This is a genomic window from Enterobacter sp. E20, assembly GCF_000801755.2.
Lineage (GTDB): Bacteria > Pseudomonadota > Gammaproteobacteria > Enterobacterales > Enterobacteriaceae > Enterobacter > Enterobacter asburiae_B.
Genome location: NZ_CP012999.1, coordinates 743253 through 800923 on the forward strand (window position 1 = coordinate 743253; position 57671 = coordinate 800923).

At 55.9% G+C, this 57671-nt stretch carries 50 protein-coding genes (2 of these 50 cut by a window edge); 33 read left to right on the plus strand and 17 right to left on the minus strand.

Going from position 1 to position 57671, the window contains the following annotated elements:
- The 18 genes from rsmH to mutT form a co-directional block, all read left to right on the plus strand.
- Window positions 1-835, plus strand: the 3' portion of a protein-coding gene (gene rsmH / locus NI40_RS03475; RefSeq protein ID WP_039260818.1) for a 16S rRNA (cytosine(1402)-N(4))-methyltransferase RsmH. 107 nt of this gene lie to the left of the window's left edge; the window shows 835 of its 942 coding nt (coding positions 108-942); its start codon lies beyond the left edge, outside the window; the stop codon is at window positions 833-835.
- The gene (gene ftsL, locus NI40_RS03480; RefSeq protein ID WP_008501989.1) at window positions 832-1197 is read left to right on the plus strand and encodes a cell division protein FtsL; all 366 of its coding nucleotides are present in this window, start codon (window positions 832-834) and stop codon (window positions 1195-1197) included. The genes rsmH and ftsL overlap by 4 nt, the downstream gene beginning before the upstream one ends.
- 15 nt (window positions 1198-1212) lie before the next feature.
- Window positions 1213-2979, plus strand: a complete 1767-nt coding sequence (locus NI40_RS03485; protein WP_033144627.1) for a peptidoglycan glycosyltransferase FtsI — start codon at window positions 1213-1215, stop codon at window positions 2977-2979.
- Window positions 2966-4453: a UDP-N-acetylmuramoyl-L-alanyl-D-glutamate--2,6-diaminopimelate ligase gene (gene murE / locus NI40_RS03490; protein ID WP_039260816.1), complete on the plus strand. Its 1488-nt coding sequence runs from the start codon at window positions 2966-2968 to the stop codon at window positions 4451-4453. Before NI40_RS03485 ends, murE begins: the two co-directional genes overlap by 14 nt.
- The gene (murF, locus tag NI40_RS03495; protein WP_039260815.1) at window positions 4450-5808 is read left to right on the plus strand and encodes a UDP-N-acetylmuramoyl-tripeptide--D-alanyl-D-alanine ligase; all 1359 of its coding nucleotides are present in this window, start codon (window positions 4450-4452) and stop codon (window positions 5806-5808) included. The genes murE and murF overlap by 4 nt, the downstream gene beginning before the upstream one ends.
- Complete coding sequence (gene mraY / locus NI40_RS03500; RefSeq protein WP_008501985.1) at window positions 5802-6884, plus strand: phospho-N-acetylmuramoyl-pentapeptide-transferase; 1083 nt, start codon at window positions 5802-5804, stop codon at window positions 6882-6884. Before murF ends, mraY begins: the two co-directional genes overlap by 7 nt.
- A 2-nt stretch (window positions 6885-6886) precedes the next feature.
- The gene (gene murD, locus NI40_RS03505) at window positions 6887-8203 is read left to right on the plus strand and encodes a UDP-N-acetylmuramoyl-L-alanine--D-glutamate ligase (protein WP_039260814.1); all 1317 of its coding nucleotides are present in this window, start codon (window positions 6887-6889) and stop codon (window positions 8201-8203) included.
- The gene (gene ftsW / locus NI40_RS03510; protein WP_023310395.1) at window positions 8203-9447 is read left to right on the plus strand and encodes a cell division protein FtsW; all 1245 of its coding nucleotides are present in this window, start codon (window positions 8203-8205) and stop codon (window positions 9445-9447) included. Before murD ends, ftsW begins: the two co-directional genes overlap by 1 nt.
- Complete coding sequence (murG, locus tag NI40_RS03515) at window positions 9444-10508, plus strand: undecaprenyldiphospho-muramoylpentapeptide beta-N-acetylglucosaminyltransferase (RefSeq protein WP_039260813.1); 1065 nt, start codon at window positions 9444-9446, stop codon at window positions 10506-10508. Before ftsW ends, murG begins: the two co-directional genes overlap by 4 nt.
- Before the next feature lie 56 nt (window positions 10509-10564).
- Window positions 10565-12040 carry a UDP-N-acetylmuramate--L-alanine ligase gene (murC, locus tag NI40_RS03520; RefSeq protein ID WP_033144631.1) on the plus strand — a complete coding sequence of 492 codons (1476 nt, stop codon included), beginning with the start codon at window positions 10565-10567 and terminating at the stop codon, window positions 12038-12040.
- A complete protein-coding gene (locus NI40_RS03525) occupies window positions 12033-12953 on the plus strand; it encodes a D-alanine--D-alanine ligase (protein WP_039260812.1) in 921 nt (306 codons plus the stop codon). The genes murC and NI40_RS03525 overlap by 8 nt, the downstream gene beginning before the upstream one ends.
- Before the next feature lies 1 nt (window position 12954).
- Window positions 12955-13797, plus strand: a complete 843-nt coding sequence (ftsQ, locus tag NI40_RS03530) for a cell division protein FtsQ (RefSeq protein WP_023310399.1) — start codon at window positions 12955-12957, stop codon at window positions 13795-13797.
- Entirely contained in the window at window positions 13794-15050 is a 1257-nt protein-coding gene (gene ftsA, locus NI40_RS03535) for a cell division protein FtsA (RefSeq protein ID WP_023334508.1), read from the plus strand. The genes ftsQ and ftsA overlap by 4 nt, the downstream gene beginning before the upstream one ends.
- Before the next feature lie 63 nt (window positions 15051-15113).
- Window positions 15114-16265 carry a cell division protein FtsZ gene (gene ftsZ / locus NI40_RS03540; RefSeq protein ID WP_008501978.1) on the plus strand — a complete coding sequence of 384 codons (1152 nt, stop codon included), beginning with the start codon at window positions 15114-15116 and terminating at the stop codon, window positions 16263-16265.
- A gap of 101 nt (window positions 16266-16366) precedes the next feature.
- Window positions 16367-17284, plus strand: a complete 918-nt coding sequence (gene lpxC, locus NI40_RS03545; protein ID WP_008501977.1) for a UDP-3-O-acyl-N-acetylglucosamine deacetylase — start codon at window positions 16367-16369, stop codon at window positions 17282-17284.
- Window positions 17285-17564: 280 nt separating this feature from the next.
- Complete coding sequence (gene secM / locus NI40_RS03550) at window positions 17565-18068, plus strand: secA translation cis-regulator SecM (RefSeq protein ID WP_033146485.1); 504 nt, start codon at window positions 17565-17567, stop codon at window positions 18066-18068.
- Window positions 18069-18126: 58 nt separating this feature from the next.
- Window positions 18127-20832 carry a preprotein translocase subunit SecA gene (gene secA / locus NI40_RS03555; protein WP_039260811.1) on the plus strand — a complete coding sequence of 902 codons (2706 nt, stop codon included), beginning with the start codon at window positions 18127-18129 and terminating at the stop codon, window positions 20830-20832.
- 57 nt (window positions 20833-20889) lie between these two features.
- Window positions 20890-21282 (plus strand): 8-oxo-dGTP diphosphatase MutT, encoded by a 393-nt coding sequence (mutT, locus tag NI40_RS03560; protein WP_023310403.1) that lies wholly within the window; start codon window positions 20890-20892, stop codon window positions 21280-21282.
- A 34-nt stretch (window positions 21283-21316) separates the two neighbouring features.
- Here mutT and yacG read toward each other — a convergent pair whose 3' ends face one another.
- From yacG to coaE, 3 genes are read right to left on the minus strand one after another with little or no spacing between them, the layout of a single operon-like run.
- Window positions 21317-21511 (minus strand): DNA gyrase inhibitor YacG, encoded by a 195-nt coding sequence (yacG, locus tag NI40_RS03565; protein ID WP_023310404.1) that lies wholly within the window; start codon window positions 21509-21511, stop codon window positions 21317-21319.
- Window positions 21512-21520: 9 nt separating this feature from the next.
- Window positions 21521-22264 (minus strand): cell division protein ZapD, encoded by a 744-nt coding sequence (gene zapD / locus NI40_RS03570; protein ID WP_023310405.1) that lies wholly within the window; start codon window positions 22262-22264, stop codon window positions 21521-21523.
- Complete coding sequence (coaE, locus tag NI40_RS03575; protein ID WP_039260810.1) at window positions 22264-22884, minus strand: dephospho-CoA kinase; 621 nt, start codon at window positions 22882-22884, stop codon at window positions 22264-22266. Before coaE ends, zapD begins: the two co-directional genes overlap by 1 nt.
- Before the next feature lie 228 nt (window positions 22885-23112).
- Here coaE and NI40_RS03580 point away from each other — a divergent pair, with 228 nt between their 5' ends.
- Window positions 23113-24156 carry a GMP reductase gene (locus tag NI40_RS03580; RefSeq protein WP_039260808.1) on the plus strand — a complete coding sequence of 348 codons (1044 nt, stop codon included), beginning with the start codon at window positions 23113-23115 and terminating at the stop codon, window positions 24154-24156.
- A gap of 43 nt (window positions 24157-24199) precedes the next feature.
- Here the strand turns inward: NI40_RS03580 and hofC are convergent, their stop codons facing one another.
- From hofC to nadC, 4 genes are all read right to left on the minus strand, one after another.
- Window positions 24200-25384: a protein transport protein HofC gene (hofC, locus tag NI40_RS03585; protein WP_039260806.1), complete on the minus strand. Its 1185-nt coding sequence runs from the start codon at window positions 25382-25384 to the stop codon at window positions 24200-24202.
- The gene (gene gspE, locus NI40_RS03590) at window positions 25374-26756 is read right to left on the minus strand and encodes a type II secretion system protein GspE (protein ID WP_039260804.1); all 1383 of its coding nucleotides are present in this window, start codon (window positions 26754-26756) and stop codon (window positions 25374-25376) included. The genes hofC and gspE overlap by 11 nt, the downstream gene beginning before the upstream one ends.
- Before the next feature lie 10 nt (window positions 26757-26766).
- Window positions 26767-27204, minus strand: a complete 438-nt coding sequence (gene ppdD, locus NI40_RS03595; RefSeq protein WP_039260802.1) for a prepilin peptidase-dependent pilin — start codon at window positions 27202-27204, stop codon at window positions 26767-26769.
- A gap of 174 nt (window positions 27205-27378) precedes the next feature.
- Complete coding sequence (gene nadC / locus NI40_RS03600) at window positions 27379-28272, minus strand: carboxylating nicotinate-nucleotide diphosphorylase (RefSeq protein ID WP_039260800.1); 894 nt, start codon at window positions 28270-28272, stop codon at window positions 27379-27381.
- An 87-nt stretch (window positions 28273-28359) separates the two neighbouring features.
- On the opposite strand from nadC, the gene ampD reads away from it, so the two are divergent.
- Both ampD and ampE read left to right on the plus strand, forming a co-directional pair.
- Window positions 28360-28911 (plus strand): 1,6-anhydro-N-acetylmuramyl-L-alanine amidase AmpD, encoded by a 552-nt coding sequence (ampD, locus tag NI40_RS03605; protein WP_039260798.1) that lies wholly within the window; start codon window positions 28360-28362, stop codon window positions 28909-28911.
- A 9-nt stretch (window positions 28912-28920) separates the two neighbouring features.
- Window positions 28921-29775: a beta-lactamase regulator AmpE gene (gene ampE / locus NI40_RS03610; RefSeq protein ID WP_033144645.1), complete on the plus strand. Its 855-nt coding sequence runs from the start codon at window positions 28921-28923 to the stop codon at window positions 29773-29775.
- An 18-nt stretch (window positions 29776-29793) separates the two neighbouring features.
- Here ampE and NI40_RS03615 read toward each other — a convergent pair whose 3' ends face one another.
- The 3 genes from NI40_RS03615 to aroP all read right to left on the minus strand — a co-directional run bounded on the left by NI40_RS03615 (window position 29794) and on the right by aroP (window position 33687).
- Window positions 29794-30744 (minus strand): glycoside hydrolase family 43 protein, encoded by a 951-nt coding sequence (locus NI40_RS03615; RefSeq protein ID WP_039260795.1) that lies wholly within the window; start codon window positions 30742-30744, stop codon window positions 29794-29796.
- Window positions 30745-30754: 10 nt separating this feature from the next.
- Window positions 30755-32152 (minus strand): glycoside-pentoside-hexuronide (GPH):cation symporter, encoded by a 1398-nt coding sequence (locus tag NI40_RS03620; protein WP_039260793.1) that lies wholly within the window; start codon window positions 32150-32152, stop codon window positions 30755-30757.
- A 164-nt stretch (window positions 32153-32316) separates the two neighbouring features.
- On the minus strand, window positions 32317-33687 hold the full coding sequence (aroP, locus tag NI40_RS03625; RefSeq protein WP_029739677.1) for an aromatic amino acid transporter AroP: 1371 nt from the start codon (window positions 33685-33687) through the stop codon (window positions 32317-32319).
- 537 nt (window positions 33688-34224) lie between these two features.
- On the opposite strand from aroP, the gene pdhR reads away from it, so the two are divergent.
- The 4 genes from pdhR to lpdA all read left to right on the plus strand — a co-directional run bounded on the left by pdhR (window position 34225) and on the right by lpdA (window position 41407).
- Window positions 34225-34989, plus strand: coding sequence for a pyruvate dehydrogenase complex transcriptional repressor PdhR (gene pdhR, locus NI40_RS03630; RefSeq protein WP_008501960.1), 765 nt, complete (start codon window positions 34225-34227; stop codon window positions 34987-34989).
- A gap of 244 nt (window positions 34990-35233) precedes the next feature.
- Window positions 35234-37897 carry a pyruvate dehydrogenase (acetyl-transferring), homodimeric type gene (gene aceE, locus NI40_RS03635; RefSeq protein ID WP_039260788.1) on the plus strand — a complete coding sequence of 888 codons (2664 nt, stop codon included), beginning with the start codon at window positions 35234-35236 and terminating at the stop codon, window positions 37895-37897.
- 14 nt (window positions 37898-37911) lie between these two features.
- Window positions 37912-39807, plus strand: coding sequence for a pyruvate dehydrogenase complex dihydrolipoyllysine-residue acetyltransferase (gene aceF, locus NI40_RS03640; protein ID WP_039260787.1), 1896 nt, complete (start codon window positions 37912-37914; stop codon window positions 39805-39807).
- Between the two features lie 175 nt (window positions 39808-39982).
- Window positions 39983-41407 (plus strand): dihydrolipoyl dehydrogenase, encoded by a 1425-nt coding sequence (gene lpdA / locus NI40_RS03645; protein ID WP_003856313.1) that lies wholly within the window; start codon window positions 39983-39985, stop codon window positions 41405-41407.
- A gap of 53 nt (window positions 41408-41460) precedes the next feature.
- Here the strand turns inward: lpdA and NI40_RS03650 are convergent, their stop codons facing one another.
- Window positions 41461-42252, minus strand: a complete 792-nt coding sequence (locus NI40_RS03650; protein ID WP_039260923.1) for a DUF2950 family protein — start codon at window positions 42250-42252, stop codon at window positions 41461-41463.
- Between the two features lie 10 nt (window positions 42253-42262).
- A complete protein-coding gene (locus tag NI40_RS03655) occupies window positions 42263-43819 on the minus strand; it encodes a DUF3300 domain-containing protein (RefSeq protein WP_039260784.1) in 1557 nt (518 codons plus the stop codon).
- A 399-nt stretch (window positions 43820-44218) separates the two neighbouring features.
- Between NI40_RS03655 and acnB the strand changes: the two genes are divergently transcribed.
- Window positions 44219-46816: a bifunctional aconitate hydratase 2/2-methylisocitrate dehydratase gene (gene acnB / locus NI40_RS03660; RefSeq protein ID WP_033144650.1), complete on the plus strand. Its 2598-nt coding sequence runs from the start codon at window positions 44219-44221 to the stop codon at window positions 46814-46816.
- A 190-nt stretch (window positions 46817-47006) separates the two neighbouring features.
- Complete coding sequence (gene yacL, locus NI40_RS03665) at window positions 47007-47369, plus strand: protein YacL (protein ID WP_039260781.1); 363 nt, start codon at window positions 47007-47009, stop codon at window positions 47367-47369.
- Window positions 47370-47400: 31 nt separating this feature from the next.
- On the opposite strand, the gene speD is transcribed toward yacL, so the two are convergent.
- From speD to NI40_RS03680, 3 genes are all read right to left on the minus strand, one after another.
- The gene (gene speD / locus NI40_RS03670) at window positions 47401-48195 is read right to left on the minus strand and encodes an adenosylmethionine decarboxylase (RefSeq protein WP_032649781.1); all 795 of its coding nucleotides are present in this window, start codon (window positions 48193-48195) and stop codon (window positions 47401-47403) included.
- Window positions 48196-49065 (minus strand): polyamine aminopropyltransferase, encoded by an 870-nt coding sequence (gene speE, locus NI40_RS03675; RefSeq protein ID WP_023310424.1) that lies wholly within the window; start codon window positions 49063-49065, stop codon window positions 48196-48198.
- Between the two features lie 115 nt (window positions 49066-49180).
- Window positions 49181-49528: a YacC family pilotin-like protein gene (locus NI40_RS03680; protein ID WP_014882582.1), complete on the minus strand. Its 348-nt coding sequence runs from the start codon at window positions 49526-49528 to the stop codon at window positions 49181-49183.
- A gap of 145 nt (window positions 49529-49673) precedes the next feature.
- Between NI40_RS03680 and cueO the strand changes: the two genes are divergently transcribed.
- Window positions 49674-51242: a multicopper oxidase CueO gene (gene cueO, locus NI40_RS03685; protein WP_039260777.1), complete on the plus strand. Its 1569-nt coding sequence runs from the start codon at window positions 49674-49676 to the stop codon at window positions 51240-51242.
- Between the two features lie 106 nt (window positions 51243-51348).
- Here the strand turns inward: cueO and NI40_RS03690 are convergent, their stop codons facing one another.
- A complete protein-coding gene (locus NI40_RS03690) occupies window positions 51349-53739 on the minus strand; it encodes a glucose/quinate/shikimate family membrane-bound PQQ-dependent dehydrogenase (protein ID WP_039260774.1) in 2391 nt (796 codons plus the stop codon).
- Between the two features lie 208 nt (window positions 53740-53947).
- On the opposite strand from NI40_RS03690, the gene hpt reads away from it, so the two are divergent.
- Window positions 53948-54484 carry a hypoxanthine phosphoribosyltransferase gene (gene hpt, locus NI40_RS03695; RefSeq protein WP_008501948.1) on the plus strand — a complete coding sequence of 179 codons (537 nt, stop codon included), beginning with the start codon at window positions 53948-53950 and terminating at the stop codon, window positions 54482-54484.
- Window positions 54485-54545: 61 nt separating this feature from the next.
- Here hpt and can read toward each other — a convergent pair whose 3' ends face one another.
- Window positions 54546-55208: a carbonate dehydratase gene (gene can / locus NI40_RS03700; protein ID WP_008501947.1), complete on the minus strand. Its 663-nt coding sequence runs from the start codon at window positions 55206-55208 to the stop codon at window positions 54546-54548.
- Window positions 55209-55315: 107 nt separating this feature from the next.
- Here can and NI40_RS03705 point away from each other — a divergent pair, with 107 nt between their 5' ends.
- The 4 genes from NI40_RS03705 to NI40_RS03720 form a co-directional block, all read left to right on the plus strand.
- The gene (locus NI40_RS03705; RefSeq protein ID WP_003856300.1) at window positions 55316-56242 is read left to right on the plus strand and encodes an ABC transporter ATP-binding protein; all 927 of its coding nucleotides are present in this window, start codon (window positions 55316-55318) and stop codon (window positions 56240-56242) included.
- The gene (locus tag NI40_RS03710) at window positions 56239-57009 is read left to right on the plus strand and encodes an ABC transporter permease (protein ID WP_023310428.1); all 771 of its coding nucleotides are present in this window, start codon (window positions 56239-56241) and stop codon (window positions 57007-57009) included. The genes NI40_RS03705 and NI40_RS03710 overlap by 4 nt, the downstream gene beginning before the upstream one ends.
- A gap of 104 nt (window positions 57010-57113) precedes the next feature.
- Window positions 57114-57554 (plus strand): PTS sugar transporter subunit IIA, encoded by a 441-nt coding sequence (locus NI40_RS03715; RefSeq protein ID WP_033144654.1) that lies wholly within the window; start codon window positions 57114-57116, stop codon window positions 57552-57554.
- Between the two features lie 62 nt (window positions 57555-57616).
- Window positions 57617-57671 carry the beginning of a polysaccharide deacetylase family protein gene (locus NI40_RS03720; protein ID WP_039260771.1) on the plus strand. 1193 nt of this gene lie beyond the right edge of the window, so 55 of the gene's 1248 nt are visible here — the first part of the coding sequence; it begins with the start codon at window positions 57617-57619; its stop codon lies beyond the right edge, outside the window.

A 57671-nucleotide genomic window follows, 5' to 3' on the forward strand; every position in this document is an offset into this window, starting at 1 on the left:
TCACTCGCGTTTGATTCTCTCCCAGCTTGGAGAGGAAGGACGTCTGATGGCAATCGATCGCGATCCGCAGGCAATTGCCGTTGCACAAACCATCAATGACCCACGCTTTTCCATCGTGCATGGACCTTTCTCTGCGCTCGCGGATTATGTTGCCGAGCGTGGCCTGACGGGCAAGATCGACGGGATTCTTCTCGATCTTGGCGTCTCTTCACCCCAACTTGATGATGCTGAACGTGGTTTCTCCTTTATGCGTGATGGTCCGCTGGACATGCGTATGGACCCGACGCGCGGTCAGTCTGCCGCTGAGTGGTTACAGACCGCTGACGAAGCCGATATTGCATGGGTCATCAAAACGTTTGGCGAAGAGCGCTTTGGCAAACGTATTGCGCGCGCCATCGTTGAGCGCAATCGCATTGAGCCCATGACCCGCACCAAAGAGTTGGCCGAAGTGATCGCGGCGGCGACACCGGTGAAGGATAAGCACAAACATCCCGCGACCCGTACCTTCCAGGCGGTTCGCATCTGGGTAAACAGTGAACTGGAGGAAATAGAGCTGGCGCTAAAAAGCTCGCTCGACGTGCTGGCCCCGGGTGGGCGGTTATCCATCATCAGCTTCCATTCGCTGGAAGACCGTATTGTGAAACGCTTTATGCGTGAACAAAGCCGCGGTCCACAGGTGCCAGCGGGGCTGCCGATGACGGAAGAACAACTCAGGAAGCTGGGTGGCCGTCAGTTGCGAGCATTAGGCAAGTTGATGCCGGGCGAAGAAGAAGTGGCAGAGAATCCACGCGCCCGTAGTTCAGTGCTGCGTGTTGCAGAGAGGACGAACGCATGATCGGCAGAGTGACAGAGACCCTAAGCAAAGTTAAGGATTCGTTAGGAAGCAACGAGCGCCATGCCTTGCCTGGCGTGATCGGCGACGATCTTTTGCGGTTTGGGAAACTGCCACTCTGTCTGTTCATTTGCATCATTGTCACGGCAGTTACGGTGGTGACCACCGCCCACCATACACGTTTATTGACTGCGCAACGCGAGCAGATGGTACTGGAACGCGATGCGCTGGATATTGAATGGCGAAATCTGATCCTTGAAGAAAACGCGCTCGGCGATCACAGCCGGGTTGAACGGATCGCAACGGAAAAGCTGCAGCTGCAGCATGTTGATCCTTCGCAGGAAAATATCGTAGTACAAAAATAAGGGAAAACGCGACGCATGAAAGCAGCGGCAAAAACGCTAAAACCAAAACGTCAGGAAGAACAGGCCAACTTTGTTAGTTGGCGTTTTGCGTTGCTTTGCGGCTGCATTTTACTCGCTCTGGGTTTCCTGCTGGGACGCGTGGCCTGGCTGCAAATCATCGCCCCTGACATGCTGGTACGCCAGGGCGATATGCGCTCTCTGCGCGTCCAGGAAGTGTCGACATCTCGCGGGATGATCACCGACCGCTCGGGTCGTCCGCTGGCGGTGAGCGTGCCGGTGAAGGCGATCTGGGCCGATCCTAAAGAACTGCATGATGCTGGCGGGATCACGCTTGATAACCGCTGGAAGGCGCTTGCGGATGCGCTGAAGATGCCGCTGGACCAGTTAGCTTCGCGCGTAAATACGAACCCGCGAGGGCGGTTTATCTATCTGGCGCGTCAGGTGAACCCTGACATGGCGGACTACATCAAAAAATTGAAGCTGCCGGGGATCCATCTGCGTGAAGAATCCCGTCGTTACTATCCATCCGGCGAAGTGACTGCTCACCTCATTGGCTTTACTAACGTTGATAGCCAGGGGATTGAAGGCGTTGAAAAAAGCTTTGATAAATGGCTCACCGGCCAGCCCGGCGAGCGCATTGTGCGTAAGGACCGCTATGGTCGCGTGATCGAGGATATTTCCTCTACGGACAGCCAGGCCGCACACAATCTGGCCCTGAGTATTGATGAGCGACTACAGGCGCTGGTTTACCGCGAGCTGAACAATGCCGTGGCCTTCAACAAAGCGGAATCGGGCAGTGCCGTGTTAGTCGACGTCAACACGGGTGAAGTGCTGGCGATGGCCAATAGCCCGTCCTACAACCCTAACAATCTCACCGGTACGCAGAAGGATATTATGCGTAACCGTACCATCACAGACGTGTTCGAACCGGGTTCGACCGTTAAGCCGATGGTGGTCATGACTGCCCTTCAGCGCGGTATCGTCAATGAAAACACCGTCCTGAATACCATTCCATACCGAATTAACGGCCACGAGATCAAAGACGTGGCGCGCTACAGCGAATTGACCCTGACCGGGGTGTTACAGAAGTCGAGTAACGTCGGTGTTTCAAAGCTGGCGTTAGCGATGCCGTCCTCAGCGTTAGTAGAGACTTACTCACGTTTTGGACTTGGAAAGGCGACCAATTTGGGGTTGGTCGGAGAACGCAGTGGCTTATATCCTCAAAAACAACGGTGGTCTGACATAGAGAGGGCCACCTTCTCTTTCGGCTACGGGCTAATGGTGACACCGTTACAGTTAGCGCGAGTCTACGCAACGATCGGCAGCTATGGCGTTTATCGTCCGCTGTCGATTACCAAAGTTGATCCACCGGTTCCCGGCGAGCGTATCTTCCCGGAATCAACCGTCCGTACGGTTGTTCATATGATGGAAAGCGTAGCGCTGCCCGGCGGCGGCGGCGTGAAGGCGGCAATCAAAGGTTATCGCATCGCCATCAAGACCGGTACGGCGAAAAAAGTAGGGCCGGACGGCCGCTATATCAACAAATACATTGCCTATACCGCAGGCGTTGCGCCTGCAAGCAATCCGCGTTTTGCGCTGGTGGTCGTGATAAACGATCCGCAGGCGGGTAAATACTACGGCGGCGCCGTCTCCGCGCCTGTGTTCGGGGCTATCATGGGCGGCGTGTTACGCACCATGAACATCGAACCGGATGCGCTGGCGACGGGCGAAAAAAGTGAATTTGTAATTAATCAAGGCGAGGGTACAGGTGGCAGATCGTAATTTGCGCGACCTTCTCGCTCCGTGGGTGCCAAATGCACCGGAGCGAGCACTGCGAGAGATGGTACTGGACAGCCGCGTGGCTGCTTCTGGCGATCTTTTTGTGGCGGTGGTCGGTCATCAGGCGGACGGGCGTCGTTATATCCCGCAGGCGATTGCGCAAGGTGTGGCTGCCATTATTGCTGAGGCCAAAGATGAGGCAACCGACGGTGAGATCCGTGAAATGCACGGGGTGCCGGTCATCTATCTCAGCCAGTTAAACGAGCGTCTTTCCGCGCTGGCAGGACGTTTTTATCACGAACCTTCCGACCAGCTGCGCCTGGTAGGCGTCACGGGTACGAACGGTAAAACCACTACCACTCAGCTGATGGCGCAGTGGGCCCAGCAGCTGGGAGAAACCGGTGCGGTGATGGGTACCGTGGGTAACGGCCTGCTGGGCAAAGTGAGCCCGACGGAAAACACCACCGGCTCGGCGGTAGACGTACAGCATGTGCTTGCCGGTCTGGCAGGGCAGGGGGCAACCTTTGCTGCGATGGAAGTCTCTTCGCACGGTCTGGTTCAGCACCGCGTCGCGGCGCTGAAATTTGCCGCTTCCGTGTTTACCAACCTGAGCCGCGATCATCTTGATTATCATGGAGATATGGAGCATTACGAAGCCGCGAAATGGCTGCTGTTCTCTACTCACCATTACGGACAAGCCATCATCAACGCCGACGACGAAGTGGGCCGCCGCTGGCTGGCGAAGCTGCCGGATGCGGTTGCGGTGTCGATGGAAGACCATATCAATCCGAACTGCCACGGCCGCTGGCTGAAGGCGGTTGAGGTGAATTATCACGACAGCGGGGCGACAATCCGCTTTGCCTCTTCCTGGGGTGAAGGCGAAATTGAAAGCCGCCTGATGGGCGCGTTTAACGTCAGCAACCTGCTGCTGGCGCTGGCAACGCTGCTGGCGCTGGGTTATCCGATGGCTGAACTGCTGAAAACCTCAGCGCGTCTGCAGCCTGTTTGCGGCCGTATGGAAGTGTTCAGCGCGCCGGGCAAACCGACCGTTGTGGTTGATTATGCCCACACGCCGGACGCGCTGGAAAAAGCGCTGGAAGCGGCGCGCCTGCACTGCGCCGGTAAGCTCTGGTGCGTGTTTGGCTGCGGCGGCGATCGCGATAAAGGCAAACGCCCGCTGATGGGGGCTATTGCCGAGCAGTTCGCAGATATTCCGGTTGTGACCGATGACAACCCGCGTACCGAAGAGCCGCGCGCCATCATTAATGACATTCTGGCGGGCATGCTGGACGCGGGCCGCGCTCGCGTGGTGGAAGGCCGTGCGGAAGCCGTGACCAACACCATCATGCAGGCGCAGGAGAATGATGTTGTCCTGCTGGCGGGCAAAGGCCATGAAGATTATCAGATCGTTGGCAATCGCCGTCTGGACTACTCGGACCGCGTAACGGCAGCTCGTCTGCTGGGAGTCGTGGCATGATTAGCATCACGTTAAGCCAGGCCGCTGCCATCCTGCAGGGCGACCTGCGCGGGCAAGACCTGACCATTGATGCCGTAACGACGGACACCCGCAAAATCACCGCAGGCTGTCTGTTTGTGGCGCTGAAAGGCGAGCGTTTTGACGCGCATGATTTTGCGGAACAGGCCAAAGAGAACGGCGCCGGTGCGCTGCTCGTCAGCCGCAAGCTTGATATCGATCTGCCACAAATTGTGGTGAAAGATACGCGTCTCGCGTTCGGTGAGCTGGCCGCCTGGGTTCGCCAGCAGGTCCCTACGCGCGTTGTCGCCTTGACCGGTTCATCAGGCAAGACGTCGGTGAAAGAGATGACGGCGGCGATCCTCAGCCAGTGCGGGAATACGCTTTATACCGCGGGCAACCTCAATAATGACATCGGCGTGCCGATGACATTACTCCGCCTGACCAAAGAACATGAATTTGCGGTGATCGAGTTAGGGGCAAACCACCAGGGCGAAATCGCCTGGACCGTGAGCCTGACTCGCCCGGAAGCCGCGCTGGTGAATAACCTTGCGGCTGCGCATCTGGAAGGCTTTGGCTCGCTGGAAGGCGTAGCGAAAGCCAAAGGTGAGATTTACACCGGCCTGCCGGATGACGGTATCGCCATTCTGAACGCCGACAACAACGACTGGCTGAACTGGCAAAGCATTATTGGTTCGCGTAAAACCTGGCGCTTCTCGCCGAATGCGGCCAACAGTGATTTTACCGCGACCAATATCCATGTGACGTCGCACGGTACGGAGTTCACCCTCACCACCCCAACGGGTGGCGTAGATGTGCTGCTGCCGCTGCCGGGTCGCCATAATATCGCCAATGCGCTTGCGGCGGCGGCGTTGTCGACGGCAGTGGGCGCGTCGCATGAAGCGATTAAGACCGGGCTGGCGAACCTGAAAGCCGTGCCGGGACGTCTGTTCCCGATTCAGCTTTCGGAAAACAAGCTGCTGCTGGACGACTCCTACAACGCGAACGTGGGCTCAATGACGGCGGCGGTGCAGGTGTTATCTGAAATGCCGGGCTACCGCATCATGGTGGTGGGCGATATGGCAGAGCTGGGCGACGAAAGCGAAGCCTGCCATACCCAGGTCGGTGAAGCGGCGAAAGCGGCGGGGCTGGACTGCGTGCTGAGCGCAGGAAAACTGAGCCAGGCGATTAGCCAAGCCAGCGGCGTTGGCGAGCATTTTGCTGATAAAGCCGCGTTGATAGCGCGCCTTAAAGCGTTGATTACTGAAAAACAAATTGTGACTGTGTTAGTGAAAGGTTCACGTAGTGCCGCCATGGAAGAGGTTGTGCACGCATTACAGGAGAACGGGACATGTTAGTTTGGCTGGCCGAACATTTGGTCAAATATTATTCAGGCTTTAACGTCTTTTCGTATCTGACGTTTCGCGCCATCGTCAGCCTGCTGACTGCGCTGTTCATCTCGTTGTGGATGGGCCCGCGCATGATTGCCCGTCTGCAAAAACTCTCTTTCGGCCAGGTTGTGCGTAACGACGGCCCGGAATCGCACTTCAGCAAGCGCGGCACGCCGACCATGGGCGGGATCATGATCCTGACCGCCATCGTCGTTTCCGTGTTGCTGTGGGCCTATCCCTCCAACCCTTACGTCTGGTGCGTTCTGACGGTACTGGTGGGTTACGGGATCATCGGTTTTGTGGATGATTACCGCAAAGTCGTCCGCAAAGATACCAAAGGCCTGATCGCGCGCTGGAAGTATTTCTGGATGTCGGTGATCGCGCTGGGCGTGGCCTTTGCGCTGTATCTGGCAGGCAAAGACACGCCTGCCACCGAGCTGGTCGTGCCGTTCTTTAAAGACGTGATGCCGCAGCTGGGGCTGTTCTACATCCTGCTGGCCTACTTTGTGATTGTCGGTACCGGCAACGCCGTTAACCTGACCGACGGTCTGGATGGCCTGGCCATTATGCCAACCGTCTTTGTGGCCGCCGGTTTTGCGCTGGTGGCGTGGGCGACCGGTAACATGAACTTTGCGAACTACCTGCACATCCCTTATCTGCGCCACGCGGGTGAGCTGGTGATCGTCTGTACGGCGATTGTCGGCGCGGGGCTGGGCTTCCTGTGGTTCAACACCTATCCGGCACAGGTCTTCATGGGTGACGTCGGTTCCCTGGCTTTGGGCGGAGCGCTCGGCATTATCGCTGTGCTGCTGCGTCAGGAGTTCCTGCTGGTGATCATGGGCGGCGTGTTTGTGGTTGAAACCCTGTCGGTGATTTTGCAGGTCGGTTCCTTCAAGCTGCGCGGTCAGCGCATCTTCCGTATGGCGCCGATTCACCACCACTATGAACTGAAAGGCTGGCCGGAGCCGCGCGTGATTGTGCGCTTCTGGATTATTTCGCTGATGCTGGTGCTGATTGGCCTGGCAACGCTGAAGGTACGTTAATCATGGCAGATTACCAGGGCAAAAAAGTCGTTATCATCGGGTTGGGCCTCACGGGGCTCTCCTGCGTGGACTTTTTCCTCGCACGCGGCGTGACGCCACGCGTGATGGATACGCGTGTCTCTCCGCCGGGTCTGGACAAACTGCCGGAACAGGTTGAACGCCACCTTGGTGGTCTGAATGATGACTGGCTGCTGGCAGCCGATCTGATTGTCGCCAGCCCGGGTATGGCGCTGGCGCATCCTTCGCTGAGCGCTGCTGCGGATGCGGGCGTTGAGATTGTCGGCGATATCGAGCTGTTCTGCCGCGAAGCGCAGGCACCTATTATCGCCATTACCGGTTCTAACGGTAAAAGCACCGTCACCACCCTGGTGGGTGAAATGGCGAAAGCGGCGGGCATGAACGTCGGCGTTGGCGGTAACATTGGTTTACCCGCTCTGATGCTGCTGGATAAAGGCTGCGAGCTGTATGTTCTCGAGCTTTCCAGCTTCCAGCTGGAAACGACCTCCAGCCTGCACGCTGCGGCGGCGACGATCCTCAACGTGACTGAAGATCATATGGATCGGTATCCATTTGGTCTGCAGCAGTACCGCGCCGCCAAGCTGCGCGTTTATGAAAATGCCAAAGTCTGCGTTGTAAACGCCGATGACGCGCTGACCATGCCCGTACGCGGTGCAGACGATCGCTGTATCAGCTTCGGTATCACGATGGGGGATTACCACCTGAACCGTCAGCTGGGCGAAACCTGGCTGCGCGTGAAGGGTGAGAAAGTGCTGAACGTGAAAGAGATGAAGCTCACTGGTCAGCACAACTATACCAATGCCCTGGCGGCGCTGGCGCTGGCGGATGCAGTAGGGCTGCCGCGCTCCTCCAGCCTGAAAGCGTTAACCACGTTTTCTGGTCTGGCGCACCGTTTCCAGCTGGCGCTGGAGCACAACGGCGTGCGCTGGATTAACGACTCCAAAGCTACCAACGTCGGAAGCACGGAGGCCGCGCTGAACGGTCTGCACGTTGACGGCACCCTGCATTTACTGCTGGGCGGCGACGGTAAATCAGCTGATTTTTCCTCCCTGAAGCCGTATCTCGCCGGAGATAACGTCCGCCTGTACTGCTTCGGCCGTGACGGCAGCGAGCTGGCTGAACTGCGCCCTGAGGTTGCCGAGCAAACCGAAACCATGGAACAGGCGATGCGGCTGATTGCCCCTCGCGTGAAGCCAGGCGATATGGTGCTGCTCTCTCCGGCCTGTGCCAGCCTCGATCAATTCAAGAATTTCGAACAGCGTGGTGATGTCTTTACCCGCCTGGCGAAGGAGTTAGGCTAATGCGTTTATCTCTCCCTCGCCTGAAAATGCCGCGCCTGCCAGGATTTGGGATCCTGGCATGGGTATTTGCGGCGCTCAAAGGCTGGGTGATGGGCTCTCGTCAAAAAGATAACGACAGCCTGGTCATGTACGATCGCACGCTGTTCTGGCTCACTATGGGGCTGGCGGCGGTCGGCTTCATTATGGTGACGTCAGCCTCAATGCCCGTCGGGCAGCGTCTGGCGAACGATCCTTTCCTGTTTGCCAAGCGTGATGGTCTTTACATCATCCTGGCGTTCTGCCTGGCGCTGGTGACCCTGCGTCTGCCGATGGAGTTCTGGCAGCGCCACAGTACGGCGATGCTGATCGCCTCGATTATTATGCTGCTGATCGTACTGGTGGTGGGGAGCTCTGTTAACGGGGCTTCACGCTGGATCGCCTTTGGCCCGCTGCGCATTCAGCCTGCGGAATTTACCAAGCTCTCCCTGTTCTGCTACCTGGCTAACTACCTGGTGCGTAAGGTTGATGAAGTGCGTAACAATCTGCGCGGCTTCTTAAAACCGATGGGCGTGATTCTGGTGCTGGCGGTATTACTGCTGGCGCAGCCTGACCTCGGTACCGTTGTCGTGCTGTTCGTTACCACTCTGGCCATGTTGTTCCTGGCGGGCGCGAAGCTGTGGCAGTTCATCGCTATCATCGGGATGGGGATTTCGGCGGTTGTGCTGCTGATCCTCGCCGAGCCTTACCGTATTCGCCGTGTGACCTCGTTCTGGAACCCGTGGGAAGATCCGTTCGGCAGCGGCTATCAGCTGACGCAGTCGCTGATGGCCTTTGGTCGCGGTGAAGTCTGGGGGCAAGGGCTGGGTAACTCGGTACAGAAACTGGAGTATTTACCGGAAGCGCATACTGACTTCATCTTCTCCATTATTGCGGAAGAACTGGGTTATATCGGTGTGGTACTAGCGCTTTTAATGGTATTCTTCGTCGCTTTCCGCGCCATGTCCATCGGCCGGAAAGCGCTGGAGATCGATCACCGCTTCTCAGGATTCTTAGCCTGTTCAATTGGTATCTGGTTTAGCTTCCAGGCATTGGTTAACGTCGGGGCCGCAGCGGGTATGCTGCCGACCAAAGGTCTGACGTTGCCGTTGATCAGTTATGGTGGTTCGAGTCTGTTGATTATGTCGACGGCCATCATGTTTTTGTTGCGTATAGATTATGAGACGCGTCTGGAAAAAGCCCAGGCGTTTACACGAGGTTCACGATGAATCAACCGAAGCGGTTAATGGTGATGGCAGGCGGTACCGGCGGACACGTGTTCCCGGGGCTGGCGGTTGCGCACCATTTAATGGATCAGGGCTGGCAGGTACGCTGGCTGGGAACCGCAGACCGCATGGAAGCCGATCTGGTGCCGAAGCACGGTATCGAGATCGACTTTATTCGTATTTCCGGCCTTCGGGGCAAAGGCCTCAAGGCAATGCTGCTGGCACCGGTGCGTATTTTTAACGCCTGGCGCCAGGCGCGCACCATCATGAAGCGCTTTAAGCCAGATGTGGTGCTGGGCATGGGCGGCTATGTCTCTGGTCCTGGCGGGCTGGCGGCGTGGTCGTTAGGCATTCCCGTTGTGCTACATGAACAAAACGGTATTGCCGGTCTGACCAACAAGTGGCTGGCGAAAATCGCTACCAAAGTTATGCAGGCGTTTCCCGGTGCGTTCCCGAAAGCGGACGTGGTGGGTAACCCGGTGCGTGTGGACGTGCTGGCTCTCCCGCTGCCGGACGCTCGTCTGACGGGCCGTGAAGGGCCGGTTCGTGTACTGGTCGTCGGCGGCTCTCAGGGCGCACGCATTTTAAACCAGACGATGCCGCAGGTTGCCGCAAAGCTGGGGGATACCGTGACGATTTGGCACCAGAGCGGAAAAGGCGCTCAGCAGACCGTTGAGCAAGCTTACGCAGACGAAGGCCAGCCGCAGCATAAAGTCACAGAGTTTATCGACGACATGGCGGCAGCGTATGCCTGGGCCGATGTCGTGGTCTGTCGTTCAGGCGCGCTGACGGTGAGCGAGATCGCCGCCGCGGGTCTGCCGGCCCTGTTTGTGCCGTTCCAGCACAAAGACAGACAGCAGTACTGGAATGCGCTGCCGCTTGAGAAAGCCGGTGCCGCGAAGATTTTTGAACAGCCACAATTTACCGCCGACGCGGTCGCCACCACCCTGGCGGGCTGGAACAGAGACGCACTGCTGGAGATGGCGCAACGCGCACGCGCGGCCGCTATCCCTGATGCGACAGAACGGGTGGCAAAAGAAGTGAGCCTGGCAGCCCAGGCTTAACCCTCGCAGCGCGTGTTGCGCTGCACGAATTTTAAGTAGTCGATGGCGTTTAGAGAATGAATACACAACAACTGGCAAAACTGCGTTCAATCGTGCCCGAGATGCGTCGCGTCCGGCACATTCACTTTGTTGGCATCGGTGGTGCTGGCATGGGCGGTATTGCCGAAGTGTTAGCTAACGAAGGTTATCAGATCAGCGGGTCTGACCTGGCGCCAAACCCTGTAACGCAGCAGCTGGCGTCGCTTGGGGCGACTATCTATTTCAACCATCGTCCGGAAAACGTGCGCGATGCGAGCGTGGTGGTGGTCTCGAGCGCTATCTCCTCTGACAACCCGGAAATCGTTGCCGCGCATGAAGCGCGCATTCCGGTGATCCGCCGTGCAGAAATGCTGGCGGAACTGATGCGTTTCCGTCACGGCATCGCCATTGCCGGGACTCACGGTAAAACCACAACCACGGCGATGGTTTCCAGTATTTATGCGGAAGCGGGTCTCGACCCGACGTTCGTCAACGGCGGTCTGGTCAAAGCCGCAGGCGTACACGCGCGTCTGGGCCACAGTCGTTATCTGATTGCCGAAGCGGATGAGAGCGACGCGTCGTTCCTGCACCTGCAGCCGATGGTGGCGATTGTCACTAACATCGAAGCTGACCATATGGATACCTACCAGGGCGACTTCGAGAACTTAAAGCAGACCTTCATCAACTTCCTGCACAACCTGCCGTTCTATGGACGCGCGGTGATGTGCGTAGACGATCCGGTGATCCGCGAGCTGCTGCCGCGCGTGGGTCGTCAAATCACCACTTACGGCTTCAGCGAAGACGCTGACGTCCGCGTGGAAGAGTACAAGCAGATTGGTGCGCAGGGGCATTTCACGCTGGCGCGTCAGGACAAAGAACTGCTGCACGTCACGCTGAATGCGCCAGGTCGCCATAACGCCCTCAATGCCGCAGCGGCTGTGGCCGTCGCGACGGAAGAAGGCATTGATGATGATGCCATTCTGCGCGCGCTGGAAAGCTTCCAGGGCACCGGCCGTCGCTTCGACTTCCTCGGTGAATTCCCGCTGGACGCCGTGAACGGTAAAGCAGGCACTGCGATGCTGGTGGACGACTACGGCCACCATCCGACCGAAGTTGACGCCACCATTAAAGCCGCACGCGCAGGCTGGCCGGACAAAAATCTGGTGATGGTCTTCCAGCCGCATCGCTTCACGCGTACGCGCGATCTGTACGACGATTTCGCCAGCGTCCTGTCACAGGTAGACACCCTGTTAATGCTGGACGTGTACGCCGCAGGCGAGACGCCGATTCCGGGTGCTGACAGCCGTTCCCTGTGTCGTACCATCCGTGGACGCGGTAAAGTTGACCCTATTCTGGTTTCTGACCCAGCACAGGTGGCGGAAATTCTGGCACCGGTTCTGACAGGTAACGATTTGATTCTGATTCAGGGCGCGGGAAATATCGGCAAAATCGCCCGTACCTTAGCTGAAATCAAACTGAAGCCGCAAACCCAGGAGGATGAGCATCATGGCTGATAAGATTGCTGTCCTGTCTGGCGGCACCTCCGCCGAGCGCGAGGTTTCCCTGAATTCCGGCGCGGCTGTGCTGGCGGGCCTGCGTGAAGGTGGCGTCAATGCGCACCTGGTCGACCCAAAAGAGGTCGACGTGACGCAATTAAAAGCCATGGGCTTCGATAAAGTCTTTATCGCTTTGCATGGTCGCGGCGGTGAAGACGGCACCCTGCAGGGGCTTCTGGATTTGATCGGCATGCCGTACACCGGCAGCGGCGTGATGGCCTCCGCTATCTCTATGGATAAACTGCGCAGCAAGCTTCTGTGGCAGGGCGCGGGGTTACCCGTTGCGCCATGGGTAGCACTGACGCGTCGCGAATTTGAATTGGGCCTGCCGGATAGCGTTAATACACGCATTGCTGAGCTGGGCTTACCGGTTATTGTAAAGCCCAGCCGGGAAGGTTCGAGCGTGGGAATGTCCAAAGTCGAGAAAGCTGAAGATCTTTCGTCCGCTTTAGCACTGGCATTTCAACATGATGAAGAAGTTCTGGTTGAAAAATGGCTCAGCGGGCCGGAATTTACCGTCGCGATGCTTGGCGAAGAAATTTTACCGTCAATTCGTATCCAACCGGCCGGAACCTTCTATGATTATGAGGCGAAGTATCTCTCTGATGAGACGCAATATTTCTGCCCTTGTGGTCTTGAAGCTGAGCGTGAAGCAGATTTACAGTCCCTGGTGCTTAAAGCCTGGCATATTCTGGGTTGTCAGGGCTGGGGACGCATCGACGTGATGCAGGACAGTGACGGACAATTTTATCTGCTGGAAGCGAATACCTCTCCGGGAATGACCAGCCACAGCCTTGTGCCGATGGCCGCGCGTCAGGCGGGGATGAGCTTCTCGCAGTTAGTCGTACGCATTCTGGACCAGGCGGGCTGATATGTCTCAGGCTGCATTGAACACGCGCAACCGCGATGACGAGGACGAATACGCCTCTTCACGCCGCAGTAATGGAACGCGTCTTGCAGGCATCATTTTCCTGCTCGGGGTGCTGTGCACCGTGTTTATCAGCGGCTGGATGGTCCTGGGCTGGATGGAAGATGCGCAGCGGTTGCCGCTTTCTAAGCTGGTGGTCACCGGTGAGCGTCACTACACGCGTAACGACGATATTCGCCAGTCAATTCTGGCGCTGGGCTCGCCTGGCACTTTTATGACGCAGGACGTCAACATTATTCAGAGCCAGATAGAACGTCTGCCATGGATAAAACAGGCGAGCGTAAGAAAGCAATGGCCTGATGAATTGAAGATTCATCTGGTTGAATATGTGCCCATTGCGCGTTGGAATGATCAGCACATGGTTGACGCAGACGGAAACTCCTTCAGCGTCCCGGCCGATCGTGTCAACAAGCAAAATTTACCGATGTTGTATGGCCCGGAAGGTAGCGAAAACGAGGTGTTACAAGGTTTTCGCGAAATGGGTCAGGTGCTGGCTAAGGACAGGTTTACGTTAAAAGATGCTGCCATGACGGCGCGCCGTTCCTGGCAGCTGACGTTAACGAACGGCATTAAGCTCAACCTGGGACGCGGCGACACAATGAAGCGTCTGGCGCGTTTTGTCGAACTTTACCCGGTTTTACAGCAGCAGGCACAGACTGACGGCAAACGGATAAGCTACGTTGATTTGCGCTATGACTCAGGCGCAGCAGTCGGTTGGGTACCGGCTCCGGTCGAGGAACCTAATCAGCAACAGAATCAGGCACAGGTACAGGCAGAACAACAATGATCAAGGCGACGGACAGAAAACTGGTAGTTGGACTGGAGATTGGCACCGCGAAGGTTGCCGCTTTAGTAGGGGAAGTTCTGCCCGACGGTATGGTCAATATCATTGGCGTAGGCAGTTGCCCGTCTCGTGGTATGGATAAAGGTGGGGTAAACGATCTTGAATCGGTGGTGAAATGCGTTCAGCGCGCCATCGATCAGGCTGAACTGATGGCAGATTGCCAGATTTCTTCTGTCTATCTGGCCCTTTCTGGTAAGCACATTAGCTGCCAGAACGAAATCGGTATGGTGCCGATTTCCGAAGAAGAAGTGACGCAGGAAGACGTTGAAAACGTCGTGCACACGGCGAAATCCGTGCGTGTCCGCGACGAGCATCGCGTGCTGCATGTCATTCCGCAGGAATATGCGATTGACTACCAGGAAGGGATCAAGAACCCGGTCGGCCTTTCTGGCGTACGTATGCAGGCAAAAGTGCACCTGATCACATGTCACAACGATATGGCGAAGAACATTGTAAAAGCCGTTGAACGTTGTGGCCTGAAAGTTGACCAACTTATTTTCGCCGGTCTGGCGGCAAGTTATTCCGTACTGACCGAAGATGAACGTGAACTGGGTGTCTGTGTGGTCGATATTGGTGGTGGTACAATGGACATCGCCGTGTATACCGGCGGTGCGTTGCGCCACACGAAAGTGATCCCTTATGCCGGGAACGTTGTGACCAGCGATATTGCTTACGCTTTTGGTACGCCGCCGAGCGATGCAGAAGCGATTAAAGTGCGCCACGGCTGCGCGCTGGGGTCTATCGTTGGCAAAGATGAGAGCGTTGAAGTGCCGAGCGTCGGTGGTCGTCCACCTCGTAGCCTGCAGCGCCAGACGTTGGCAGAGGTCATTGAGCCGCGCTATACCGAGCTGCTCAACCTGGTCAACGAAGAGATTTTACAGTTACAGGAACAGCTTCGTCAGCAGGGCGTTAAACATCATCTTGCGGCGGGGATTGTATTAACCGGCGGTGCAGCGCAAATTGAAGGTCTTGCGGCCTGTGCTCAGCGCGTATTCCATACGCAGGTGCGTATTGGTGCGCCGCTGAATATCACCGGTTTAACGGATTATGCTCAGGAGCCGTATTATTCAACGGCTGTGGGCCTGCTCCACTACGGGAAGGAATCTCATCTCAGTGGTGAAGCAGAAGTGGAAAAACGCGTCTCAGTGGGGTCGTGGGTCAAACGACTGAACAACTGGTTGCGAAAAGAGTTTTAATTTTTTTAAGAGACCGGAGAGAATTAGCGGTCTCGGGCGACAGGCACAACGGAGAGAGAAATTATGTTTGAACCTATGGAACTGACCAACGACGCGGTGATTAAAGTCATCGGCGTCGGTGGCGGCGGCGGTAACGCCGTAGAGCATATGGTGCGTGAACGCATTGAAGGTGTTGAATTCTTCGCAGTTAACACCGATGCGCAGGCACTGCGTAAGACGGCTGTTGGCCAGACTATCCAGATCGGCGGTGGTATCACCAAAGGGCTGGGAGCAGGGGCTAACCCGGAAGTCGGCCGTAATGCGGCTGAAGAAGATCGTGAAGCGCTGCGCGCTGCACTGGAAGGTGCGGACATGGTCTTCATCGCAGCAGGCATGGGTGGCGGTACCGGTACCGGCGCAGCACCTGTTGTGGCTGAAGTGGCTAAAGATTTAGGTATCCTGACCGTTGCTGTCGTGACCAAGCCTTTCAATTTTGAAGGCAAGAAGCGTATGGCCTTCGCGGAGCAGGGTATCACCGAGCTGTCCAAGCATGTGGACTCGCTGATCACCATCCCGAACGACAAGCTGTTGAAAGTTCTGGGTCGCGGTATTTCCCTGCTGGACGCATTCGGTGCAGCAAACGACGTGCTGAAAGGCGCGGTTCAGGGTATCGCTGAACTGATTACCCGTCCTGGCCTGATGAACGTTGACTTTGCAGACGTTCGCACCGTGATGTCCGAAATGGGCTACGCGATGATGGGCTCTGGCGTGGCGAGCGGTGAAGACCGTGCTGAAGAAGCGGCTGAAATGGCTATCTCTTCTCCACTGCTGGAAGATATCGATCTGTCTGGTGCGCGCGGCGTGCTGGTCAACATTACCGCTGGCTTTGACCTGCGTCTGGATGAGTTCGAAACCGTGGGTAACACCATCCGTGCGTTCGCCTCTGACAACGCTACCGTGGTAATCGGTACTTCCCTTGACCCTGAAATGAACGACGAGCTGCGTGTTACCGTTGTTGCGACCGGTATCGGTATGGACAAGCGTCCTGAGATCACCTTAGTGACCAACAAGCAGACTCAGCAACCGGTAATGGATCGTTACCAGCAGCACGGTATGTCTCCTCTGACTCAGGAGCAGAAACCGGCCGCGAAAGTGGTGAACGACCCAACGCCGCAAACGGCGAAAGAGCCAGATTATCTGGATATCCCGGCGTTCCTGCGTAAGCAAGCTGACTAAGAATTGGCTGGAATTAGGGGATTTGCGCTCTTTGTGCTAAACTGGCCCACCGTTAGTGATATACACTCTCGGTTGGATAGTTAATTTGGCGAGATTATACGATGATCAAACAAAGGACACTTAAACGTATCGTTCAGGCGACTGGTGTCGGTTTACATACCGGCAAGAAAGTCACGCTGACGTTACGCCCTGCGCCGGCCAATACCGGGGTCATCTATCGTCGCACCGACTTGAATCCACCGGTAGATTTTCCGGCCGATGCCAAATCTGTGCGTGATACTATGCTCTGTACTTGTCTGGTGAACGAGCATGACGTGCGGATTTCTACCGTAGAGCACCTTAACGCCGCCCTGGCGGGTTTGGGTATCGACAACATTATTGTTGAAGTCGATGCGCCAGAAATCCCGATTATGGATGGCAGTGCTGCACCGTTCGTCTATCTGTTGCTGGATGCCGGCATCGAAGAACTGAACTGCGCGAAGAAATTTGTACGCATCAAAGAGACCGTTCGCGTCGAAGATGGCGACAAGTGGGCTGAATTCAAACCGTACAATGGTTTCTCGTTGGACTTTACCATCGACTTTAACCATCCGGCGATTGACTCCAGCACCCAGCGCTATGCGATGAACTTCTCTGCCGATGCGTTTATGCGCCAGATCAGCCGAGCCCGTACATTTGGCTTCATGCGTGATATCGAATATCTGCAGTCCCGCGGCCTGTGCCTGGGCGGCAGCTTCGATTGTGCCATCGTTGTTGACGATTATCGCGTACTGAACGAAGACGGCCTGCGTTTCGAAGATGAATTCGTTCGTCACAAAATGCTGGATGCTATCGGCGACCTGTTCATGTGTGGTCACAACATCATTGGTGCATTTACCGCGTTCAAATCCGGTCATGCGCTGAACAACAAACTGTTGCAGGCCGTCCTGGCAAAACAGGAAGCTTGGGAATATGTGACCTTCGAAGACGAAGCTGAACTGCCGCTGGCTTTCAAAGCGCCAAGCATGGTTCTGGCGTAACGGTTCAAACCGTTTCGTAAAAAAAATCGACTGGTTAACCTGGTACTCTCTCCGACCAGGAAGACCAGTCGTTTTTATTTTTACCCTTCTCCGTTTACCCCTGCGGTATCTCTCGTTTGTCTTACTCAGAAAATATGTGCGTTAGCTGCATTCTTGACCGTTTTTCTCCGCGGCGGCACCTCATTCCTGCTGATGTATATTGGCTTTAGTGGTACTATCTGGGCGCTAAAATGAATAACTGAACTCAGCCTCTGAAAGGCTGGCTTATTGGGTGGAGCAGGTGAGCGGAATACTGACGCGCTGGCGACAATTTGGCAGACGTTACTTCTGGCCGCATCTCTTATTAGGGATGGTCGCGGCGAGTTTCGGCTTGCCTGCGCTCAGCAACAGTGCCGAAGCGGCGACGCCCGCAAAAACCTCCACCACTAAACACGATCTCAGCACGCGGGTTAACTTCACTAACCTCGCGTGGCTTGAAGCCAGTCGCCGCCCAAACTTCACCGTCGATTACTGGCACCAGCACGCTATCCGCACCGTTATCCGCCATCTGTCCTTTGCGATGGCACCGCAGGCCATGCCTGTTGCGGAAGAGGCGCTGCCGGTGCAGGCTCAACATCTTGCCCTGCTGGACACGCTCAACGCGCTGCTCACGCAGGACAGCCAGCCGCCGGTCATGGTTCGTCAGACAACGCAGCGTGCGTTTGTTTCACCAGCTTCATTCTCTGTTTCAACCTGGATTAGCCAGGCTCACGGCATTCGCGCCGGGCCGCAACGCCTCAGCTAAATTAACTTTTTCAATACCTTAATTTATCTGCCCACAATGGGGCGTTTGAGAATTTATTATGCTAATCAAATTGTTAACTAAAGTTTTTGGTAGTCGTAACGATCGTACCCTGCGCCGTATGCGCAAAGCTGTTGCCGTCATCAACGGTATGGAACCAGCGATGGAGAAGCTCTCTGATGACGAGCTGAAAGCGAAAACGGCGGAATTCCGTGCGCGTCTGGAAAAAGGTGAAACCTTAGAAAGCCTGATCCCGGAAGCGTTTGCTGTCGTGCGCGAAGCGAGTAAGCGTGTATTCGGCATGCGTCACTTCGACGTTCAGCTGCTGGGTGGTATGGTGCTCAACGAGCGCTGCATCGCGGAAATGCGTACCGGTGAAGGTAAAACCCTGACCGCAACGCTGCCGGCTTACCTGAACGCGCTGACTGGTAAAGGCGTTCACGTGGTTACCGTCAACGACTATCTGGCGCAGCGTGACGCCGAAAACAACCGCCCACTGTTCGAATTCCTCGGTATGACCGTCGGCATTAACATGTCCGGCCTGCCTGCGCCAGCCAAGCGCGAAGCGTATAACGCGGACATCACCTACGGCACCAACAACGAATACGGCTTCGACTACCTGCGTGACAACATGGCGTTCAGCCCGGAAGAGCGCGTACAGCGTAAGCTGCACTATGCGCTGGTGGATGAGGTTGACTCCATCCTGATCGATGAAGCACGTACTCCGCTGATCATCTCCGGCCCGGCTGAAGACAGCTCAGAGATGTACCGTAAGGTCGACAAAATCATTCCACACCTGCTGCGTCAGGAGAAAGAGGACTCGGATACCTTCCAGGGTGAAGGTCACTTCTCCGTAGATGAAAAAGCGCGCCAGGTGAACCTGACCGAACGTGGTCTGGTGAAAATTGAAGAGCTGCTGGTAGCTGAAGGCATCATGGAAGAGGGCGAGTCCCTGTACTCTCCGAGCAACATCATGCTGATGCACCACGTGACCGCTGCACTGCGCGCCCACGCGTTGTTCACCCGCGACGTCGATTACATCGTTAAAGACGGCGAAGTGATCATTGTCGATGAACACACCGGCCGTACCATGCAGGGACGTCGCTGGTCTGACGGTCTGCACCAGGCTGTCGAAGCCAAAGAAGGTGTGGATATTCAGAATGAAAACCAGACGCTGGCGTCTATTACCTTCCAGAACTACTTCCGTCTGTACGAGAAGCTGGCGGGGATGACCGGTACTGCTGATACCGAAGCATTTGAATTCAGCTCCATCTACAAGCTGGATACCGTGGTCGTTCCAACCAACCGTCCAATGATCCGTAAGGATATGCCGGACCTGGTGTACATGACCGAAGCGGAAAAAATTCAGGCGATCATCGAAGATATTCGCGACCGCACTGCCAACGGCCAGCCGGTTCTGGTGGGGACCATCTCCATCGAGAAATCTGAAGTGGTTTCTCACGAGCTGACTAAAGCAGGTATCAAACATAACGTTCTGAACGCCAAATTCCACGCCAAAGAAGCGGACATTGTTGCGCAGGCGGGTTATCCCGCTGCCGTAACCATCGCCACCAACATGGCGGGTCGTGGTACCGATATTATGCTGGGCGGTAGCTGGCAGGCTGAAGTGGCGGAGCTGGAAAACCCAACGCCAGAACAGATTGCGCAGATCAAAGCTGACTGGCTGGTTCGTCATGACGCCGTCCTGGCTTCCGGCGGTCTGCACATCATCGGTACAGAGCGTCACGAATCTCGTCGTATCGATAACCAGCTGCGCGGCCGTGCGGGTCGTCAGGGTGATGCCGGTTCATCCCGCTTCTACCTGTCTATGGAAGATGCGCTGATGCGTATTTTCGCCTCCGACCGCGTGTCCGGCATGATGCGTAAGCTGGGGATGAAGCCTGGCGAAGCCATCGAGCACCCGTGGGTGACTAAAGCGATCGCTAACGCACAGCGTAAAGTGGAAAGCCGCAACTTTGATATTCGTAAGCAGCTGCTGGAATATGATGATGTGGCTAACGATCAGCGTCGTGCAATCTATACTCAGCGTAACGAACTGCTGGACGTGTCCGACGTGAGCGAAACCATCAACAGCATTCGTGAAGATGTGTTTAAAGCCACCATCGACGCGCATATTCCACCGCAGTCTCTGGAAGAGATGTGGGATATCGAAGGCCTGCAGGAACGTCTGAAAAATGACTTTGACCTCGATCTGCCAATCAAAGAGTGGCTGGATAAAGAGCCTGAGCTGCACGAAGAGACCCTGCGCGAACGTATCTTTGAAACCGCGCTGGACGTCTACAAGCGTAAGGAAGAGGTTGTTGGCGCTGAAATGATGCGTCATTTCGAAAAAGGCGTAATGCTGCAGACGCTCGACTCCCTGTGGAAAGAGCACCTGGCGGCGATGGACTACCTGCGTCAGGGTATTCACCTGCGTGGCTATGCGCAGAAAGATCCGAAGCAGGAATATAAGCGTGAATCCTTCTCCATGTTTGCCTCGATGCTGGAATCACTGAAGTACGAAGTGATCAGCACCCTGAGCAAGGTTCAGGTGCGTATGCCTGAAGAAGTGGAAGCGATGGAGCAGCAGCGTCGTGAAGAAGCCGAGCGCCTGGCACAAATGCAGCAGCTGAGTCATCAGACCGACGACAGCGAAGCCGCAGCGGCGATCGCCGCGCAGACCGGCGATCGTAAAGTGGGTCGAAACGATCCTTGCCCGTGTGGTTCCGGTAAAAAGTACAAGGCGTGCCACGGCCGCCTGAGCTAAGTTCATAAAAAAACAAAAAGGCGCAGAAATCTGCGCCTTTTTTATGGAAGTGACAATATGAAAATACTGCAAATTGCCGTCGGGATTATTCGCAACCCGCAAAACCAAATCTTCATCACCCAGCGCGCTGCCGACGCCCATATGGCGAACAAGTGGGAGTTTCCAGGCGGTAAAATCGAGTCAGGTGAAACGCCGGAAGAGGCGCTGGTTCGGGAGCTTCAGGAAGAGGTGGGGATCACCCCGCTTGGCGCAACGCTGTTTGATAAGCTTGAATACCAGTTTCCGGACAGGCACATCACGCTGTGGTTCTGGCTGGTGGAAAACTGGGAGGGAGAACCCTGGGGAAAAGAGGGACAGCCGGGTAACTGGGTGGAACTTCAGGCAAGTGACGCCGAAAAATTCCCGCCAGCTAATGAACCCGTGATCCTGCGGTTAGTCGCACAACCGTAGGCCTGCTGAGCGAAGCGCCAGCAGGCTTTACAGATTACTGCTGGGTTTCACTCCAGTCATCGCTGTCCGAGAGATCGCCTTCGCTAGGTATGCGTTTCTCTTCCGCCGCCCATTCGCCCAGGTCAATGAGCTGGCAGCGCTTGCAGCAGAATGGGCGGAACGGACTGACTTCGCCCCAGACAACGGTTTTGCCACAGGTTGGGCAGCTTACGGTGGTGACATCAGACATCGGCACTCCTTAACAACAGGCCAGTTCAAAATCGAGACGTTCCGGCACGGTGCCATTTTCACTGTCCAGCGGCATAAAGCGAATCGCAAAGCGGCTCTTATGCCCGGAAATCTGTGGGTAAAGCTGTTCGCCGAGAGATAGATTGAGACGCAGAAGATCGGCATCATCACCGTTATCCTGGAAGAAACCATTCAGGCTGGTTTGCTTGCGGAACGGCGCAGAGTTACGGATCAGATCGAGGATCAACGACAGCGTCTGGTGCATTGGCTCCAGGCTTGCCAGCCAGCTGTTCACCTGTGCGTCACGCTGCGCCTGTGGCATATGTAGCCACATATGCAGCGTCGGCAGGTCGAAGCTGCAGCAGCCGCCAGGGATGCTCAGACGCTGGCGCACCAGGCCAATCAGGCGGTCTTCACGCAAAAACTGCCCTACGCGCGGCGCGGCCATCAGGACGGCACTGCTGCTTTTCAACTGCTGGCGGAGCGCGTCGATACGGCTCTGATCTACGCCGGGGACCTCCGTCCATGCCTGCAATTTACGCTGCTGGCGCTCCAGCTCTTTGAGTAATTCTGTGCGGACATCGCCGCGTTCAATCACATCCAGCAGATCGCCTACGTTGCGGAAGAAGTGCAGCGCGGTGGCATGATCGTTAACAGGCAGATGTTGTGAAAGTTGTTGAATAAGGAATTCGATGCGCAGCCAGGTGCGCATTTTTTCGTTGAGCGGATGCTCAAAAAGGATGTGTGTCGACATTATGGTTTTTCCTGTGCAACGGCCTGCGCGGCGAACGTCAGATACTGCGCGTGCAGGCGGGCAACATCCGATGCAATGGCATCTGGTGCGCCGTTATTATCAATAACATCATCCGCCACGGCAAGGCGCTGAGCGCGCGTAGCCTGAGCGGCAAGAATTTGTTCAGCATGCTCCCGAGAGACGCGATCGCGCGTCATGGTTCTCTGGATTTGCGTTTCGGGTGCGACATCAATCACCAGCACACGATCGGCTTTCTTCTGCAGCTGATTTTCAACCAGTAGCGGAACCACCCACAGGACATAGGGCGAGCGGGCTGCGGCTATCTGACGTTGAGTTTCCTGGTGGATGATGGGGTGGAGCAGGGCATTAAGCCAGTCTTTTTCCGCAGAATCAGAAAAAATACATTCGCGAAGCTGACGGCGATTCAGTGTGCCATCGGCACTGATGACTGCCTGACCAAAATGTTCTGCGATGGCCTTTAGCGCGGGTGTATTGGGCTCTACCACCTGGCGGGCAATGATATCGGCATCAATAATCGTGATACCCAAACGAGAGAACGCGTCCGCAACGGTACTTTTGCCACTACCGATGCCGCCGGTTAATGCGACGATATACCCCATTAATTCAAATCCTGGGAATTATTCATTATTAAAATCAGTTGATTAAAACTCTTAGGTGCGCTGGCAACTGTTTGGCCCTGTTTACCGGCTTTTTACCAGGTAAATTTATAGGATTGTAGCGTAAAAAAAGAGAATTTCGCAGTCTTGCGGAGCAGGTATTAGTGCGTATGATAACGTCACTGGAGTTGTGCTTTTAACATATTTGCCTCTAACCCCAGGAATCCGCACATGCGTATCGAAGAAGATCTGAAGTTAGGTTTCAAAGACGTTCTTATCCGCCCTAAACGCTCTACACTGAAAAGTCGCTCAGACGTTGAACTCGAACGTCAATTCATCTTTAAGCATTCCGGTCAGACCTGGTCTGGCGTGCCGATCATCGCCGCCAACATGGATACTGTGGGAACCTTTGAGATGGCAACCGCCCTGGCACAGTTCGACATTCTCACCGCCGTGCACAAACATTACAGCCCTGAAGAGTGGAATGCGTTTGTTGCGTCCGCGCCTGCTGACGTGGTGAAGCATGTGATGGTTTCTACCGGCACTTCCGATGCGGATTTCGAGAAGACCAAACAGATCCTGAACGCTAACCCGGCGCTCAACTTCGTTTGTATTGACGTGGCGAACGGTTACTCCGAGCACTTCGTGCAGTTCGTCAGCAAGGCGCGTGAAGCCTGGCCGACGAAAACCATCATTGCGGGCAACGTGGTGACCGGTGAAATGTGTGAAGAGCTGATCCTTTCCGGTGCAGATATCGTGAAAGTGGGTATTGGCCCGGGCTCCGTGTGCACGACCCGCGTCAAAACCGGCGTCGGTTATCCGCAGCTCTCTGCAGTCATTGAATGCGCCGACGCGGCGCACGGTCTGGGCGGCCAGATCATCAGCGATGGCGGCTGTACCATGCCGGGCGACGTTGCGAAAGCTTTCGGCGGCGGCGCAGACTTCGTAATGCTCGGCGGTATGCTGGCTGGACACGAAGAGAGCGGTGGTACCGTTGTGGAAGAAAATGGCGAGAAATTTATGCTCTTCTACGGCATGAGCTCTGAATCCGCGATGACCCGTCACGTCGGTGGCGTGGCAAAATACCGTGCGGCAGAAGGTAAAACCGTGAAGCTGCCTCTGCGCGGCCCGGTGGAATACACCGCGCGCGATATCCTCGGTGGCCTGCGCTCGGCCTGCACCTACGTTGGGGCATCCCGCCTGAAAGAGCTGACGAAACGTACGACGTTTATTCGCGTTCAGGAACAGGAAAACCGCGTATTCAATAGCCTGTAATGGCTTCTGCTGGCGCATGCCCGTGCGCCAGCATTGTTTAGCCCTAACCCGCGCTCATCGCATCTCCCAGATGGAAAATCGGTAGGTACATTGCCACCACCAGCGTGCCGATGATGACCCCTGTCACAATCAGAAGCACTGGCTCGAGAAGTGCCGCCAGATTATCTGCCCGCTGAAAGGTCTGTTCCGTGTGGTGCCGGGCGAGATTTGCCAGCATGATGTCCAGCGCACCTGACATTTCACCGGTTCGTAAAAGCTGAATACACAGCGGGGTAAAGATGGCCGCTTTCTGAAATGATGACCAGACGGGGAGACCTTTTTCAATGTCCTCCCGAACGCTGTGGAGTATCCCCCGCCAGTAACAACTTTCAACGGTCTCCTCTGCGCTCTCCAGTCCCTGTAAAAAGGGGATACCTGCCTGCTGCGTAAGTGACAGTACGGTAAAGATGTGTCCCAGTTTTTGGCCTTTTGCCAGCGCGCCCATCACGGGCATGTGCATCAGCATGCGCTGCCAGCGAGGGTTCTGTCGCAGTGCCCAGGCGGCGGCTAAGGGCGTTAATAACGCGGCGAACAACGCGAGGGCATAGGACTGGATAAATGCGGCCATCCCCATGACCATTTGCGTCAGCATCGGGAGCGGCGTGTTAAACGTTTTGTAGATCGCGGCAAACTCGGGCAAGACCAGAATGACCATCGCCAGCACCACGAGTACGGCCAGCGTCAGGACGATCGCCGGGTAGCGCAGGGCCTTTTTCACCTTCTCTCTGAGCTGCTGCTGCGCTTTTTGCTGCTGCGCGAGCTGACGGCAGCACTCATCCAGTTTCCCTGTGAGCTCACCGGTTTTCACCATAGAGACATGCAGTGGGCTAAACACCGCTGGCCACTTTTTTAGCGACTCAGAAAAGGGGGATCCCTCACTGAGCTCATCGGCAATGCTTTGCAGCAGCGCCTGCCACGGTTTTAACGGATGTTGCTCTGCCAGCATCTGCAGGCTGTGGGACAACGTCAGCCCCGCCTGCAGAAGCGTTGCGAGCTGGCGAAACATCTCGCAGCAGTGATGCGGCCGCCAGCGGTGTCGCTGAGCGCATCGGGTCAGCGCAAGAGGATGGAGATCGCTACGCATCAGCCTGGTGAAGGCGGCAGTGTGGTCTGTGGCCCAGAGCGTCCCGCTTCGGGGTTCTCCTTCTTTGGTGAGCGCTCGCCAGCGCCAGAGCTGATTAGCAGCCATCCGGCATTCCCAACACGCGTATCAGCTCTTCGATCGTGGTCAGCCCTTGTTCGACGGCCATGCAGCCGTGCTCAAAAAGAGAAATCATTCCCGCCTGCCGGGCGCTCGACTCGATCACTTCGATTCCTGCCCCGCTGGCAATGGCCTGACGCAGGGGATTGTCGATCGCCAGCACTTCAAAAATGGCCACGCGGCCATAAAAACCGTGATAACAGCGATCGCAGCCGGTGGGCTGCCAGCGTGGAAGCGGTCTGGACCATACGGCGCGCGGTAATTCAGCATGCTCGCTGGCTTCCCGACGACAGTGCGGACACAAACGCCGGACCAGCCGCTGGGCAATCACCATCGACAGCGCGGAAGATATCATCCAGCGCGCGACGCCCATCTGCTCCAGGCGAATCAGGGTTTCCGTCGTCGAGTTGGTGTGCAGCGTTGATAGTACCAGATGACCGGTCTGAGCGGCATTAATGGCAATTTCTGCCGTTTCGCCGTCACGGATTTCGCCGACCATAATGATGTCTGGATCCTGACGTAGTAGCGCCCTCAGCACGCTCTGGAATGTTAAACCTGCCCGGGGATTAATCTGCGTCTGGTTTAATCCCGCAAGGGGGATCTCAATTGGATCCTCCACGCTACAGATGTTGACGTCGGGGGTGTTACGCGCCTGCAGCGCGCTGTACAGCGTCACGGTTTTGCCGCTGCCGGTAGGGCCGGTTACCAGAATCAGCCCCTGCGGCTGGTGGAGGATCTCATTAAAACAGGACAGTTGTTCTGCGCTCATACCAAGCGCTTTCGGCTCAAGAGCCTGCTGAACCTGATGCAGCAGACGCAGCACAATTTTCTCGCCACCGCTGCAGGGAAGCGTTGAGATCCGAAACGAGACCGGCGCGTTTGCCAGCTCAATCGTAAACTGACCGTCCTGAGGTAAACGACGTTCTGCAATATCCAGATTACCCAGCACCTTTAAACGAGCGCTGAACAGGCTGGCCAGCGAGGCGGAAAGCGGAGGCTGGGGGCAAAGAACCCCGTCGATGCGTAAACGGATCTGGCATGCGTGCTCCATCGGTTCGATATGAATGTCGGAGGCGCGCTGGCTGATTGCCTGCTGCAGCGTGTGGTTGAGGATATCCACCGTCGAGTGTGTTTGCGAAACGACGGGCAGATGCGATTGTGACGTTAGCTGCCGGTGTTTTTCCATGCGCTCAGCGTTCCAGCACTCAATATCAATCCGTTTCTGGGTCGCGAAGCGCAGCGCCTCCATGAGTTCAGCCGCGGGGCTGCCCACGACGGCGATGCTGACCATCTCACTGTCGCTGGTGAGCAGCAGAGCGTGATGGCGCTGACAAAGCGCCACGAGTTGATCGGTATTCATTATCCGCTCCTCAGTTATTGTCGAAGCGGAAAACGTCTTCGCAGGCCAGTTTCAGGGCGCTGTCCGCGCTGATGTTGCAGTCGCGCGTCCAGCCCGTCATACCGTTGCCGTCGCTCCACCGCGGCGTCATGGTTACCGTCAGCCCGTTAAGACTCTCCTGTCCTGTTAAGGTCACGGTCCCTTTCGCCACGCTCATTCCTGAAACGTAGCGTGTCGTGGTGGGGGAAGGAATACCGTTACTGCCGGCGTCGCAGCTCTCCACGCCACCGTGATCCAGCGCGCAAAGCTCGATGGCCGTGCGGTAGGGAACGAAGGTTTGCAGCATATCGGTCAGCGCCGCCTTGCGCAGGTAGTTCTGATAGGCGGGAACGCCGATGGCGCTCAGAATCGCAATGATGCCAATGACCACCATCAGCTCAATGAGGGTGAAGCCTTGTTGTCTGTTCATATCTGCTCCTTATGCAAAGTGGCGCTACTTTGTCAGCGGGAAAGAGCAGAAACGAGAGGTAAAAAAGGGAACGGGAAGGAGGCTTCCGAGAATTTTTTCAGTGTTGCAGGGCTGAACAGCGGATCTGCGAGCGGGGCTGAAACTCCCCTCTCCGGGTGGAGAGGGGAGAATGCGTTATTTGAAGCGCATTGAGAGGTCGAGGGCGCGAACGTGTTTGGTCAGCGCACCGACGGAGATGTAATCCACGCCGGTTTCGGCGAATTCACGGATCGTTTCGAAAGTGACGTTCCCGGACACTTCAAGCTGGGCCCGGCCGTTTGTCAGTTTTACCGCCTCGCGCATCTGCTCTGTTTCGAAGTTATCGAGCATGATGATATCGGCCCCGGCCTTAATCGCCTGCTCCAGCTCTTCCAGGCTTTCGACTTCCACCTCGACAGGCACATCCGGGTGCAGCCAGAAGGCTTTCTCCACCGCCTGACGCACGGAGCCAGAGGCAATAATGTGGTTCTCTTTAATCAGGAAGGCGTCGGATAAGCCCAGGCGATGGTTTGCGCCGCCGCCGCAGAGCACCGCATACTTCAGCGCGGTGCGCAGGCCCGGCAGCGTTTTGCGGGTATCCAGCAGCTGGGTGCGGGTACCGGCCAGCAGGTCAACGTAGCGACGCACTTCGCTGGCCACGCCAGAGAGCGTTTGTACAAAATTGAGCGCGGTACGTTCGCCGGTCAGCAAGACGCGGGAAGGACCGTCCAGTTCAAACAGCGGCTGGTTTGACGTAATTGCATCGCCGTCTTCAACGTGCCAGATAATCTGCACATCATCACCCGCCAGCTGGGTAAAGACCTCTTCAACCCAACGCTTGCCGCAAAAAACGCCCTCTTCACGGGTGATAATGACCGCGTGCGAGCGCGTCTCTTTTGGCAACAATTGTGCGGTAATATCCTTATCAGCGTTAACGTCACCGCCCAGATCTTCTTTCAAAGCATGGGAGACGCTTGCCGGAATATCCATATTAATACGTTCCAGAAGCGCTTCACGTCGGTGGTCGGGGTTGTAGCGGCGAGGCGGCATGATAAAACTCCAAATTGGTAACGAATCATAATATTGAAACATGCTACTCTGAACCGAGTCATTGCACCATACAGAAGGAGTTCCAGCATGTTGTTAGAAAACGGATGGCTGGTGGATGCGCGGCACGTGCCCTCGCCGCACCACGATTGCCGCCCGGAGGATGAAAAGCCCACACTGCTGGTGGTTCATAATATTAGTCTCCCGCCGGGTGAATTTGGCGGCCCGTGGATCGATGCGTTATTCACGGGAACGATTGATCCCGATGCTCATCCCTTCTTTGCTGAAATTGCACATCTGCGCGTATCGGCTCACTGCTTGATTCGTCGCGATGGTGAAGTGGTTCAGTATGTTCCCTTTGATAAGCGCGCCTGGCATGCCGGCGTGTCGATGTATCACGGGCGCGAACGGTGCAACGATTTTTCTATCGGAATCGAACTGGAAGGCACAGATACGACGCCCTACACCGATTCACAGTATCAACAGCTAGCGGCTGTGACCCGCACGCTTATCGGACTCTACCCGGCTATCGCCGAAAATATCACGGGACACAGTGATATAGCCCCGGAGAGAAAAACCGATCCCGGCCCGGCCTTTGACTGGCCCCGGTTTCGCGCCACGCTCACCGCGTCGTCAGAATAAGGAGATACCATGACGTTGTTTACCATGCTGCTGGTTATCATCGCTGAACGCCTGTTTAAGCTCGGCGAGCACTGGCATCTGGATCACCGGCTGGAGGTATTATTCCGCCGTATCAAACATTTTTCCATGCTGCGCACGCTGCTGATGATGGCAGGGGTGATGGTCATTACGTTCCTGCTCCTGCGTTCGCTGTACGGACTCTTTTTCAACGTGCCGCTGCTGGTGGTGTGGATCCTGCTCGGCGTGCTGTGCATTGGCGCAGGCAAGGTGCGTTTACACTATCACGCATACCTGAAAGCCGCCTCCCGTGACGATGCCCATGCGCGCGGTGCCATGGCGAGCGAGCTGACAATGATCCACGGCGTGCCGCCGGACTGTGACGAGCGCGAATTCCTGCGCGAGCTGCAAAACGCGCTGCTGTGGATTAACTTCCGTTACTACCTTGCGCCGCTGTTCTGGTTTGTAGTGGGTGGTCCGCTGGGGCCGGTACTGCTGATGGGATATGCGTTCCTGCGCGCCTGGCAGACCTGGCTTGCCCGTTATCTGACGCCGCATGAACGCCTGCAGTCCGGTATTGACGCCATCCTGCACGTGATCGACTGGCTCCCGGTGCGTCTGGTCGGCGTGGTGTACGCGTTAATTGGTCACGGTGAAAAAGCGCTGCCCGCATGGTTCGCTTCTCTTGCCGATCGCCATACGTCGCAGTACCAGGTGCTAACGCGTCTGGCGCAGTTCTCGCTGGCGCGTGAGCCGCATACCGACAAGATTGAAACGCCGAAAGCCGCTGTCTCCATGGCGAAGAAAACGTCGTTTGTGGTGGTGGTTATCGTGGCGCTGCTGACTATCTACGGCACGCTGGTGTAGGCCAGCGCGCCGCAAAGGCTAAATCGTATCCGCGGGCGGGATGCCGAAATCAGGCATCCCGCTTTCATTCCAGCGGACAAGCTTCAGTCGGGTATGGCGATTCGGATCGTACAGCGGGTCGCCCTCAATTTCGGTGTAATTCCGCGCGTGATACACCAGCACATCTTCCCCTTCCGGCGTTTGCGTAAAACTGTTGTGGCCCGGGCCGTACTGACGATTTTCGTAGCTGGTAACGAACACCGGACGCGGGGATTTGTGCCAGTTTGCCGGGTTTTGCGGATCGGCATTCAGGTCTATCCACAGTAAACCCATGCAGTAGTTCTCGTCGGTGGCGCTTGCGGAATAGCTGATAAACAGCTTATCGCCATGAACCAGCACCGCCGGGCCTTCGTTAACCCAAAACCCGCGACGCTCCCAGTCGTGGTCAGGCTTGCTGAGCATCACCGGCTCGCCTTTCAGCGTCCACGGGTTCTCCATTTCACACAGATAAAGATTGGAGTTTCCGGTGATGTCCGGCGCTTTTTGCGCCCACAGATACCAGCGTTTCCCCTGATGAACAAAGGTGGTGGCGTCCAGAGCGAAGGTATCGAAAGGCGTTTTGATTTGCCCTTTCTGCACCCACGTGCCGGTGAGCGGATCGCCGTCGGCACATTCAATGGCGAACATACGGTGCTGGAACATTCCGAGCGCGTCGAGCGCCTGGGTGTGCGTCGCAGCAAAATAGATGTACCACTTCCCGTCGATGTGGTGCAGTTCCGGCGCCCAGATCAGCTGGCTCATCGGGCCGGTGTTGGGTTTGCGCCAGACCACCACTTCTTCGGCATTACGTAAGCCTTCCAGAGACTCTGCGCGGCGGATCGCCAGCCTGTCGTACTCCGGCACGGAGGCGATAAAGTAGTACTGCCCCTCGTGGCGTAAAATGTACGGATCGGCGCGTTGTTCAATAAACGGGTTTGGCCAGGCTTGCATTTGGCTTTCCTTATTTCGTCTCAGCGACTTTGAGTTCCTGATAATCATTCAGCTCGCGGTAGTTATTGCGACGCTTTTCCAGATCGGACTGGATCTGCTTCATGGTTTCGCGGTCCACTTTCAGCAGGCGCACTACGCCAGCGGTAACTAAGTATCCAATGCCGGGAATGACGGTAAAGAGCAGCACGATCCCATTAATGGCGTCCGCGCTCTGCGCTTTTGCGCCCGCGTCATAGCCGTACCAGGAGAGCAGGAAGCCGACCATCGCCCCGGCAATCGCCAGCCCCAGCTTCAGGAAGAAGATGTTGCCGGAGAAGCTGATCCCGGTGATGCGCTTACCGGTCTTCCACTCGCCGTAGTCGTCCACGTCGGCCATCAGCGACCAGTGCAGCGGAGACGGGATCTGGTGCAGGATGTTCAGCAGGAAGTAGAGCACCACGATGGTGACGGTGGCTTTCGGGTCGAAGAAATAAAAGGCGGTTGAGAAAATCGCCAGAACGATATTGGTCCAGAAGAAGACCTTGAGCTTACACCAGCGGTCGGTCAGCACTTTTGCCAGCACGCTGCCGAGCATCATGCCGACCACGCCCAGGCTGATAAACAGCGTGGCGAAATGGGTGCTCTGGCCCATCACCCAGGTGACGTAATACATGGTGGCCGCCATGCGGATAAAGCCCGGGCAGACGTTGCACAGGGTCAGGAGCAGAATGCGTACCCACTGGTCGTTCTTCCACACGTCTTTCAGATCGTTTTTCAGCTCGTCGTTGGTCTGTACCGCCGGGCGCACGCGCTCGCGCACGGTGGCGAAGCAGAACAGGAACATGCAGGTTCCAATCAGCGCCAGAACGGTCATCGCCATCTGATAGCCTTTGGCTTTGTTATCCCCGCCAAACCAGTCGGCCATCGGCAGCAGCGTTAATGAGAGCAGCAGCGTGGCGATGCCGACCAGCACGAAGCGATACGACTGGCAGGCCACGCGCTCCTTTGGATCGTTGGTGATCACCCCGCCCAGCGAGCAGTAGGGAATGTTGATGGCCGTATAGGTTAAAGAGAGCAGGAAGTAGGTGACAAACGCATAGATAACTTTGCTGTTATAGCTCCACTCCGGCGTGGTGAACATCAGAATGCTGAACAGCGCGTAGGGGAAAGCGATCCACAGCAGCCATGGACGAAACCGACCATATTTGCTGCGGGTACGGTCAGCAATCGCGCCCATGATCGGGTCCGTTACGGCGTCAATCACGCGCACGGAAAGCAGCAGCACGCCGACCAGCGCAGGGGCGAGGCCAAAAATATCCGTATAAAAATAGTTAACAAACAGCATGATGGCGCCGAAGATGATGTTGCATCCCGCGTCTCCCATCCCATAGCCGATCTTTTCTTTTACTGACAGTGTGTTGTTATCCATCGACAGCTCTCCGGTTTACGGTATGGAGAGAATTATTTGCTGGCAAAGGAATATATGCGTTGCAGTATCAGGGCGGTGATATGGATAAATGCGCTGTGGGCGTGAAAGTGTGAGGGAGGTAACAACGCGCGGCACCCGCAAAAGCAGGCGCCGCGGAGAGAGGCTTAGTGTGCTTTCATGGCATTACGGCTTTTCTGGCTGAAGAGATAGCCTACGCCAAGGATCGCAATCCAGACCGGGATCAGGTAGACGGAAATCGCCATACCCGGGGTGATCAGCATGATCACCAGCACGGCCGCCATGAACACCAGGCACACCCAGTTGCCCAGCGGATAGAGCAGGGCAGGGAAGCGGGTGGTGACGCCCTGCTGCTGCTTGGCGCGGCGAAACTTCATGTGCGCCAGGCTGATCATCGCCCAGTTGATGACCAGGGCAGAGACCACCAGTGCCATCAGCAGGCCAAACGCCGATTCCGGTGCCATATAGTTAATGAGCACGCACAGCGCGGTCACAACCGCCGAAACCAGAATTGTGTTTACCGGCACGCCGCGTTTATCGACGTTGAGCAGCGCTTTAGGCGCGTTGCCCTGCTGGGCCAGGCCGAACAGCATGCGGCTGTTGCAGTATACGCAGCTGTTGTAAACGGAGAGCGCTGCTGTCAGAACAACCACGTTGAGTGCGTTTGCTACAAAGGTATCGCCCAGCTCGTGGAAGATCAGCACAAACGGGCTGGTGTCGGCGGTCACGCGCGTCCACGGCAGCAGGGAGAGCAGCACGGCCAGCGAGCCCACATAGAAGATCAGAATGCGGTAGATAACCTGGTTAGTGGCTTTTGGAATGCTCTGCTCCGGGTTGTCGGCTTCAGCAGCGGTGATGCCCACCAGCTCCAGGCCGCCGAAGGAGAACATAATGATAGCCATCATCATCACCAGACCGGTCATGCCGTGAGGCAGGAAGCCGCCCTGTTCCCAGAGGTTGCGCACGGTTGCCTGCGGGCCGCCGTTGCCGCTGAACAGCAGCCAGCCGCCAAAGATAATCATCGCCACAACGGCAATGACCTTGATGATAGCGAACCAGAACTCCATCTCACCGAACACTTTTACGTTGGTCAGGTTAATGGCGTTAATAATGACGAAGAAAGCCGCTGCGGAGGCCCAGGTTGGGATCTCGGGATACCAGAACTGAATGTATTTCCCGACGGCGGTAAGCTCGGCCATGGCAACCAGAACGTACAGCACCCAGTAGTTCCAGCCCGAGGCGAAACCGGCAAAGCTGCCCCAATATTTATAGGCAAAGTGGCTGAAGGAGCCTGCGACCGGCTCTTCAACGACCATTTCACCCAGCTGGCGCATAATCAGAAAGGCAATAAAGCCGGCAATCGCGTAACCCAAAATAATGCCGGGACCGGCTGACTGGATAACGGATGCGCTGCCCAGAAACAGGCCGGTACCAATCGCACCGCCCAGTGCGATGAGCTGTATATGGCGGTTTTTAAGCCCGCGCTTTAGCTGATCGCCGTGCTGTTGAGCTTCCATTTGAAACCTCGTGTGTGGTTGTTATGTTCACGCTGTGCGTGTGTAATTATGAAAATCCATATTCTGTATTTATTTCTTTACGGTTAACGAGACCGAAAAAAGCGGACATGACTTCCGTAAGCGCAAGAATAGTGGTAAGCGCCTGCGAATGCACCTGCTTTATGAAGGGGTGATGACGACTTGAATAAAAAGAAAGCATTTGTTAATCGGCCCGCTCATTCTTCCTAACCCAACCTATAGAATAGAAATGCTCCGTAAGTGGGCGAATTTTCATTATTTGCCTTGTTGAATCGCTTCAGATTGCAAAAACCCTCGTTTCATTATGGTTAAAACTCCCTCTTAAGGAGTAATCAACTCATTTGTGCAAAGTTACATTTCTGAAACGTTATTTCTGTAAGGTTGTTAAAATGTGCAGGGTTTACTGATTTCAATCAAAACCAATATGGACAGAAGGTGAATACTTTGTTACTTTAGCGATACGAAATAGAAATTGGTAAGACCAATTGACTCCGGGCAAAAAGGCGTAAGACAGGGAATATGGCCTACAGCAAAATTCGCCAACCAAAACTATCTGATGTGATTGAGCAGCAGCTGGAGTTTTTAATCCTCGAAGGGACTCTGCGCCCGGGTGAGAAACTTCCGCCAGAACGCGAGCTGGCAAAACAGTTCGACGTTTCACGTCCCTCTCTGCGTGAGGCGATTCAACGTCTCGAAGCAAAGGGCTTGCTGCTTCGTCGCCAGGGCGGCGGAACCTTTGTGCAAAACAGCCTGTGGCAGAGCTTCAGCGATCCGCTGGTAGAACTTCTCTCTGACCACCCAGAATCCCAGTTTGACCTGCTTGAGACCCGTCACGCGCTTGAAGGTATTGCGGCCTATTACGCCGCCCTTCGCAGCACTGATGAAGATCGCGTGCGTATCCGCGAACTGCATCAGGCCATTGAACGGGCACAGCAGTCCGGCGATCTAGACGCCGAGTCCAGCGCCGTCGTCCAGTATCAAATCGCCGTCACCGAAGCGGCCCACAACGTGGTGCTCCTCCATCTGCTACGCTGCATGGAGCCGATGCTGGCCCAGAACGTTCGTCAGAATTTTGAATTGTTGTATGCCCGTCGGGACATGCTCCCACTGGTAAGCAACCATCGCACCCGAGTATTCGAGGCGATAATGGCCGGGGAACCGGAGCAGGCGCGCGAAGCGTCGCACCGACATCTGGCTTTCATTGAGGAAATCTTGCTGGACCGCAGCCGTGAACAATCGCGTCGCGAACGTTCATTACGCCGCATACAGCAACGAAAGGATTAAGCGCCAGGTACTTTTAGAGCGCGGCAACTAAACGCAGAACCTGTCTTATTGTGCTTTTGGTTGTTCAAATAGTTCGGGTTATATCGCGGCGGCAAGCGCGCGAATCCCCGGGAGCATAGCGAACTATGTGACCGGGGTGAGAAAGTGCAGCCAACAAAGAGATAACCCGAAATATTAAGAACAAAGAGCACAATGGGACAGGTTCCAGACAAATCAACGTATTAGATAGATAAGGAATACCCCCATGTCAGAACGTCTCCAAAATGACGTGGATCCGATCGAAACTCGCGACTGGCTACAGGCGATCGAATCGGTCATCCGTGAAGAAGGTGTTGAGCGCGCTCAGTATCTGATTGAACAGCTGCTTTCTGAAGCCCGCAAAGGCGGTGTGAAGGTTGCTTCAGGTGCAGGGGCTAGCAACTACGTAAACACGATTGCCGTCGAAGACGAACCGGAATACCCGGGCAATCTGGATCTGGAACGTCGTATCCGTTCTGCAATCCGCTGGAACGCCATCATGACCGTTCTGCGCGCATCCAAGAAAGACCTGGAACTGGGTGGCCACATGGCGTCCTTCCAGTCTTCTGCAACCGTTTACGAAGTGTGCTTCAACCACTTCTTCCGTGCAGCGAACGAGAAAGACGGCGGCGATCTGGTGTACTTCCAGGGCCACATCTCTCCGGGCATCTATGCACGTGCATTCCTGGAAGGTCGTCTGACTGAAGAGCAGATGAACAACTTCCGTCAGGAAGTTCACGGTAAAGGTCTGTCTTCTTACCCGCACCCTAAACTGATGCCTGAATTCTGGCAGTTCCCGACCGTATCTATGGGTCTGGGCCCAATCGGTGCGATCTATCAGGCTAAATTCCTGAAATACCTGGAACACCGTGGTCTGAAAGACACCTCTGAGCAGACCGTTTACGCCTTCCTGGGCGACGGCGAAATGGATGAGCCAGAATCCAAAGGTGCGATCACCATCGCAACCCGTGAGAAGCTGGACAACCTGTGCTTCATCATCAACTGTAACCTGCAGCGTCTGGATGGTCCGGTAACCGGTAACGGCAAGATCATCAACGAACTGGAAGGCATCTTCGCAGGTGCTGGCTGGAACGTGATCAAAGTCATGTGGGGCGGTCGTTGGGATGAGCTGCTGCGTAAAGACACCAGCGGTAAACTGATCCAGCTGATGAACGAAACCGTTGACGGTGACTACCAGACCTTCAAATCCAAAGACGGTGCCTACGTTCGTGAGCACTTCTTCGGCAAATATCCTGAAACCGCAGCACTCGTTGCAGACTGGACTGATGAGCAGATCTGGGCTCTGAACCGCGGTGGTCACGATCCGAAGAAAGTCTACGCTGCACTGAAAAAAGCGCGTGAAACCAAAGGTAAAGCGACTGTAATCCTGGCCCATACCATTAAAGGTTACGGCATGGGTGATACCGCAGAAGGTAAAAACATCGCTCACCAGGTTAAGAAAATGAACATGGACGGCGTGCGTTATATCCGCGACCGTTTCAACGTTCCAGTGACCGATGAGCAGGTAGAAAACCTGTCTTACATCACCTTCCCGGAAGGTTCTGAAGAGCACAAGTACCTGCACGAACGTCGTCAGGCGCTGAAAGGCTACCTGCCAGCTCGTCAGCCTAACTTCACCGAGAAGCTGGAACTGCCGGCGCTGGAAGACTTCTCTCAGCTGCTGGAAGAGCAGAACAAAGAGATCTCTACCACTATCGCTTTCGTTCGTGCCCTGAACGTGATGCTGAAGAACAAGTCGATCAAAGATCGTCTGGTTCCAATCATCGCCGACGAAGCGCGTACTTTCGGTATGGAAGGTCTGTTCCGTCAGATCGGTATCTACAGCCCGAACGGCCAGCAGTACACCCCGCAGGACCGTGAGCAGGTTGCATACTACAAAGAAGACGAGAAAGGTCAGATCCTGCAGGAAGGTATCAACGAGCTGGGCGCAGGCGCATCCTGGCTGGCTGCTGCGACTTCTTACAGCACCAACAACCTGCCGATGATCCCGTTCTACATCTACTACTCCATGTTCGGGTTCCAGCGTATCGGTGACCTGTGCTGGCAGGCAGGCGACCAGCAGGCTCGCGGCTTCCTGGTAGGCGGTACGTCCGGTCGTACGACTCTGAACGGTGAAGGTCTGCAGCACGAAGATGGCCACAGCCACATTCAGTCTCTGACTATCCCTAACTGTATCTCTTACGACCCGTCTTACGCGTACGAAGTGGCAGTCATCATGCATGACGGTCTGCAGCGCATGTACGGTGAAGCGCAAGAGAACATTTACTACTACATCACCACCCTGAACGAAAACTACCACATGCCGGCAATGCCAGCAGGTGCCGAGGAAGGTATCCGTAAAGGTATCTACAAACTCGAAACCATCGAAGGTAGCAAAGGTAAAGTTCAGCTGCTGGGCTCCGGCTCTATCCTGCGTCACGTACGTGAAGCAGCGCAGATCCTGGCGAAAGACTACGGCGTGGGTTCCGACGTGTACTCTGTGACCTCCTTCACTGAACTGGCGCGTGATGGCCAGGATTGTGAGCGCTGGAACATGCTGCACCCACTGGAAACTCCACGCGTTCCGTACATCGCTCAGGTGATGAACGACGCGCCAGCGGTGGCGTCTACTGACTATATGAAACTGTTCGCAGAGCAGGTTCGTACTTACGTTCCAGCTGATGATTATCGCGTACTGGGTACTGACGGCTTCGGTCGTTCTGACAGCCGCGAAAACCTGCGTCACCACTTCGAAGTTGATGCTTCTTACGTGGTTGTAGCAGCACTGGGCGAACTGGCTAAACGTGGCGAAATCGATAAGAAAGTGGTTGCGGACGCAATCACCAAATTCAACATCGATGCAGAAAAAGTTAACCCGCGTCTGGCGTAAGAGGTAAAAGAATAATGGCTATCGAAATCAATGTACCGGACATCGGGGCTGATGAAGTTGAAATCACCGAGATCCTGGTCAAAGTAGGCGACAAAGTTGAAGCTGAACAGTCGCTGATCACCGTAGAAGGCGACAAAGCCTCTATGGAAGTCCCGTCTCCTCAGGCTGGCATCGTTAAAGAGATCAAAGTCTCTGTTGGCGATAAAACCGAGACTGGCAAACTGATCATGATTTTCGATTCCGCCGACGGTGCAGCAGCTGCTGCACCTGCGCAGGAAGAGAAGAAAGCCGCTCCGGCCGCCGCTGCTCCAGCAGCTGCCGCGAGCGCGAAAGAAGTGAACGTGCCTGACATCGGCGGTGACGAAGTTGAAGTCACTGAAATCCTGGTGAAAGTGGGCGACACCGTTGCGGCTGAGCAGTCACTGATCACCGTAGAAGGCGACAAAGCCTCTATGGAAGTGCCGGCTCCGTTCGCGGGTACCGTTAAAGAAATCAAGATCAACACCGGCGATAAAGTGTCTACCGGCTCCCTGATCATGGTCTTCGAAGTGGCGGGTGCTGCACCTGCTGCAGCGCCAGCGCAGGCCGCTGCTCCGGCTCCGGCTGCTGCACCAGCAGCTGCTGGCGGCGCGAAAGACGTTAACGTACCGGACATCGGCGGTGACGAAGTTGAAGTGACCGAAGTGATGGTGAAAGTGGGCGACAAAGTTGCCGCTGAACAGTCACTGATCACCGTTGAAGGCGACAAAGCTTCTATGGAAGTGCCAGCGCCGTTCGCGGGTACCGTTAAAGAGATTAAGATCAGCACCGGCGACAAAGTGTCTACCGGCTCTCTGATCATGGTCTTCGAAGTGGAAGGCGCTGCGCCTGCCGCAGCTCCGGCTGCCGCGGCTGCTCCAGCACCGGCTGCTGCACCGGCTCAGGCTGCTAAACCCGCCGCTGCCCCTGCTGCTAAAGCAGAAAAATCAGAGTTCGCTGAAAACGACGCTTACGTCCACGCTACCCCGCTGATTCGTCGCCTGGCGCGCGAGTTCGGTGTGAACCTGGCGAAAGTGAAAGGGACCGGCCGTAAGGGTCGTATCCTGCGCGAAGACGTTCAGACCTACGTGAAAGACGCGGTGAAACGCGCCGAAGCTGCACCAGCTGCAGCCGCCGGTGGCGGTATCCCGGGCATGCTGCCATGGCCGAAAGTGGACTTCAGCAAGTTCGGCGAAATCGAAGAAGTGGAGCTGGGCCGTATCCAGAAAATCTCTGGTGCTAACCTGAGCCGTAACTGGGTGATGATCCCGCACGTTACGCACTTCGACAAAACCGATATCACCGATCTGGAAGCGTTCCGTAAACAGCAGAACGCTGAAGCTGAGAAGCGCAAACTGGACGTGAAATTCACCCCAGTGGTCTTCATCATGAAAGCCGTTGCCGCTGCCCTTGAGCAGATGCCACGCTTCAACAGCTCCCTGTCCGAAGACGGCCAGAAGCTGACGCTGAAGAAATACATCAACATCGGTGTTGCGGTTGATACGCCAAATGGTCTGGTTGTTCCGGTCTTCAAAGACGTGAACAAGAAGAGCATCACTGAGCTGTCCCGTGAACTGACCGTGATCTCCAAGAAAGCGCGTGATGGTAAGCTGACTGCCGGCGAAATGCAGGGCGGCTGCTTCACTATCTCCAGCATCGGCGGCCTGGGTACCACCCACTTCGCGCCGATCGTTAACGCGCCGGAAGTGGCTATCCTCGGTGTGTCCAAGTCCGCGATGGAGCCGGTGTGGAATGGCAAAGAGTTCGTGCCGCGTCTGATGATGCCAATCTCTCTGTCCTTCGACCACCGCGTGATCGACGGTGCTGATGGTGCGCGCTTCATCACCATCATCAACAACATGCTGAGCGACATTCGCCGCCTGGTGATGTAATCGAAAAGCCGGCCAGTCGGCCGGCTTTTTTCTGATAATCTCATGGTGTTTGTGAGGTTATTGGCGAAAGCGACAATTCGTGAGCCGTTTGTTGTTTCAAAATTGTTAACAATTTTGTAAACTGCGGGCGGATAGAACGACCCGGTGGACGACGGGTATAAATTAAGAGGTCATGATGAGCACAGAAATCAAAACTCAGGTCGTAGTACTTGGGGCAGGCCCGGCAGGTTACTCCGCAGCATTCCGTGCAGCGGATTTAGGTCTGGAAACCGTCATCGTAGAACGTTACAGCACCCTCGGCGGTGTTTGTCTGAACGTCGGCTGTATCCCTTCTAAAGCGCTGCTGCACGTAGCGAAAGTTATCGAAGAAGCCAAAGCGCTGGCTGAACACGGTATCGTCTTCGGCGAGCCGAAAACCGATATCGACAAAATTCGTACCTGGAAAGAGAAAGTTATCACTCAGCTGACCGGCGGTCTGGCGGGTATGGCCAAAGGCCGTAAAGTGAAAGTGGTAAACGGTCTGGGTAAATTCACCGGTGCGAACACCCTGGAAGTGGAAGGCGAAAACGGCAAAACCGTGATCAACTTCGACAACGCGATCATCGCGGCAGGCTCTCGCCCAATCGAACTGCCATTCATTCCGCATGAAGATCCACGCGTGTGGGATTCCACCGATGCGCTGGAGCTGAAAACCGTTCCTAAGCGTCTGCTGGTCATGGGCGGCGGTATCATCGGTCTGGAAATGGGTACCGTATACCATGCGCTGGGTTCAGAGATCGACGTGGTTGAAATGTTCGACCAGGTTATCCCGGCTGCCGACAAAGACATCGTTAAAGTCTTCACCAAACGCATCAGCAAGAAATTCAACCTGATGCTGGAAACCAAAGTGACTGCCGTTGAAGCGAAAGAAGACGGTATTTACGTTTCCATGGAAGGCAAAAAAGCTCCATCCGAACCACAGCGTTACGACGCCGTGCTGGTGGCTATCGGCCGTGTGCCGAACGGTAAAAACCTCGACGCGGGCAAAGCTGGCGTGGAAGTGGATGACCGTGGCTTTATCCGCGTTGACAAGCAGCTGCGCACTAACGTGCCGCACATCTTTGCTATCGGCGATATCGTCGGTCAGCCAATGCTGGCGCACAAAGGTGTTCACGAAGGTCACGTTGCCGCTGAAGTTATCGCCGGCATGAAGCACTACTTCGATCCGAAAGTCATTCCATCTATCGCGTACACCGAGCCAGAAGTGGCATGGGTGGGTCTGACTGAGAAAGAAGCGAAAGAGAAAGGCATCAGCTACGAAACCGCCACCTTCCCGTGGGCTGCTTCTGGCCGTGCTATCGCTTCCGACTGCGCTGACGGTATGACCAAACTGATCTTCGACAAAGAGACTCACCGCGTCATCGGTGGTGCGATTGTCGGTACCAACGGCGGCGAGCTGCTGGGTGAAATCGGTCTGGCTATCGAAATGGGCTGTGACGCTGAAGACATCGCGCTGACCATCCACGCTCACCCGACTCTGCACGAGTCCGTGGGCCTGGCGGCAGAAGTGTTTGAAGGCAGCATCACCGACCTGCCAAACGCGAAAGCGAAGAAGAAATAAGTTTCTTCAGATGAAAAAAAGCGGCCAATGGCCGCTTTTTTTATGCGCTGCGTTCAGGGGGCCACAGGCTGCCAGGTTTTATCAGGGTTATACGCGGCTAGCGCCCGGGCTTTCTGCTCTGAATCGCTGCCGAGATCGGACTGATACACCTTGTCGTCCTGGTTTATCACAAAGCTCATTACGCCCGTCTGACCATAGCTGACCGGCCAGGCCACCATCGCGAAACCGTTGTTATCCGGCAGGATGCGGAAGCGATAGCCGTGATAGCCGGTACCTGGCTCTTTCGGGCTAAATGCCGGGCCGAGCGGGCTGGGCGCTTCGCCGGGCGAGGCAGGCCAGTACAAACCGTCTTTTTTGCCTTTCGAGCTGACAATCTTCTGCGCGTATTTCTGGTTCATCGCAAAATAGCTTTGCTGAGCATCAACATAGGCATGCAAGGCTTCAATGGCGGCGAGCTCATTACGCCCGATTTCACGGGTCAGGATCTCTTCAGCGCCTTCTTTGATGTCGAACTGCCAGCCTGCAGAGGTTTTGATCACCGGGATGGGAAGCTGCCAGCCGCTGTCTCCGACAACCAGGTGTGCCGTATCCCCTTCGACAACCGTGGTATGACGGACGTTCCAGTCGCGCAGGAAGCGATCGACAGCATCCGGATCAACGCCTTCGGGGGGCAGAAAATCGCGCCAGTTCTCTCCAAGCAGGTTGGTCATCGCGCTCTCATTATGCTCACTGATGGCTTTGGTCAGCGCATCGGTTGCCCGATCGGGCGTGCTAAAGGACTGCTGCGCCATCACCGGGGCCGAAAGCATGAATAACACCATTCCGCTCAGTAGTTTACGTTTCATGTCGGTTCCCTTAGCGATGTCGAATTTCACGACGTTCAGCACGTCCACCAGACGCCTGACGTGGCTGCTGCTGGCGCGCAGCGAGCTGTCTGCTTTGCGCACCGCGCTGCTGCTGCGCCTGCCAGTTCGCCGAGCGGCTGTCGTTACCGCTCAGCGCATTGGCCCGGGGCTGGCTGCTTCGCTGCTGGAGAGAGCGTTGCTGCGCGGGCTGCGAAACCCGCTTCTCTTGTCTCTGCGCGGTGGTCTGGCGGTTTTCTCGCTGCTGCGCGGTGCTCCGCTTCGCCGTCTGCGGTTTGGTGTCGTAGCCGCGGTAGTTATTGCGCTGCGAAATCTGCTTCAGCTGTTCGCCTGAGGCCTGACGCTGCACGTCTTTCGTTCCGTAGCGCGCCGTTTGGGGGAAGGTTTTGCCCGTGGATTTCTCCATCTGGCTTAGCGCGGCCTGACGCTGGCTATCGCGGTTAACCGGTTTTTGCTGCGCTGAGCTGAGCCCTGTGGCCGTGTTGGTGGAGTGGAAGCGAGTGTTAAGCTGGTTAGTCGGATAGGGCACGCCTTCCCGATAGGCCGGGTTGTGCTGCCAGGTGCGGTTGGCGTCCGTCAGGCGCTGTCCGCTGATTTTATTGAAGTTCTCAACGTTGATATTGATATTGTTATCGCCGTTGCGGTTATAGCCGCCGTGATTATCCCAGTCGCCATGGTGATGATCCCAGTCATCGTCATCATCCCAGTCGATGTTGCTGAAGATGGCATAGGTTGTGGCGACGCCCAGGCTGAAGCCTAAACCGTTTACGAAGCTGTTGCCAAACTGCTCCCCGGGTGTAGGCGGAAGATAGGTGGGCGGATAGGCGGCGTTTGGCCAGGTACCGTAAACCGTATTGGGGTTATAGGTCGGGACGTAAACAACCTGCGGATCGGCAGATTCAATTTTGATTACCGTTGGGGCGGGCGCGGACGTCGTGGTTGTTGTTGCCTCGGCGGTGCTGGTTTTCGCTGGCGCCGGTTTTGTCACGGTGGTGACCGTCTGCTGGGGCGTGGATTGTAAAGCGCCGGTCTTCTGCGCCAGCGCGCGCAGGCGCTGAACGGAATCCATCACGTCCTTCGGCTGCGCGAGAAACGCATCACCAAGATTTTGTACCCACGGCGGGTTTTCACCCATCAGGGACATAAGCTGAGGAAACGCGACCAGCGATTTTACGCTGGGATCCCAGGGCTGGCTGGCAACGGCCTGAATCGCGGCGTCCCCTTCCATTTTAGGGTTGTCTTTGGACCACTGCGCCGCCTGGATCACGTTGGCCGGATAGGTCGACGCCATTAAAATTTGCGACAGCAGGGCATCCGGGTAGAGCGCGATGGGAGCAACCCATTGATCGATTTGCGCGGCAGTGTAGGCTGGCGCGACAACAGGTGCGGGCTGGGCTGCGGCAGGCGCAGGTGCAGCCGGTTGTTGTGCGACGGGGGCCGGCGCGGCGGGCTCCGTGGCGCGGCCTTTGACAAACATGACGCCCGAGGCGGCAAACAGCCCGGCACTGCACACAAGGACGAGCAGATGTGGCTTAAAGGGCAACTTCATAAAATGACTCCAACGAGACAAGCGCTGTGCCGTGAGGCGTTACGGTTGGCGTGAGTATTATTCACCCGTCTTTTACAGTTTTGACTTTTATTGGGAAGCGTCCGGGACGTCCGGATAAAGAGTGTGAGTATTTATTACACAATTATATCTGATGAAGAAAAAACTGAAGCGTCACGGTGCAGAAGATACCGCAAAAAGATGCCCTGAATCCCCGCTACACCATGCTTAACGATTCAGCAAATTTTTTAATGTTGCTTTTTTGTAAACGGATTAACACTGTGCAGAAATCCTGCTATGCTGCCCGACGCGGTATCGGGCATTTACCCTACAAACTGCTGTCTCACAGGAGCGTGAAGAGAACGCCCGCCGCATATGACAATGAGAGCGAGGAGAACCGTCGTGCTAGAAGAATACCGTAAGCACGTAGCAGAACGTGCCGCCGAGGGAATTGTACCCAAACCTTTAGATGCAACCCAAATGGCCGCGCTCGTCGAGCTGCTGAAGAACCCGCCTAAGGGCGAAGAAGAATTCCTGTTAGATCTGCTGATCAACCGCGTACCGCCTGGCGTAGATGAAGCTGCCTACGTAAAAGCCGGATTCCTTGCTGCTATCGCCAAAGGCGAAGCCACCTCCCCACTGGTTACTCCTGAAAAAGCCATTGAACTGCTCGGCACCATGCAGGGTGGTTACAACATTCATCCGCTGATTGACGCGCTGGATAACGACAAGCTGGCACCGATTGCCGCTAAAGCGCTCTCGTCCACGCTGCTGATGTTCGATAACTTCTACGATGTGGAAGAAAAAGCCAAAGCAGGCAACGTCTATGCGAAGCAGGTGATGCAGTCCTGGGCTGATGCCGAATGGTTCCTGAACCGCCCAGCGCTGGCTGAAAAAATCACCGTTACCGTCTTTAAAGTGACCGGTGAAACCAACACCGATGACCTCTCTCCGGCACCGGACGCGTGGTCTCGCCCGGATATCCCTCTGCACGCCCTGGCGATGCTGAAAAACGCCCGTGAAGGTATTGAGCCGGATCAGCCGGGCAGCGTCGGCCCGATCAAACAGATCGAAGCCCTGCAGAAGAAAGGGTTCCCGCTGGCTTATGTGGGTGACGTTGTGGGTACCGGTTCTTCCCGTAAGTCCGCAACCAACTCCGTGCTGTGGTTCATGGGCGACGACATTCCGCACGTGCCGAACAAGCGCGGCGGCGGCCTGTGCCTCGGCGGCAAAATTGCGCCAATCTTCTTCAACACCATGGAAGATGCGGGCGCCCTGCCGATCGAAGTGGACGTTTCTAACCTGAACATGGGCGACGTGATTGACGTTTACCCGTACAAAGGCGAAGTGCGCAACCACGAGACCAACGAGCTGCTGGCAAGCTTCGAGCTGAAAACCGACGTGCTGATCGACGAAGTGCGTGCTGGTGGCCGTATCCCGCTGATCATTGGTCGTGGTCTGACTACCAAAGCGCGTGAAGCGCTGGGTCTGCCGCACTCTGACGTGTTCCGTCAGGCGAAAGACGTTGCTGAAAGCAACCGCGGTTATTCTCTGGCACAGAAAATGGTGGGGCGCGCGTGCGGCGTAGCCGGTATTCGTCCTGGCGCGTACTGCGAGCCTAAGATGACCTCCGTGGGCTCTCAGGACACCACTGGCCCAATGACCCGTGACGAACTGAAAGACCTGGCGTGCCTGGGCTTCTCTTCTGATCTGGTGATGCAGTCTTTCTGCCACACGGCGGCCTATCCGAAGCCGGTTGACGTGACCACGCACCACACGCTGCCAGACTTCATCATGAACCGCGGCGGCGTTTCCCTGCGTCCGGGTGACGGCGTAATCCACTCCTGGCTGAACCGCATGCTGCTGCCGGATACCGTCGGTACCGGCGGTGACTCCCATACCCGTTTCCCAATCGGTATCTCCTTCCCGGCGGGCTCCGGTCTGGTGGCGTTTGCTGCTGCGACCGGCGTGATGCCGCTGGATATGCCGGAATCGGTGCTGGTGCGCTTCAAAGGTAAAATGCAGCCGGGTATTACCCTGCGCGACCTGGTTCACGCGATCCCGCTGTATGCGATTAAACAGGGTCTGCTGACCGTTGAGAAGAAAGGGAAGAAAAACATCTTCTCTGGCCGCATTCTGGAAATTGAAGGTCTGCCGGATCTGAAAGTGGAGCAGGCGTTCGAGCTGACCGATGCTTCCGCCGAGCGCTCTGCGGCTGGCTGTACCATCAAGCTGAACAAAGAGCCGATTATCGAGTATCTGACCTCCAACATCGTGCTGCTGAAGTGGATGATTGCAGAAGGCTACGGCGACCGTCGTACGCTGGAGCGTCGTATCCAGGGCATGGAAAAATGGCTGGCCGATCCGCAGCTGCTGGAAGCCGATGCTGACGCAGAGTACGCGGCGGTGATCGACATCGATCTGGCGGATATCAAAGAGCCAATCCTGTGTGCACCTAACGATCCTGACGACGCGCGTCCGCTGTCTGAGGTTCAGGGCGAGAAGATCGACGAAGTGTTCATCGGATCCTGTATGACCAACATCGGTCACTTCCGTGCTGCCGGTAAGCTGCTGGATACCCACAAAGGCCAGCTGCCAACCCGTCTGTGGGTGGCGCCGCCAACCCGTATGGACGCGGCACAGCTGACCGAAGAGGGCTACTACAGCGTGTTTGGTAAGAGCGGGGCGCGTATCGAAATCCCTGGCTGTTCCCTGTGCATGGGCAACCAGGCGCGCGTAGCCGACGGTGCGACGGTGGTTTCCACCTCTACCCGTAACTTCCCGAACCGTTTAGGTACCGGTGCGAACGTCTTCCTGGCCTCTGCGGAGCTGGCGGCGGTTGCGGCGCTGATTGGCAAACTGCCAACGCCGGAAGAGTACCAGACCTTTGTGGCTCAGGTGGATAAGACCGCGGTGGATACCTATCGCTATCTGAACTTCGACCAGCTTTCTCAGTACACCGAGAAGGCCGACGGGGTTATCTTCCAGACGGCGGTATAAACAGCAAAACCGTCTCCATGAGACGGTTTTTAGTGTTTGCACCCTCTCCCGTGGGAGAGGGACGGGGTGAGGGCATCAGGCCGCAGGGTCTTGCTCTCACCTTTTTATTTTCATTCCTCCCACCTCTCCCGCTTTTTTTCTTCCTCGCTGCTGCGATAATTACCGTAATGGCTTTGCAGAGGAAAACACTATGGATTACGAATTTCTGCGCGACATCACCGGAGTGGTGAAAGTGCGTATGTCGATGGGCCACGAAGCCGTTGGACACTGGTTTAACGAAGAGGTGAAAGAAAATCTCGCACTTCTTGATGAGGTTGAACAGGCGGCAAATACGGTGAAAGGCAGTGAACGATCCTGGCAGTGCGCCGGGCATGAATATACGCTGTGGATGGACGGTGAAGAGGTCATGGTGCGTGCCAACCAGCTCGAGTTTTCAGGTGACGAGATGGAAGAGGGGATGAGCTACTATGACGAAGAAAGCCTGTCGATGTGCGGCGTAGAGGATTTCCTTCAGGTGGTAAATGCCTACCGCGACTTTATGAAACAGAAATAACAGCCCGGAGCATCCCTGCTCCGGCTTGCTTTTACACGGCCGGAATATTGCGGCCGTAGTAAATCTCGCGCATTTCTTTCCAGAGCAGGTCAGTAATCGCCTTACGCTCTTCTTCGCTCAAATCTTCCGGCTTCGTGTGGAACATATAGTGCTTAAGGTCGAATTCCTTAAGTAACATCTTGGTATGGAAGATATTTTCCTGATACACGTTCACGTCCATCATGTCGTACAGCGATTTCATGTCCTCGGACATAAAGTTCTGGATGGAGTTGATCTCGTGGTCGATGAAATGCTTCATGCCGTTGATATCGCGGGTAAAACCACGCACGCGATAATCAATGGTGACGATGTCCGATTCCAGTTGGTGGATTAAATAGTTCAGCGCGTTCAGCGGGGAAATCACGCCGCAGGTCGACACTTCAATATCGGCGCGGAACGTGCACAGCCCGCCTTCCGGGTGACTCTCCGGGTAGGTGTGCACGCAGATATGGCTTTTATCCAGGTGGGCCACGACCACTTCCGGCAGCGGGCCCGGATGTTCAGTTTTGTCGATTAGCTTCGGGTCGACCGGCTCTTCGCTGACCAGAATAGTCACGCTGGCGCCCTGAGGTTCATAATCCTGTCGGGCGATGTTCAGGATGTTTGCGCCGATAATGGAACAGGTTTCTGACAGGATCTCGGTCAGACGGTTGGCGTTGTAGAGTTCGTCGATATAGGCGATGTAACCATCGCGTTCTTCCGCTGTTTTGGCATAGCAGATATCGTAAATACAAAAACTCAGGCTTTTCGTCAGGTTGTTAAAGCCATGCAGTTTAAGCTTTTTCAATTAGCTCACCCCCTTAGTGGATAATGCGTCTTGCAGGTACTGCGGCAGAGCAAACGCTGCGGTATGGATAGCCGGATTGTAGTATCGGCACTGAAGACCGGCCTGATGGAAGCGGGCCTGAATAATTTCGGTGGAGAGATGGCGTAATACGTCGTTATCGGTCGCCCAGGCAAAGGTCATGATCCCGCCGTAGTATGTCGGAATGGCCGCCTGATAGAAGCTGACGTCATCGAAATAGGTGCTCAGCTTACGATGGCTGTCGAGCGCTTCATCCTGCTGCAGGAAGCAGACGCCATTTTGTGCGACGAAGATCCCGCCCGGGTTCAGGCAGCGCTTGCAGCCTTCGTAGAAGGAGGAGGTAAACAGCGACGCGCCGGGGCCGATAGGGTCGGTGCAGTCGGAGATAATGACGTCAAAGGTCTGCGAGGTCTGGTTAACAAAGTTAACGCCGTCGTCAATTACGAGGCTAAAGCGCGGATCGTCATAGCTACCGGCATTGTGGTTGGGCAGGTACTGGCGACAGAAAGAGACGACGCCCGCGTCGATTTCCACCATGGTGATGGTTTCAATGGAACGATGGCGGGACACTTCACGCAGCATTGCGCCGTCGCCGCCGCCGATAATCAGGACATGCTTCGCGTGTCCGTGCGCCAGCAGCGGAACGTGGGTCATCATTTCGTGATAGATAAACTCGTCGCGCTCGGTGGTTTGCACCACGCCGTCCAGCGCCATCACGCGGCCAAAGGCGGCGTTTTCGAAGATGATGAGATCCTGGTGATCGGTTTTCTCATGATAGAGCACGTTATCAACGGCAAAGTACTGACCAAACTGGTCATGCAGTGTTTCATGCCACAACGTGTGGTCGGCCATACGCGGACTCCTCCTTTGTTAACATCCGTTACGCTCACAAAAAATGAGCGAAACATGATAGCTAACTATAACCGTGGTTGCACGGCTATAGGTTCAACAGGGGGCGTCGGGAAGGTTATTTGACGTAGGCGAGCAGGCTGAGTGAGTCGCGAGCCAGCGCTTTACATTTTTTGGCAGTGGGAATACCAATACCGCTCAAGTCACGGTAGCTGTCTTCGCCGAGCGCCTTCATGTCGAAGCTGTCGTAGTTGCTGAGATCCCACTGGTTTTGCTGGGCAAAAAAGACCAGCGCGCGGCGAATCTGCCCGTTGGGTAAATTCTGGTAGCCACAATCATTTTTCAGGAATACAAAAACCGCCGTTAAATCGGCCATATCTTCCGCTTCATTTTCACTTAGCGCATAGCTGTTCGCACACATTGCCATCAGGCTTCCGAACAAAATTGTCCTGAAAAACGTCTTCATTGCTTCTACCACTTCTTCACGGAAAATTAACGTTAGCATACTTGATGCCGGTGCGACGATCTTTATTATTGCCGCTTGACTTGACCTTCCGGTAAGGGGAGGGTTTATGCTCAAAAGATCGCCTGCTGGAAATAAGGAAATGAACATGCAACGTCGTGATTTTTTAAAATATTCCGCTGTGCTGGGGGCTGCCAGCGCATTACCTCTCTGGAGCCGTGCGGTTTTCGCGGCCGACAGGCCTGCCTTACCCATTCCTGACTTACTGACCGCTGACGCCCGCAGCCGTATCCAGCTTGTGGTTCAGGCCGGTAAAACGACGTTCGGCGAGCACAACGCCACGACGTGGGGCTATAACGGCAATTTGCTCGGTCCGGCGCTTCAGCTACGTAAAGGGAAAGCGGTGACGGTGGATATCCACAACACGCTCGCCGAAGAGACGACGCTGCACTGGCACGGGCTGGAAGTGCCGGGCGAGGTGGACGGCGGGCCGCAGGGCATCATCAAAGCGGGCGGTACGCGCAGCGTCACTTTTACGCCCGATCAGCGCGCGGCGACCTGCTGGTTCCATCCGCATCAGCATGGCAAAACGGGCCATCAGGTGGCGATGGGGCTGGCGGGGCTGGTGCTGATTGAAGACGACGAAAGCCGCCTGCTGCGCCTGCCGAAACAGTGGGGCATCGACGATGTACCGGTGATTGTGCAGGACAAGAAATTCAACGCTGACGGGCAAATTGACTATCAGCTGGACGTGATGAGCGCGGCGGTAGGCTGGTTTGGCGACACGTTGCTGACCAACGGCGCCATTTACCCTCAGCACGCCGCGCCGAAAGGCTGGCTGCGCCTGCGCCTGCTCAACGGCTGTAACGCGCGCTCGCTCAATTTTGCCGCCAGCGATAAACGCCCGCTGTACGTGGTAGCCAGCGACGGCGGCCTGCTGCCGGAGCCGGTGAAGGTGAGCGAGCTGCCGATGCTCATGGGCGAACGCTTTGAGGTGCTGGTGGATATCAGCGACGGCAAGCCGTTTGACCTCGTGACGCTGCCGGTGAGCCAGATGGGAATGGCGGTCGCACCGTTTGATAAGCCGCATCCGGTGCTGCGTATTCAGCCGCTGCTGGTGGCCGCATCCGGCACGCTGCCTGATACGTTAACCACTTTGCCAGCCCTCCCGTCGCTGGAGGGGCTTACGCAGCGCAAGCTGCAGCTCTCCATGAACCCGATGCTCGATATGATGGGCATGCAGGCGCTGATGGCGAAATATGGCGATAAGGCGATGGCGGGGATGCAGCACGGCCAGATGATGGGCCACATGAATATGGACCACGGCAAAATGGGCGGCATGGGGAATATGAATCACGGCGACCATGGCTTTGATTTCCACAACGCCAACATGATCAACGGCAAAGCGTTCGACATGAACACGCCGATGTTTGCTGCGACAAAGGGTCAGCTTGAGCGCTGGGTGATTTCAGGCGAAGGGGACATGATGCTGCACCCGTTCCATATCCACGGCACCCAGTTCCGTATTCTCACAGAGAACGGCAAAGCGCCGGATGCGCATCGCGCGGGCTGGAAAGATACGGTGAGAGTGGAAGGCGGCGTCAGCGAGGTGCTGGTGAAGTTTGACCACGAGGCGCCGAAGGAGTTTGCCTATATGGCGCACTGCCACCTGCTGGAGCATGAGGATACGGGGATGATGCTGGGGTTCACGGTATAAAAAAAGCCGGGTGATCGCAGGTGCGGCCTGATGCCCTCACCCTGACCCTCTCCCACGGGGAGAGGGAACAAACACAAAAACGGCAACCGAAGTTGCCGTTTTGCTTTTATTTGCCTTCGTCAGGCAACGCATACGCGACGATATAGTCGCCCATCTTCGTGCCAAACGAACCGTGACCACCCGCTGAGATGACAACGTACTGCTTGCCATTCACTTCATAGGTCATCGGCGTGGCCTGGCCACCCGCCGGCAGACGGCCCTGCCACAGTTTTTCACCGTTGGTCATGTTGTACGCGCGCAGGTAGTTATCTGCGGTTGCCGCGATGAACAGCACGTTACCGGCGGTGGAAATTGGGCCACCCAGCATTGGCATACCCATATTGAACGGCACCGGAACAGGCATCGGGAACGGCATGCTGTCCTGTGGCGTACCAATACGTTTTTTCCATACGATCTGGTTAGTCTTCAGATCCAGACCGGAGATATAACCCCAGGCAGGCTGTTTACACGGCAGACCAAACGGCGACAGGAACGGGTTCAGCGTTACGCCAAACGGTACGCCGTACTGCGGCTGAATGCCGGCTTCGGTACCGCTGCCTTTCGCGTCTTTCGGCTGCTCCATTGGGTTGCCCGGACCGCGTGGGATCAGGCGGGAAACGAACGGCAGCGCCATCGGGTTGGCAATTGCCACCTGACGGTTAGGGTCAACGGAGATCCCGCCCCACTCGAACATCCCCAGGTTACCCGGGAAGACCAGCGTGCCCTGCTCAGACGGCGGCGTGAAGATGCCTTCATAGCGCAGCTGGTGGAACATCACGCGGCACACCAGCTGGTCAAACATGGTGGCACCCCACATGTCCGCACCGCTGAGGTCTTTCTTCGGACGGAAGCTCAGGTCAGAGAACGGCTGGGTTTTGCTGACGTAATCGCCTTTCGCCGCGCCCTGCGGAACCGGTTTTTCCGGTGCTGGCACAACCAGCTTACCGTTGCTGCGATCCAGCACGAAGATGTTGCCCGTCTTGGCCGGCGCGTAAATCACCGGAACGGTTTTGCCATCAACGGTAATGTCCGCCAGCGTCGGCTGGGACGGCATATCCATATCCCACAGATCGTGGTGAACGGTCTGGTAGCTCCATGCCAGCTTACCGGTGGTCGCATTCAGCGCCACGATAGCGCTCGCATAACGCTCCTGCTCCGGCGTGCGGTTACCGCCCCAGATATCTGGCGTGGTCACCCCCATTGGCAGATAGACCAGGTCCAGCTTCGCGTCATACGCCGCGGGCGCCCAGGAGTTTGGCGAGTTAAAGGTAAAGGTGTGCTCGTCCGACGGGATCGCGTTGGGATCTTTCGCGCCCGGGTCGAAGGCCCACAGCAGTTTACCGGTGTTCACGTCGAAACCACGGATTACGCCGGAGGTTTCACGCGTGGAGAAGTTATCCGTTACCGAACCGGCAATCACGATGGTTTTATCGGTGATGATTGGTGGTGAGGTTGGCTCATACAGACCCGGCGTGGTGTCCGGCATGTTGGTCTGCAGGTTCAGGATACCTTTGTTGGCAAAGGTTTCGCACAGCTTGCCCGTTTCGGCATTGATGGCGAACAGACGGCCATCGTTCACCGGCAGCATGATGCGGCGAGGACAGTCAGCAACCACTTCCGGGCTCGCATTATCGGCGCGCGCTTCATGGTAAGAGACGCCGCGGCAGGTGACGTGCTGGAAGGACGGGTTGGAGTTCAGCTGCGGATCGAAGTGCCATTTCTCTTTACCGGTGGCCGCGTCGAGCGCGAACAGACGCTGGTGCGCCGTACACAGGTAGAGCATATTGCCGACTTTAATCGGCGTGACTTCGTTGGTCAGTTCACCCGGATCGTTCGGCATCTTCAGGTCGCCGGTACGGAATACCCAGGCTTCCTTCAGGTTTTTAACGTTGTCCGCGTTGATCTGCTTCAGCGGAGAGTAGCGTTGACCTTCCTGGTTACGACCATACGCTGGCCAGTCGCCGTCAGCGACCTGCGAGATAGCCGCAGCAGGCGTGGATTCCGCGTTCAGCGTACCGTTGATCTCCTGCGGGTCATTAAAGCCGGCCCAGGTCAGAATGCCGCCGGTAATCAGCAGGGCAACAACCAGGCCTGCCACCGCACCGCTGGACGGCACAATCAGGCGACGCCACACGAACGGCAGGATCAGCCAGATACCGAAGAAGACCAGGATGTCGCTGCGCGGCGTCAGTGCCCAGAAGTCGAACCCGACTTCCCAGACGCCCCAGATCATGGTGGCAAGAAGGAGGGCGGCATACAGCCACAGTGCAGATTGTTTTCTACGCAACAGCAGGACGGTTACGCCAACCATAACCAGACCCGCAATCGGGTAGTACCAGGAGCCGCCTAAAGCGACCAGCCAGACGCCACCGATTAACAGATACAGCGCGCAGAAGGCTGCGAATGCGGCTGTTAATGTCACCAGTAGACGCGGCTGTTTAGAGTTTGTTTCAGCCATAGAAAGTGTACTCGTCAGTTTTTGTTAATAATTTGCTAGCAACTAATTATAGGTATTAACAAGTGTGATCGGAATCACAATATTTGCTTTTTATAACTCATACGCCAGGGTTATCCATTTGCTGATATAATGGCTGGCTTGCGTATCGATGCCGGAGATGAATTCACCAGCATTGAGAGATTTTCATTAAAATCATTTGGTTAGTAATATGAAACATACTGTTGAAGTGATGATCCCGGAAGCCGAGATCAAAGCGCGTATCGCCGAACTGGGTCGTCAAATCACCGAACATTACAAGGACAGCGGCAGCGAAATGGTGCTGGTCGGTCTGTTGCGCGGCTCTTTCATGTTCATGGCAGACCTGTGCCGTGAGGTGCATGTGCCCCATGAGGTCGATTTTATGACCGCCTCCAGCTACGGCAGCGGCATGTCCACTACCCGTGATGTGAAAATCCTGAAAGATCTGGATGAAGATATTCGTGGCAAAGATGTGTTGATCGTTGAGGACATCATCGACTCCGGCAACACGCTGTCAAAAGTGCGCGAGATCCTGAGCCTGCGCGAGCCAAAATCTCTGGCGATTTGTACGCTGCTGGATAAACCCGACCGTCGTGAAGTGCAGGTGCCGGTAGAGTTCGTGGGCTTCTCGATTCCTGACGAATTCGTCGTCGGTTACGGCATTGACTACGCGCAGCGCTATCGTCATCTGCCGTATGTGGGGAAAGTGGTACTGCTGGACGAGTAATCGAGGGCTGATGTCCTCACCCCGGCCCTCTCCCACAGGGAGAGGGAGAAAATCCCCGGCTTTATTTATGATTTACATGCTTAAGCTGAAGGTTGGCAATCCCCGAACGGTAACGCTGCTCCAGCGTTTCGCGGTTGGTGGCGGTCACTTCCAGATTGCGCAGCAGGCCATCGTGAATCCCGTACGCCCAGCCGTGGATAGAGACCTTCTGCCCGCGTTTCCACGCTGATTGCATGATCGTTGAGTGGCCCAGGTTATACACCTGCTCCATCACGTTGAGTTCGCAAAGGGTATCCATACGACGCTCCTGCGGCATTTCGCCCAGCAGTGAGCTATGTTTGAACCAGATATCGCGGATGTGCAGTAGCCAGTTATCAATGAGCCCCAGTTCCGTGTTTTCAACCGCCGCCTGCACGCCGCCGCAGCCATAATGGCCGCAAATGATGATGTGCTCGACTTGCAGAACGTCCACGGCATACTGAACAACAGAAAGACAGTTGAGATCGGTGTGAATCACGAGATTGGCGACATTGCGGTGAACAAACAGTTCGCCGGGTTCAAGGCCGGTCAGGCGCTCCGCCGGTACGCGGCTGTCGGAACATCCAATCCAGAGAAAGCGTGGGTTCTGCGCCTGCGCGAGTTTTCCAAAAAATCCGGGGTCTTCCTCCACCAGCATTTTTGACCATAGTGCATTGTTGCTGATGAGTGTATCTATGTTGTTCATGGAGGTTAGCGACCTGTAACCGAGTTATTGCGTTGCGCTACTATAGGGTAACCCGACTTTTAATGAAACCACACAACGTGTGTAAGAACTGAAGGTAAGTTAATTTCATGGCAATTGCACTGGAGCTTGAGCAGCTTAAAAAAACCTATCCGGGTGGCGTTCAGGCGCTACGCGGAATAGATCTGAAAGTAGAGGCCGGCGATTTTTACGCGCTTCTGGGGCCGAACGGGGCCGGGAAATCGACCACCATTGGGATTATCAGCTCGCTGGTCAATAAAACGTCCGGCCGGGTGAGCGTCTTTGGGTACGACCTGCAAAAAGATGTGGTGAACGCCAAGCGCCAGCTGGGGCTGGTTCCGCAGGAGTTCAACTTCAACCCGTTCGAGACGGTGCAGCAGATTGTGGTTAACCAGGCGGGCTATTACGGCGTTGAGCGTAAAGAGGCCCTGGAGCGTAGCGAAAAATACCTTAAGCAGCTCGATCTGTGGGAAAAGCGTAACGAACGTGCGCGCATGTTGTCCGGCGGGATGAAGCGCCGCCTGATGATCGCCCGTGCGCTGATGCACGAGCCAAAGCTGCTGATCCTCGATGAGCCGACTGCGGGTGTCGATATCGAACTTCGTCGTTCCATGTGGGGCTTCCTGAAAGATCTCAACGACAAAGGCACCACCATTATTCTGACCACCCACTACCTTGAAGAGGCTGAAATGCTGTGCCGCAATATCGGCATCATTCAGCACGGCGAGCTGGTGGAAAACACCTCGATGAAGAATCTGCTCTCCAAGCTGAAATCCGAAACCTTCATTCTCGATCTGGCGGCGAAAAGCGCGCTGCCAAAACTTGAAGGTTACAACTATCGTCTGGTGGATACCTCGACGCTGGAAGTGGAAGTGCTGCGCGAGCAGGGGATTAACAGCGTGTTCTCACAGCTGAGCGCGCAGGGGATTCAGGTTTTAAGTATGCGTAACAAAGCGAACCGACTGGAAGAGCTGTTTGTCTCTCTGGTACATGACAAACAAGGAGACAAGGCATGACGCATCTTTACTGGGTCGCGCTGAAAAGTATCTGGGCGAAAGAGATCAACCGCTTTATGCGTATCTGGGTGCAAACCCTGGTGCCGCCGGTCATCACGATGACGCTCTATTTCATCATCTTCGGTAACCTGATTGGCTCCCGGATTGGTGAGATGCACGGCTTTACCTATATGCAGTTTATCGTGCCGGGCCTGATCATGATGGCGGTGATCACTAACGCCTATGCCAACGTGGCGTCGTCGTTTTTCAGCGCCAAGTTCCAGCGCAATATTGAAGAGCTGCTGGTCGCGCCGGTGCCGACGCACGTCATTATCGCGGGCTATGTCGGCGGCGGCGTGGCGCGCGGGCTGTGCGTGGGGATCCTGGTCACGGCGATTTCGCTGTTCTTCGTGCCGTTCCAGGTCCACTCGTGGCTGTTTGTCGCGCTGACGCTGCTCCTGACGGCGATCCTCTTCTCGCTGGCCGGTCTGCTGAACGCCGTGTTCGCCAAAACGTTTGACGACATCAGCCTGATCCCGACCTTCGTGCTGACGCCGCTGACCTATCTCGGCGGGGTGTTCTACTCCCTGACGCTGCTGCCACCGTTCTGGCAGGCGCTGTCGCACCTGAACCCGATTGTCTACATGATCAGCGGGTTCCGCTTTGGCTTCCTCGGCATCACCGATGTGCCGCTGTTTACCACGGTGGCGGTACTGGTGGTGTTCATCATCGCCTTCTACCTGCTCTGCTGGTCGCTGATCCAGCGCGGACGCGGGCTGCGCAGCTAATCTTTTGCCCGGCGACGCTCTGTTTGCCGGGCACTTTCTTTGACAGTTATCACCGTAAGCTAACCTTCACTCCGCTAAACTACTTGCCTGCTAAGGAGGGAGTTATGCTGGGATGGGTTATCACCTGCCACGATGAACAGGCGCAGGAAATGCTGGATAAGCTTGAAGCCAGATTTGGCCCGCTGGTGCAATGCCGGGCGGTAAACTACTGGCGCGGGTTGAGCACCAACATGCTGAGCCGCATGATGTGCGATGCCCTGCATGAAACGGACACCGGGGATGGCGTGATTTTTCTTACCGATAAATCGGGCGCGGCGCCTTACCGCGCAGCCGCGTTGCTGAGTCATAAGCACGCGTGCTGTGAAGTGATCTCGGGTATTAACTTTTCCCTGCTGGCGTTAATGTATCCGCAGCGTGGATCCTTAAGCAGCGCAGAGTTTCGCCAGGCCATCGTGGCGCAGGGCGTTCCGGGCGTCAGCAGCTTGTGGCATCAGCAGCAAAAAAATCCTCCCTTCGTCCTGCTCCACGATTTGTATAAGAATTAAACGTGGGTATTGATGTCTCATTTGTTACAATAGCGGCAGTTTTCCGCACCGATTAAGACACCATGCTACCGCGCATTCTTTTCTTGCTATTGATGCTCATTTCCGGCCTCAGCTCAG

Excerpts from the sequence above, each read along its gene's own strand:
- ftsL (WP_008501989.1), top strand. The coding sequence starts at position 832 with ATGATCGGCAGAGTGACAGAGACCCTAAGCAAAGTTAAGGATTCGTTA.
- NI40_RS03485 (WP_033144627.1), top strand. The coding sequence starts at position 1,213 with ATGAAAGCAGCGGCAAAAACGCTAAAACCAAAACGTCAGGAAGAACAG.
- murF (WP_039260815.1), top strand. The coding sequence starts at position 4,450 with ATGATTAGCATCACGTTAAGCCAGGCCGCTGCCATCCTGCAGGGCGAC.
- mraY (WP_008501985.1), top strand. The coding sequence starts at position 5,802 with ATGTTAGTTTGGCTGGCCGAACATTTGGTCAAATATTATTCAGGCTTT.
- murD (WP_039260814.1), top strand. The coding sequence starts at position 6,887 with ATGGCAGATTACCAGGGCAAAAAAGTCGTTATCATCGGGTTGGGCCTC.
- ftsW (WP_023310395.1), top strand. The coding sequence starts at position 8,203 with ATGCGTTTATCTCTCCCTCGCCTGAAAATGCCGCGCCTGCCAGGATTT.
- murG (WP_039260813.1), top strand. The coding sequence starts at position 9,444 with ATGAATCAACCGAAGCGGTTAATGGTGATGGCAGGCGGTACCGGCGGA.
- murC (WP_033144631.1), top strand. The coding sequence starts at position 10,565 with ATGAATACACAACAACTGGCAAAACTGCGTTCAATCGTGCCCGAGATG.
- NI40_RS03525 (WP_039260812.1), top strand. The coding sequence starts at position 12,033 with ATGGCTGATAAGATTGCTGTCCTGTCTGGCGGCACCTCCGCCGAGCGC.
- ftsQ (WP_023310399.1), top strand. The coding sequence starts at position 12,955 with ATGTCTCAGGCTGCATTGAACACGCGCAACCGCGATGACGAGGACGAA.
- ftsA (WP_023334508.1), top strand. The coding sequence starts at position 13,794 with ATGATCAAGGCGACGGACAGAAAACTGGTAGTTGGACTGGAGATTGGC.
- ftsZ (WP_008501978.1), top strand. The coding sequence starts at position 15,114 with ATGTTTGAACCTATGGAACTGACCAACGACGCGGTGATTAAAGTCATC.
- lpxC (WP_008501977.1), top strand. The coding sequence starts at position 16,367 with ATGATCAAACAAAGGACACTTAAACGTATCGTTCAGGCGACTGGTGTC.
- secA (WP_039260811.1), top strand. The coding sequence starts at position 18,127 with ATGCTAATCAAATTGTTAACTAAAGTTTTTGGTAGTCGTAACGATCGT.
- mutT (WP_023310403.1), top strand. The coding sequence starts at position 20,890 with ATGAAAATACTGCAAATTGCCGTCGGGATTATTCGCAACCCGCAAAAC.
- yacG (WP_023310404.1), bottom strand. The coding sequence starts at position 21,511 with ATGTCTGATGTCACCACCGTAAGCTGCCCAACCTGTGGCAAAACCGTT.
- zapD (WP_023310405.1), bottom strand. The coding sequence starts at position 22,264 with ATGTCGACACACATCCTTTTTGAGCATCCGCTCAACGAAAAAATGCGC.
- coaE (WP_039260810.1), bottom strand. The coding sequence starts at position 22,884 with ATGGGGTATATCGTCGCATTAACCGGCGGCATCGGTAGTGGCAAAAGT.
- NI40_RS03580 (WP_039260808.1), top strand. The coding sequence starts at position 23,113 with ATGCGTATCGAAGAAGATCTGAAGTTAGGTTTCAAAGACGTTCTTATC.
- hofC (WP_039260806.1), bottom strand. The coding sequence starts at position 25,384 with ATGGCTGCTAATCAGCTCTGGCGCTGGCGAGCGCTCACCAAAGAAGGA.
- gspE (WP_039260804.1), bottom strand. The coding sequence starts at position 26,756 with ATGAATACCGATCAACTCGTGGCGCTTTGTCAGCGCCATCACGCTCTG.
- ppdD (WP_039260802.1), bottom strand. The coding sequence starts at position 27,204 with ATGAACAGACAACAAGGCTTCACCCTCATTGAGCTGATGGTGGTCATT.
- nadC (WP_039260800.1), bottom strand. The coding sequence starts at position 28,272 with ATGCCGCCTCGCCGCTACAACCCCGACCACCGACGTGAAGCGCTTCTG.
- ampD (WP_039260798.1), top strand. The coding sequence starts at position 28,360 with ATGTTGTTAGAAAACGGATGGCTGGTGGATGCGCGGCACGTGCCCTCG.
- ampE (WP_033144645.1), top strand. The coding sequence starts at position 28,921 with ATGACGTTGTTTACCATGCTGCTGGTTATCATCGCTGAACGCCTGTTT.
- NI40_RS03615 (WP_039260795.1), bottom strand. The coding sequence starts at position 30,744 with ATGCAAGCCTGGCCAAACCCGTTTATTGAACAACGCGCCGATCCGTAC.
- NI40_RS03620 (WP_039260793.1), bottom strand. The coding sequence starts at position 32,152 with ATGGATAACAACACACTGTCAGTAAAAGAAAAGATCGGCTATGGGATG.
- aroP (WP_029739677.1), bottom strand. The coding sequence starts at position 33,687 with ATGGAAGCTCAACAGCACGGCGATCAGCTAAAGCGCGGGCTTAAAAAC.
- pdhR (WP_008501960.1), top strand. The coding sequence starts at position 34,225 with ATGGCCTACAGCAAAATTCGCCAACCAAAACTATCTGATGTGATTGAG.
- aceE (WP_039260788.1), top strand. The coding sequence starts at position 35,234 with ATGTCAGAACGTCTCCAAAATGACGTGGATCCGATCGAAACTCGCGAC.
- aceF (WP_039260787.1), top strand. The coding sequence starts at position 37,912 with ATGGCTATCGAAATCAATGTACCGGACATCGGGGCTGATGAAGTTGAA.
- lpdA (WP_003856313.1), top strand. The coding sequence starts at position 39,983 with ATGAGCACAGAAATCAAAACTCAGGTCGTAGTACTTGGGGCAGGCCCG.
- NI40_RS03650 (WP_039260923.1), bottom strand. The coding sequence starts at position 42,252 with ATGAAACGTAAACTACTGAGCGGAATGGTGTTATTCATGCTTTCGGCC.
- NI40_RS03655 (WP_039260784.1), bottom strand. The coding sequence starts at position 43,819 with ATGAAGTTGCCCTTTAAGCCACATCTGCTCGTCCTTGTGTGCAGTGCC.
- yacL (WP_039260781.1), top strand. The coding sequence starts at position 47,007 with ATGGATTACGAATTTCTGCGCGACATCACCGGAGTGGTGAAAGTGCGT.
- speE (WP_023310424.1), bottom strand. The coding sequence starts at position 49,065 with ATGGCCGACCACACGTTGTGGCATGAAACACTGCATGACCAGTTTGGT.
- NI40_RS03680 (WP_014882582.1), bottom strand. The coding sequence starts at position 49,528 with ATGAAGACGTTTTTCAGGACAATTTTGTTCGGAAGCCTGATGGCAATG.
- cueO (WP_039260777.1), top strand. The coding sequence starts at position 49,674 with ATGCAACGTCGTGATTTTTTAAAATATTCCGCTGTGCTGGGGGCTGCC.
- NI40_RS03690 (WP_039260774.1), bottom strand. The coding sequence starts at position 53,739 with ATGGCTGAAACAAACTCTAAACAGCCGCGTCTACTGGTGACATTAACA.
- hpt (WP_008501948.1), top strand. The coding sequence starts at position 53,948 with ATGAAACATACTGTTGAAGTGATGATCCCGGAAGCCGAGATCAAAGCG.
- can (WP_008501947.1), bottom strand. The coding sequence starts at position 55,208 with ATGAACAACATAGATACACTCATCAGCAACAATGCACTATGGTCAAAA.
- NI40_RS03705 (WP_003856300.1), top strand. The coding sequence starts at position 55,316 with ATGGCAATTGCACTGGAGCTTGAGCAGCTTAAAAAAACCTATCCGGGT.
- NI40_RS03710 (WP_023310428.1), top strand. The coding sequence starts at position 56,239 with ATGACGCATCTTTACTGGGTCGCGCTGAAAAGTATCTGGGCGAAAGAG.
- NI40_RS03715 (WP_033144654.1), top strand. The coding sequence starts at position 57,114 with ATGCTGGGATGGGTTATCACCTGCCACGATGAACAGGCGCAGGAAATG.